The 56,931-nt window shown below is 55.3% G+C and carries 52 protein-coding genes and 2 tRNA genes (1 of these 54 only partly in view); 29 read left to right on the forward strand and 25 right to left on the reverse strand.

Going from position 1 to position 56,931, the window contains the following annotated elements:
• Nucleotides 1-4,245 carry the 5' portion of a glutamate synthase large subunit gene (gltB, locus tag H2Z33_RS10800; RefSeq protein ID WP_017382722.1) on the reverse strand. 216 nt of this gene lie to the left of the window's left edge, so 4,245 of the gene's 4,461 nt are visible here — the first part of the coding sequence; the start codon lies at nt 4,243-4,245; its stop codon lies beyond the left edge, outside the window.
• 687 nt (nt 4,246-4,932) lie between these two features.
• Between gltB and H2Z33_RS10805 the strand changes: the two genes are divergently transcribed.
• The gene (locus H2Z33_RS10805; RefSeq protein ID WP_114503652.1) at nt 4,933-5,874 is read left to right on the forward strand and encodes a TIGR01212 family radical SAM protein; all 942 of its coding nucleotides are present in this window, start codon (nt 4,933-4,935) and stop codon (nt 5,872-5,874) included.
• Here H2Z33_RS10805 and H2Z33_RS10810 read toward each other — a convergent pair.
• Entirely contained in the window at nt 5,854-7,356 is a 1,503-nt protein-coding gene (locus H2Z33_RS10810; protein ID WP_040118157.1) for a helicase HerA-like C-terminal domain-containing protein, read from the reverse strand. The two genes, H2Z33_RS10805 and H2Z33_RS10810, sit on opposite strands and share 21 nt — an antisense overlap.
• Nucleotides 7,357-7,493: 137 nt before the next feature.
• On the opposite strand from H2Z33_RS10810, the gene H2Z33_RS10815 reads away from it, so the two are divergent.
• The gene (locus tag H2Z33_RS10815; protein ID WP_032655246.1) at nt 7,494-9,140 is read left to right on the forward strand and encodes a dihydroxyacetone kinase subunit DhaK; all 1,647 of its coding nucleotides are present in this window, start codon (nt 7,494-7,496) and stop codon (nt 9,138-9,140) included.
• A gap of 92 nt (nt 9,141-9,232) precedes the next feature.
• Here H2Z33_RS10815 and ahr read toward each other — a convergent pair whose 3' ends face one another.
• From ahr to pepA, 5 genes are all read right to left on the reverse strand, one after another.
• Nucleotides 9,233-10,252 (reverse strand): NADPH-dependent aldehyde reductase Ahr, encoded by a 1,020-nt coding sequence (ahr, locus tag H2Z33_RS10820; RefSeq protein WP_063135411.1) that lies wholly within the window; start codon nt 10,250-10,252, stop codon nt 9,233-9,235.
• Between the two features lie 83 nt (nt 10,253-10,335).
• Nucleotides 10,336-10,839 carry a GNAT family N-acetyltransferase gene (locus H2Z33_RS10825; protein WP_017693907.1) on the reverse strand — a complete coding sequence of 168 codons (504 nt, stop codon included), beginning with the start codon at nt 10,837-10,839 and terminating at the stop codon, nt 10,336-10,338.
• A 123-nt stretch (nt 10,840-10,962) separates the two neighbouring features.
• Complete coding sequence (locus H2Z33_RS10830; RefSeq protein ID WP_017382726.1) at nt 10,963-13,818, reverse strand: valine--tRNA ligase; 2,856 nt, start codon at nt 13,816-13,818, stop codon at nt 10,963-10,965.
• Nucleotides 13,818-14,261, reverse strand: coding sequence for a DNA polymerase III subunit chi (gene holC, locus H2Z33_RS10835; RefSeq protein ID WP_063135410.1), 444 nt, complete (start codon nt 14,259-14,261; stop codon nt 13,818-13,820). Before holC ends, H2Z33_RS10830 begins: the two co-directional genes overlap by 1 nt.
• A gap of 117 nt (nt 14,262-14,378) precedes the next feature.
• Nucleotides 14,379-15,890 carry a leucyl aminopeptidase gene (pepA, locus tag H2Z33_RS10840; RefSeq protein ID WP_003861882.1) on the reverse strand — a complete coding sequence of 504 codons (1,512 nt, stop codon included), beginning with the start codon at nt 15,888-15,890 and terminating at the stop codon, nt 14,379-14,381.
• 265 nt (nt 15,891-16,155) lie between these two features.
• Between pepA and lptF the strand changes: the two genes are divergently transcribed.
• The 5 genes from lptF to mtgA all read left to right on the forward strand — a co-directional run bounded on the left by lptF (nt 16,156) and on the right by mtgA (nt 22,417).
• On the forward strand, nt 16,156-17,256 hold the full coding sequence (gene lptF, locus H2Z33_RS10845) for an LPS export ABC transporter permease LptF (RefSeq protein ID WP_003861881.1): 1,101 nt from the start codon (nt 16,156-16,158) through the stop codon (nt 17,254-17,256).
• Nucleotides 17,256-18,338 carry an LPS export ABC transporter permease LptG gene (gene lptG, locus H2Z33_RS10850; protein WP_001147540.1) on the forward strand — a complete coding sequence of 361 codons (1,083 nt, stop codon included), beginning with the start codon at nt 17,256-17,258 and terminating at the stop codon, nt 18,336-18,338. Before lptF ends, lptG begins: the two co-directional genes overlap by 1 nt.
• Nucleotides 18,339-18,475: 137 nt before the next feature.
• Nucleotides 18,476-20,809 (forward strand): aerobic respiration two-component sensor histidine kinase ArcB, encoded by a 2,334-nt coding sequence (arcB, locus tag H2Z33_RS10855; protein WP_017382727.1) that lies wholly within the window; start codon nt 18,476-18,478, stop codon nt 20,807-20,809.
• A gap of 232 nt (nt 20,810-21,041) precedes the next feature.
• A complete protein-coding gene (gene elbB, locus H2Z33_RS10860) occupies nt 21,042-21,695 on the forward strand; it encodes an isoprenoid biosynthesis glyoxalase ElbB (RefSeq protein WP_032672055.1) in 654 nt (217 codons plus the stop codon).
• Nucleotides 21,692-22,417 carry a monofunctional biosynthetic peptidoglycan transglycosylase gene (gene mtgA / locus H2Z33_RS10865; RefSeq protein WP_015571986.1) on the forward strand — a complete coding sequence of 242 codons (726 nt, stop codon included), beginning with the start codon at nt 21,692-21,694 and terminating at the stop codon, nt 22,415-22,417. The genes elbB and mtgA overlap by 4 nt, the downstream gene beginning before the upstream one ends.
• 39 nt (nt 22,418-22,456) lie before the next feature.
• Here mtgA and npr read toward each other — a convergent pair whose 3' ends face one another.
• The 11 genes from npr to H2Z33_RS10920 form a co-directional block, all read right to left on the reverse strand.
• Nucleotides 22,457-22,729 carry a PTS phosphocarrier protein NPr gene (gene npr, locus H2Z33_RS10870; RefSeq protein ID WP_003861872.1) on the reverse strand — a complete coding sequence of 91 codons (273 nt, stop codon included), beginning with the start codon at nt 22,727-22,729 and terminating at the stop codon, nt 22,457-22,459.
• Nucleotides 22,726-23,580, reverse strand: a complete 855-nt coding sequence (rapZ, locus tag H2Z33_RS10875) for an RNase adapter RapZ (RefSeq protein WP_003861870.1) — start codon at nt 23,578-23,580, stop codon at nt 22,726-22,728. Before rapZ ends, npr begins: the two co-directional genes overlap by 4 nt.
• Before the next feature lie 45 nt (nt 23,581-23,625).
• Nucleotides 23,626-24,117, reverse strand: coding sequence for a PTS IIA-like nitrogen regulatory protein PtsN (gene ptsN, locus H2Z33_RS10880; RefSeq protein ID WP_003861869.1), 492 nt, complete (start codon nt 24,115-24,117; stop codon nt 23,626-23,628).
• A gap of 82 nt (nt 24,118-24,199) precedes the next feature.
• The gene (hpf, locus tag H2Z33_RS10885) at nt 24,200-24,487 is read right to left on the reverse strand and encodes a ribosome hibernation promoting factor (protein WP_003861866.1); all 288 of its coding nucleotides are present in this window, start codon (nt 24,485-24,487) and stop codon (nt 24,200-24,202) included.
• A gap of 22 nt (nt 24,488-24,509) precedes the next feature.
• Entirely contained in the window at nt 24,510-25,943 is a 1,434-nt protein-coding gene (gene rpoN, locus H2Z33_RS10890; RefSeq protein WP_003861864.1) for an RNA polymerase factor sigma-54, read from the reverse strand.
• Between the two features lie 47 nt (nt 25,944-25,990).
• The gene (gene lptB, locus H2Z33_RS10895; protein ID WP_003861862.1) at nt 25,991-26,716 is read right to left on the reverse strand and encodes an LPS export ABC transporter ATP-binding protein; all 726 of its coding nucleotides are present in this window, start codon (nt 26,714-26,716) and stop codon (nt 25,991-25,993) included.
• 6 nt (nt 26,717-26,722) lie between these two features.
• Nucleotides 26,723-27,277 carry a lipopolysaccharide ABC transporter substrate-binding protein LptA gene (gene lptA, locus H2Z33_RS10900; protein WP_006812136.1) on the reverse strand — a complete coding sequence of 185 codons (555 nt, stop codon included), beginning with the start codon at nt 27,275-27,277 and terminating at the stop codon, nt 26,723-26,725.
• Entirely contained in the window at nt 27,246-27,821 is a 576-nt protein-coding gene (gene lptC / locus H2Z33_RS10905; protein ID WP_015571983.1) for an LPS export ABC transporter periplasmic protein LptC, read from the reverse strand. The genes lptA and lptC overlap by 32 nt, the downstream gene beginning before the upstream one ends.
• A complete protein-coding gene (gene kdsC, locus H2Z33_RS10910) occupies nt 27,818-28,384 on the reverse strand; it encodes a 3-deoxy-manno-octulosonate-8-phosphatase KdsC (RefSeq protein ID WP_063135409.1) in 567 nt (188 codons plus the stop codon). Before kdsC ends, lptC begins: the two co-directional genes overlap by 4 nt.
• Nucleotides 28,385-28,398: 14 nt before the next feature.
• On the reverse strand, nt 28,399-29,385 hold the full coding sequence (gene kdsD, locus H2Z33_RS10915; RefSeq protein WP_003861853.1) for an arabinose-5-phosphate isomerase KdsD: 987 nt from the start codon (nt 29,383-29,385) through the stop codon (nt 28,399-28,401).
• Nucleotides 29,386-29,398: 13 nt separating this feature from the next.
• Complete coding sequence (locus tag H2Z33_RS10920; RefSeq protein ID WP_003861852.1) at nt 29,399-30,376, reverse strand: calcium/sodium antiporter; 978 nt, start codon at nt 30,374-30,376, stop codon at nt 29,399-29,401.
• 227 nt (nt 30,377-30,603) lie between these two features.
• On the opposite strand from H2Z33_RS10920, the gene mlaF reads away from it, so the two are divergent.
• The 7 genes from mlaF (at nt 30,604) to murA (ending at nt 35,397) form a co-directional block, all read left to right on the forward strand.
• Nucleotides 30,604-31,416, forward strand: coding sequence for a phospholipid ABC transporter ATP-binding protein MlaF (gene mlaF / locus H2Z33_RS10925; protein WP_017382730.1), 813 nt, complete (start codon nt 30,604-30,606; stop codon nt 31,414-31,416).
• A gap of 7 nt (nt 31,417-31,423) precedes the next feature.
• Nucleotides 31,424-32,206: a lipid asymmetry maintenance ABC transporter permease subunit MlaE gene (mlaE, locus tag H2Z33_RS10930; RefSeq protein ID WP_003861848.1), complete on the forward strand. Its 783-nt coding sequence runs from the start codon at nt 31,424-31,426 to the stop codon at nt 32,204-32,206.
• Nucleotides 32,207-32,210: 4 nt separating this feature from the next.
• Nucleotides 32,211-32,759 carry an outer membrane lipid asymmetry maintenance protein MlaD gene (gene mlaD, locus H2Z33_RS10935; RefSeq protein WP_006812131.1) on the forward strand — a complete coding sequence of 183 codons (549 nt, stop codon included), beginning with the start codon at nt 32,211-32,213 and terminating at the stop codon, nt 32,757-32,759.
• 18 nt (nt 32,760-32,777) lie between these two features.
• Nucleotides 32,778-33,413 carry a phospholipid-binding protein MlaC gene (gene mlaC / locus H2Z33_RS10940; protein ID WP_006812130.1) on the forward strand — a complete coding sequence of 212 codons (636 nt, stop codon included), beginning with the start codon at nt 32,778-32,780 and terminating at the stop codon, nt 33,411-33,413.
• Nucleotides 33,413-33,706, forward strand: coding sequence for a lipid asymmetry maintenance protein MlaB (gene mlaB, locus H2Z33_RS10945; RefSeq protein WP_003861843.1), 294 nt, complete (start codon nt 33,413-33,415; stop codon nt 33,704-33,706). The genes mlaC and mlaB overlap by 1 nt, the downstream gene beginning before the upstream one ends.
• 126 nt (nt 33,707-33,832) lie before the next feature.
• A complete protein-coding gene (gene ibaG, locus H2Z33_RS10950; RefSeq protein ID WP_003861840.1) occupies nt 33,833-34,087 on the forward strand; it encodes a BolA family iron metabolism protein IbaG in 255 nt (84 codons plus the stop codon).
• Between the two features lie 50 nt (nt 34,088-34,137).
• Nucleotides 34,138-35,397 carry a UDP-N-acetylglucosamine 1-carboxyvinyltransferase gene (gene murA, locus H2Z33_RS10955; RefSeq protein WP_006812128.1) on the forward strand — a complete coding sequence of 420 codons (1,260 nt, stop codon included), beginning with the start codon at nt 34,138-34,140 and terminating at the stop codon, nt 35,395-35,397.
• Nucleotides 35,398-35,460: 63 nt separating this feature from the next.
• On the opposite strand, the gene sfsB is transcribed toward murA, so the two are convergent.
• On the reverse strand, nt 35,461-35,748 hold the full coding sequence (sfsB, locus tag H2Z33_RS10960) for a DNA-binding transcriptional regulator SfsB (RefSeq protein WP_020480545.1): 288 nt from the start codon (nt 35,746-35,748) through the stop codon (nt 35,461-35,463).
• Between the two features lie 229 nt (nt 35,749-35,977).
• The gene (gene ispB, locus H2Z33_RS10965) at nt 35,978-36,949 is read right to left on the reverse strand and encodes an octaprenyl diphosphate synthase (protein WP_006812126.1); all 972 of its coding nucleotides are present in this window, start codon (nt 36,947-36,949) and stop codon (nt 35,978-35,980) included.
• Between the two features lie 257 nt (nt 36,950-37,206).
• Between ispB and rplU the strand changes: the two genes are divergently transcribed.
• The 4 genes from rplU to cgtA all read left to right on the forward strand — a co-directional run bounded on the left by rplU (nt 37,207) and on the right by cgtA (nt 40,047).
• A complete protein-coding gene (rplU, locus tag H2Z33_RS10970) occupies nt 37,207-37,518 on the forward strand; it encodes a 50S ribosomal protein L21 (RefSeq protein WP_003025032.1) in 312 nt (103 codons plus the stop codon).
• Nucleotides 37,519-37,537: 19 nt separating this feature from the next.
• On the forward strand, nt 37,538-37,795 hold the full coding sequence (gene rpmA / locus H2Z33_RS10975; protein WP_003861831.1) for a 50S ribosomal protein L27: 258 nt from the start codon (nt 37,538-37,540) through the stop codon (nt 37,793-37,795).
• A 95-nt stretch (nt 37,796-37,890) separates the two neighbouring features.
• Nucleotides 37,891-38,856, forward strand: coding sequence for a DMT family transporter (locus H2Z33_RS10980; protein ID WP_015571979.1), 966 nt, complete (start codon nt 37,891-37,893; stop codon nt 38,854-38,856).
• 15 nt (nt 38,857-38,871) lie between these two features.
• On the forward strand, nt 38,872-40,047 hold the full coding sequence (cgtA, locus tag H2Z33_RS10985; RefSeq protein WP_006812124.1) for an Obg family GTPase CgtA: 1,176 nt from the start codon (nt 38,872-38,874) through the stop codon (nt 40,045-40,047).
• Nucleotides 40,048-40,080: 33 nt separating this feature from the next.
• Here cgtA and pmrB read toward each other — a convergent pair whose 3' ends face one another.
• The 3 genes from pmrB to dacB are packed head-to-tail and all read right to left on the reverse strand — an operon-like array spanning nt 40,081 to nt 43,219.
• A complete protein-coding gene (gene pmrB, locus H2Z33_RS10990; RefSeq protein WP_063135408.1) occupies nt 40,081-41,124 on the reverse strand; it encodes a two-component system sensor histidine kinase PmrB in 1,044 nt (347 codons plus the stop codon).
• Nucleotides 41,121-41,783: a two-component system response regulator PmrA gene (pmrA, locus tag H2Z33_RS10995; protein ID WP_003861819.1), complete on the reverse strand. Its 663-nt coding sequence runs from the start codon at nt 41,781-41,783 to the stop codon at nt 41,121-41,123. Before pmrA ends, pmrB begins: the two co-directional genes overlap by 4 nt.
• Before the next feature lie 2 nt (nt 41,784-41,785).
• Complete coding sequence (dacB, locus tag H2Z33_RS11000; protein WP_003861817.1) at nt 41,786-43,219, reverse strand: serine-type D-Ala-D-Ala carboxypeptidase; 1,434 nt, start codon at nt 43,217-43,219, stop codon at nt 41,786-41,788.
• A 228-nt stretch (nt 43,220-43,447) separates the two neighbouring features.
• On the opposite strand from dacB, the gene greA reads away from it, so the two are divergent.
• Complete coding sequence (greA, locus tag H2Z33_RS11005; protein ID WP_006812122.1) at nt 43,448-43,924, forward strand: transcription elongation factor GreA; 477 nt, start codon at nt 43,448-43,450, stop codon at nt 43,922-43,924.
• Nucleotides 43,925-44,075: 151 nt separating this feature from the next.
• Here the strand turns inward: greA and yhbY are convergent, their stop codons facing one another.
• Nucleotides 44,076-44,369, reverse strand: coding sequence for a ribosome assembly RNA-binding protein YhbY (gene yhbY, locus H2Z33_RS11010; protein ID WP_003861814.1), 294 nt, complete (start codon nt 44,367-44,369; stop codon nt 44,076-44,078).
• 127 nt (nt 44,370-44,496) lie between these two features.
• Here yhbY and rlmE point away from each other — a divergent pair, with 127 nt between their 5' ends.
• From rlmE to H2Z33_RS11040, 6 genes are all read left to right on the forward strand, one after another.
• Entirely contained in the window at nt 44,497-45,123 is a 627-nt protein-coding gene (gene rlmE, locus H2Z33_RS11015; protein WP_003861812.1) for a 23S rRNA (uridine(2552)-2'-O)-methyltransferase RlmE, read from the forward strand.
• Nucleotides 45,124-45,225: 102 nt separating this feature from the next.
• Entirely contained in the window at nt 45,226-47,160 is a 1,935-nt protein-coding gene (gene ftsH, locus H2Z33_RS11020; protein ID WP_003861810.1) for an ATP-dependent zinc metalloprotease FtsH, read from the forward strand.
• Between the two features lie 98 nt (nt 47,161-47,258).
• A complete protein-coding gene (gene folP, locus H2Z33_RS11025; RefSeq protein ID WP_003861807.1) occupies nt 47,259-48,107 on the forward strand; it encodes a dihydropteroate synthase in 849 nt (282 codons plus the stop codon).
• Nucleotides 48,100-49,437: a phosphoglucosamine mutase gene (gene glmM / locus H2Z33_RS11030; protein WP_017693917.1), complete on the forward strand. Its 1,338-nt coding sequence runs from the start codon at nt 48,100-48,102 to the stop codon at nt 49,435-49,437. The genes folP and glmM overlap by 8 nt, the downstream gene beginning before the upstream one ends.
• A 222-nt stretch (nt 49,438-49,659) precedes the next feature.
• Nucleotides 49,660-49,992: a preprotein translocase subunit SecG gene (gene secG / locus H2Z33_RS11035; protein WP_003861803.1), complete on the forward strand. Its 333-nt coding sequence runs from the start codon at nt 49,660-49,662 to the stop codon at nt 49,990-49,992.
• 9 nt (nt 49,993-50,001) lie between these two features.
• A tRNA-Leu gene (locus H2Z33_RS11040) sits at nt 50,002-50,088 on the forward strand.
• Between the two features lie 187 nt (nt 50,089-50,275).
• On the opposite strand, the gene argG is transcribed toward H2Z33_RS11040, so the two are convergent.
• Entirely contained in the window at nt 50,276-51,622 is a 1,347-nt protein-coding gene (gene argG, locus H2Z33_RS11045) for an argininosuccinate synthase (protein WP_015571974.1), read from the reverse strand.
• A gap of 286 nt (nt 51,623-51,908) precedes the next feature.
• Between argG and H2Z33_RS11050 the strand changes: the two genes are divergently transcribed.
• From H2Z33_RS11050 to infB, 4 genes are all read left to right on the forward strand, one after another.
• Nucleotides 51,909-51,985: transfer RNA gene (locus tag H2Z33_RS11050), tRNA-Met, on the forward strand.
• Nucleotides 51,986-52,192: 207 nt separating this feature from the next.
• Nucleotides 52,193-52,645, forward strand: a complete 453-nt coding sequence (gene rimP / locus H2Z33_RS11055; protein WP_014833432.1) for a ribosome maturation factor RimP — start codon at nt 52,193-52,195, stop codon at nt 52,643-52,645.
• Between the two features lie 28 nt (nt 52,646-52,673).
• Entirely contained in the window at nt 52,674-54,176 is a 1,503-nt protein-coding gene (nusA, locus tag H2Z33_RS11060; RefSeq protein ID WP_003861798.1) for a transcription termination factor NusA, read from the forward strand.
• A 24-nt stretch (nt 54,177-54,200) separates the two neighbouring features.
• Nucleotides 54,201-56,888, forward strand: coding sequence for a translation initiation factor IF-2 (infB, locus tag H2Z33_RS11065; RefSeq protein WP_006812117.1), 2,688 nt, complete (start codon nt 54,201-54,203; stop codon nt 56,886-56,888).
• The last annotated feature ends 43 nt before the right edge of the window (nt 56,889-56,931 follow it).

The raw sequence follows: 56,931 nt of genomic DNA on the forward strand, positions 1-56,931 counted from the left end.
CAGCACTTCCACCAGCTCCGGGTTCACACGTTTGCGGAACTCACCGTCTTCATCCAGGACGTAGGCAAAACCGCCCGTCATGCCCGCGCCAAAGTTCACGCCGGTTTTACCCAGGACGCACACAATTCCGCCCGTCATGTATTCACAGCCGTTATCGCCGATGCCTTCCACCACGGTGATGGCGCCGGAGTTACGCACCGCAAAACGTTCGCCCGCACGGCCCGCGGCAAACAGACGACCGCCGGTTGCGCCGTACAGACAGGTATTGCCGATGATGCTCGCTTCATGGCTGCGGAAGGCTGAACCAACCGGAGGACGCACCGCCAGCAGACCGCCCGCCATGCCTTTTCCGACGTAGTCGTTGGCATCGCCGGTCAGGTATAACTCAACTCCGCCTGCGTTCCACACGCCGAAGCTCTGACCCGCGGTACCGCTGAAGTGCGCGGTAATCGGATCCGACGCCAGACCCTGGTCACCGTGCGTTTGCGCGATGTAACCGGAGAGGGACGCACCCACGGAACGGTCGGTGTTGCGGATATCAAACCAGAACGTTTTGCTCTGCTTCTCATCCACATACGGCTTCGCCTGTTGCAGCAGCTGTGCGTTCAGCACGCCGTTGTCGAACGGCGGGTTGTTCTCGGTACAGTAAACCGCTTTGCCAGGATGCGGCTGAGCGGTTTCCAGCAGCTTAGACAGCTCCAGCTTCTGCTGCTTGGCCGTGAAGCCCTCAAGCTCTTTCAGCAGGTCGGTACGGCCAATCAGGTCTACCAGACGCTTCACGCCCAGCTGCGCCATCAGCTCGCGGGTTTCACGGGCGATGAAGTCAAAGTAGTTGGTCACTTTGAACGGCAGGCCGTGGTAGTGATTTTTACGCAGCTTTTCGTCCTGGGTAGCAACGCCCGTTGCACAGTTGTTCAGGTGGCAAATACGCAGGTATTTACAGCCGAGCGCAACCATCGGGCCGGTACCAAAGCCGAAGCTTTCCGCTCCCAGAATCGCCGCTTTGATGATGTCGAGGCCGGTTTTCAGTCCGCCGTCCACCTGCAAACGGATCTTGTGACGCAGGCCGTTAGCGACCAGCGCCTGCTGGGTTTCCACCAGGCCAAGCTCCCACGGACAACCCGCGTATTTCACGGAGGAGAGCGGGCTTGCGCCGGTGCCGCCGTCGTAACCGGCGATGGTGATCAGATCCGCATAAGCTTTTGCCACGCCGGTGGCAATGGTGCCAACGCCCGGTTCGGAAACCAGCTTCACGGAGATCATCGCTTTCGGGTTGACCTGTTTCAGGTCGAAAATCAGCTGCGCCAGATCCTCGATAGAGTAGATATCGTGGTGCGGCGGCGGGGAGATCAGCGTCACGCCCGGCACTGAATAGCGAAGCTTAGCGATGTATGGGGTGACTTTATCACCCGGCAGCTGACCGCCTTCACCCGGTTTCGCACCCTGCGCGACTTTAATCTGAATCACGTCGGCGTTAACCAGGTACGCAGGCGTTACGCCAAAGCGACCAGACGCCACCTGCTTAATACGGGACACTTTATTGGTGCCGTAGCGGGCCGGATCTTCACCGCCTTCCCCGGAGTTGGAGTTGCCGCCGATGCTGTTCATGGCTTCCGCCAGCGCTTCGTGCGCTTCCGGGCTCAGCGCGCCGATAGACATCGCCGCGGTGTCGAAACGTTTGAACAGCTCAGACGCGGGTTCAACCTCGTCAATGCTGACCGCTTCATCACCCGGATTGAGGGCAATGAGATCGCGCAGCGTCGCTGCCGGACGGTTGTTCACCAGCTCTGCATACTGCTGATAATCGCTGTACTCGCCGCTCTGCACTGCCTGTTGCAGCGTGCGCACCACGTCCGGGTTATAAGCGTGATACTCACCCCCGTGGACATATTTCAGCAGGCCGCCCTGTTCCAGCGGCTTACGTGCCAGCCAGGCGCGTTTCGACAGGTTCACCAGATCCTGCTGGAAGTCAGCAAAACCGGCGCCGCCGATACGGCTGATCACGCCCTGGAAGCAGAGGTTGGCGACGTCGTCATGCAGGCCGACCGCTTCAAACAGCTTCGAGCAGCGGTAAGAGGCGATGGTCGAGATGCCCATTTTGGACATGATTTTGTACAGACCTTTGTTGATGCCGTTACGGTAGTTCAGCATCACGGCGCGGTAGTCTTTGTCGATCGCGCGGGTATCTACCAGGCGGGCCAGCGTTTCGTAGGCCAGATACGGGTAGATTGCCGTGGCGCCAAAGCCTAACAGCACCGCAAAGTGGTGCGGGTCGCGCGCGCTCGCGGTTTCAACGATGATGTTGGCGTCGCAGCGCAGGCTCTTGTCCACCAGACGCGTCTGGATAGCCCCCACCGCCATGGGTGCAGGCACCGGCAGACGGTTTTTCGCGATGTTGCGGTCAGACAGCACCAGCAGAACGGTGCCGTTACGCACCATCTGCTCGGCTTTATCGCACAGCGCGTTCACCGTCTCTTCGAGGCTCGTTTCGGTCACGTCGAAGGTGATATCGAGCGTGTCGGCGCGATAGTGCTCCTCGGTCATGGTGGTGAGCTGTTTGAAATCGGAGTACAGCAGGATCGGTGATTTAAAGGTCAGACGGTGCGCCTGGCCTTCAGCTTCACAGAAGACGTTCATCTCACGGCCGATGCTGGTGGCCAGCGACATGACGTGGGCTTCGCGCAGCGGATCGATTGGCGGGTTAGTGACCTGCGCAAACTGCTGACGGAAGTAGTCATAAATAATGCGTGGCTGGCTGGAGAGCACGGCAAACGGGGTATCGTCACCCATTGAGCCGACCGCTTCCTGGCCGTTTTCACCGAGCACGCGGATAACCGAGTCCAGCTCTTCCGCGCTGTAGTTAAACTGCTTCTGGAAGCTCGCGAGGGTGTCATCGTCCAGCTCGCGGCTGCCCACTTCTTCGTCCGACAGATCTTCAAACGGCACCAGACGACGCACGTTTTTCTCCATCCACTCTTTGTACGGATGGCGGCTCTTCAGATCGTTGTCGGTTTCGGCGGAATGCAGAATACGCCCACCGCGGGTGTCGATCACCATCAGCTCGCCCGGTCCGACGCGGCCTTTCTCGACCACTTCGTCTGGCTGGTAATCCCAGATCCCGACTTCAGAGGCACAGGTGATGAGCTTGTCTTTGGTAATAACGTAGCGCGCCGGACGCAGACCATTACGGTCCAGGTTACAGGCGGCAAAACGACCGTCGGACATAACGATGCCCGCCGGGCCGTCCCACGGCTCCATGTGCATGGAGTTAAAGTCGAAGAACGCGCGCAGCTCAGGGTCCATATCCGGGTTGTTCTGCCAGGCCGGTGGCACGAGCAGACGCATGGCGCGCACGATGTCCATCCCGCCCGCCAGCAGCAGTTCCAGCATGTTATCCATGGAGCTGGAGTCCGAGCCGGTTTCGTTCACGAACGGCGCGGCATCGTGCAGGTCCGGGATCAGCGGCGTCTGGAATTTATAGGTACGGGCGCGGGCCCACTGGCGGTTGCCGGTGATGGTGTTGATCTCGCCGTTATGCGCCAGGTAGCGGAACGGCTGCGCCAGCGGCCAGCGTGGAACGGTGTTGGTGGAGAAGCGCTGGTGGAACAGGCAAATGGCCGATTCCAGACGCAGGTCCGCCAGGTCCAGGTAGAAGCGCGGCAGGTCAGCCGGCATACACAGACCTTTATAGATGTTCACAAGGTTAGAGAGGCTACAGACGTAGAACTCTTTATCATCCTGAAGACGTTTTTCAATGCGGCGGCGGGCGATAAACAGACGGCGTTCCATATCACGCGGACGCCAGCCCGCAGGCGCGTTGACAAAAATCTGTTCAATACGAGGCAGCGAGGAGAGGGCGATTTCACCGAGCACCCCTTCGTTGGTTGGCACATCGCGCCAGCCGACAATCGACAGGGTTTCACGCTGAAGTTCTTCTTCAACGATGCGGCGCGACGCGGCAGCTTTTTCAGGATCCTGATTCAGGAACAGCATACCGACAGCGTAGTTTTTGGCTAAACGCCAGCCGCGCTCTTCCGCTACGATACGGAAGAAACGATCCGGTTTTTGCAGCAGCAGGCCGCAACCGTCGCCGGTTTTACCATCGGCAAGGATGGCGCCACGGTGCTGCATACGGGCCAGTGCGTGAATAGCAGTACGCACTACCTTGTGGCTAGGTTCGCCTTCTATGTGGGCGATCAGGCCGAAACCACAGTTATCCTTCTCAAGGGATTTATCGTACAACATATCAGTGAACCTCCCCAGGCTCGTCGGGCTTCCCACTGAACTTTACCGTGGCGCACAGGCGCAGAAAGAGCATGGCGACGGGGTTAGCGTTTCATACGCGGACCTCGCATTCGCCCTCTTTTTCATCCTTTCGCGCAGGTAAACAAGTTTGAGGACTTGCTTCAGAGGGAATCTCAATTACTGCATAAATATGATGAGCAGGCCGCTCATCCAGAAAGCTTCCAGCGGATTTCCAACTTATCGGGAATTGGTACACAGGTCAAATGGCAATCTTATTTATACAAAAATGTGCTAAAGCGTAGTTATCTTTTTGTTTTTAATATGTATTTAACTATTTTCACAACCACTTAAAGCACCGGGGAGGTGCAGGGGAGTGTGATCTGACTCACTATATGAAAGCGGTATTATCGATGCAGCGTGCTGAAATGCAGATTTATAGCAGAATATTAATCTGGTGTTGCATTCAAACCCGCATAAAATCACTGTTTTTCAGTCCTGGCGCTATAAATGAAAAAAACCATTAGAACATAAGGAAAAGTAATTACGTACAGGGTGAATGAAATCTCGGTAATCGTGATTATTTATTCAAACAGATAAAGGCCGTCCAGGGCGATTGATCCAGGTCATCGCCGACAGAGGCTAAAAATGGCAGGCTTGTCCCCTTTCTTCGGGACGGTCTATCAGATTATGCAGTTACAAAAATTAGTCAATATGTTTGGTGGGGATCTTTTGCAGCGCTATGGGCAAAAGGTTCACAAACTGACGCTGCACGGCGGCTTTAGCTGCCCGAATCGCGATGGCACCATCGGGCGTGGTGGCTGCACTTTCTGTAACGTGGCCTCGTTTGCTGACGAGGCCCAGCAGCATAAATCTATCGCTGAACAGCTCGCCCATCAGGCGAGTCTGGTGAATCGCGCGAAGCAGTATCTGGCCTATTTCCAGGCCTACACCAGCACGTGGGCTGAGGTGCAGGTGCTGCGCTCGATGTATCAGCAGGCGGTTGCTCAAGCGAACATTGTCGGGCTGTGCGTGGGGACGCGTCCGGACTGCGTGCCGGAGGCCGTGCTGGAATTACTTAGTGAGTACAAAGAGAAGGGCTACGAGATCTGGCTGGAGCTGGGCTTGCAGACCGCGCATGACAAAACCCTGCACCGTATCAATCGCGGGCATGATTTCGCCTGCTACCAGCGCACCACGCGTCTCGCCCGTGAGCGTGGATTAAAAGTCTGCTCGCATCTGATTGTCGGCTTGCCAGGAGAAGGGCAGCAGCACGGGCTGGAAACGCTGGAAAAAGTCGTCGAGACCGGCGTGGATGGCATTAAGCTGCATCCGCTGCATATCGTGAAGGGCAGCATAATGGCGAAAGCATGGGAAGCGGGGCGGTTAAGTGGTATCGAACTCGACGACTATACGGTGACGGCGGGGGAGATGATTCGCCACACGCCTCCGGAGATTGTTTACCACCGCATCTCGGCCAGCGCCCGCCGCCCAACGCTTCTGGCACCGCTCTGGTGTGAGAACCGCTGGACGGGGATGCTGGAAATCGACCGCTATCTACAGGAGAACGGCGTACAGGGGTCGGCGCTTGGCCGCCCGTGGGTTTCCCCGCTACCGGCGACGGCCGCCTAGCAGACTTCCCAGCATGCCGCGTACTATCTGGTTGGTAATCTGACGCGTCGCGCTTTTTGCCATGGTCTGAACCACGCCATCGCGTTTGCCGCCGCGTGGCCCGGTGCTGCCGAACAGAATATCTTTCAGCCCGCCGAGAATGCCGTCGTCCACGGCAACAGATTGCCCTTTTGCGGCAGGGGCATCCTGCGATTCGGCAGTCGCCTGCACCCCTTTTTGCAGCATTTCGAACGCGGATTCGCGATCTACTTCGTCTTCGTACTTTCCGTACACCGGGGAGTGATTAATCAGGCCGTTGCGTTCATCGTCCGTTACCGGCCCCATGCGCGAGCAGGGCGCAATCACCATCGCACGCTCGACAACTGTCGGGCTGCCTTTTGCATCGAGGAACGAAATCAGCGCTTCACCGGTACCCAGCGCCTGAATGGCGGTTTCGGTATCAAAGGCCGGATTGGCGCGCATGGTTTGCGCCGCGGCTTTCACCGCTTTCTGATCTTTCGGCGTAAAGGCGCGCAGGGCGTGCTGCACGCGGTTACCCAACTGCCCCAGTACGTTGTCCGGAATATCCGACGGGTTTTGCGACACAAACCAGACCCCGACGCCTTTGGAGCGGATCAGGCGGATAACCTGTTCAATTTTATCCAGCAGCACCTGCGGCGCGTCGTTAAACAACAGGTGCGCTTCGTCAAAGAAGAACACCAGTTTGGGTTTTTCCAGATCGCCTGCTTCCGGCAGTTGTTCGTACAGTTCAGAGAGCATCCACAGCAGGCTGGCGGCGTAAAGCTTCGGCATCTGGTAGAGCTTCTCTGCGCTCAAAATGTTGATGATGCCTTTGCCGCTGCTGTCGGTACGCATCCAGTCTTTGATATCCAGCATTGGCTCGCCGAAGAAGTGTTCGGCCCCCTGTTGCTCCAGCGTCAGGAGCCCGCGCTGAATGGCGCCCACCGAGGCGCTGCTGATATTGCCGTACTGGTTCTGGAAGGATTTGGCGTTATCGCCAATGTACTGGGTGATGGCGCGCAGATCTTTGAAGTCGAGCAGCAGTAGCCCCTGATCGTCGGCGATACGGAAGATAATGTTCAGTACCCCGGACTGCACGTCGTTGAGGTTAAGCAGACGGGCCAGCAGCAGCGGGCCGAGGTCGGAGACGGTGGCGCGCACCGGATGGCCTTTTTCGCCGAAGATATCCCAGGCCACCACCGGATTACCGTGCGGCGTCCAGTCCGTGATGCCGATATTTTTCAGGCGCTCGAGGAGTTTTTCTGACGCTGCGCCTTCCTGAGCCACCCCGGTTAAATCGCCCTTCACGTCAGCCATAAAAACCGGCACGCCAGTCTCTGACAACGACTCAGCCAGCTTTTGCAGGGTAACGGTTTTCCCCGTCCCGGTCGCGCCGGTGATCAGGCCATGACGGTTCGCCATCGCGGGCAGTAAAAACAGCTCTTTTTCCAGCGTCCTGGCGATTAACAATGGTGTACTCATGATGCACGTCCTCTCGTAGTCCTGGGTGGAGTATAGGCAACCTGACGGCAAAATGTCTGCGTAAATTCCTCACTTTGCGGCGCATTATCCAGTGCGGACTATGCTTTTGCATACGGTAAACAAAATTTTGGGAAACTATGTCCAGATTCTTTTTTAACGACCGCAAACAGCTTGTCAACGATGCCATTGAAGGCATACTTCTCTCCGCGCCGCACGGTAATCTCGTCAAACTGGATATCGATCCGGCCATCCGCGTGGTGGCTCGCGGCGACTGGGATAAAAGCCGCGTGGCGGTGATCTCCGGTGGCGGCTCCGGCCATGAACCGGCACATGCCGGGTTCGTCGGTAAAGGCATGCTTACCGCAGCGGTATGTGGCGATCTGTTCGCTTCCCCAAGCGTGGATGCGGTCCTCAATGCCATTGTGGCGGTGACGGGCGATCGTGGCTGCCTGCTGATTGTGAAAAACTACACCGGTGACCGGCTTAACTTTGGCCTGGCGGCGGAAAAAGCCAAACGCTACGGCCTGAAGGTCGAGATGGTTATCGTGGCGGATGATATCGCCCTACCGGATAACAAGCAGCCGCGTGGTATCGCGGGAACGGCGCTGGTGCATAAGATTGCGGGATATGCGGCAGAACAGGGGAAATCGCTAAACGACGTGCGGGATATTGCACAACAGGCCTGCGATAACCTCTGGAGCCTGGGGGTTGCGATGCAAACCTGTAACCTGCCGGGTAGCGATGATGAAGAAGGGCGCATCAGGCAAGGCCACGTGGAGCTGGGGCTGGGGATTCACGGCGAGCCGGGGGCATCGGTGGTGGATACGCAAAACAGCAGAGCGATTATCGATACGCTGGTGACGCCGCTAAAAGCCCAGGCGGGTGACGGGCGCTTTGCGGTGCTGATCAACAACCTCGGCGGCGTGTCAGCGCTGGAGATGGCTCTGCTCACCAAAGAGCTGGCGCATTCGGCGTTGAAAGAGAACATTGCGTATCTGATTGGCCCGGCGCCGCTGGTGAGTGCGCTGGATATGAAAGGCTTTTCGCTAACGCTGTTAAAGCTCAACGATTTCTTCGAGAAGGCGATTCACGCCGAGGTCGAGACGCTGGGCTGGCAGAAGCCCGTCGCGTTCGCGCCCCTGCGTACCGTCCCCCATAGCGCCCTTCATGATCGCGTGGAATATACCCCGTCGGACAATCCGCAGGTGAGCGAGGCCGTCGCCTCGGTAACGAAAACATTGATCCAGCTGGAAAATCGCCTTAACGCGCTGGATGCCAAAGTAGGCGATGGCGATACGGGCTCCACCTTTGCGCAAGGGGCGCGGGATATTGCGCAGCGACTTGAGGAGAACAACCTGCCCCTTAACGACGTGCCGACATTCCTCCTGCTGGTTGGCGAGCGGCTGGCAACGGTGATGGGCGGATCGAGTGGGGTGTTGATGTCGATCTTCTTCACTGCGGCAGGACAAAAGCTTCACGATGGACAGCCGCTACCTGAAGCATTGCTGAGCGGACTGGCGCAGATGAAGCAGTATGGCGGTGCAGATCTCGGCGATCGTACGCTGATCGATGCCCTGCAACCGGCGCTGGAGGCGTTACAGAAAGGCAATATTCAGGCGGCAGCGCAGGCCGCGCAGCAAGGGGCTGAAGCAACGGCGAAAATGGCGAAAGCCGGCGCGGGACGCTCGTCGTACGTGAATAAAGAGAATCTGGACGGGGTGATGGATCCGGGAGCGGTCGCGGTGGCGGAAGTGTTTAAGACTATGGTAGATGCAAAACGGTAACAACCGTTACCGTTTTTAGTGTTTGCGCCCTCTCCCTGTGGGAGAGGGTTGGGGTGAGGGCATCAGGCCGCACATTCCCCGGCAATCTCACATCAGAAATCCGCTTTCAACACCACGCGGTAGCGGGCTTTGCCGTCGCGCACGTGCTGGATCGCTTCGTTGATTTTTGACATCGGATACAGTTCGGTGGTCGGTGCCACTTTTGTGCGTCCGGCAAACTTCATCAGCTTGCGCAGCTCGTACGGTGTACCGGTCGCGGAGCCTGACACGCTGCGATCCCCGCCGATCAGGGTAAACGCCGGAACCGGCAGCGGCTTCATCACCGCACCCACGGTGTGGAAGTTACCGCCGTAGGCCAGGGCTTCAAAGTACGGCTGCCAGTCGAGATCGACGTTCACGGTGTTGATGATCAGGTCAAACTGGCCTGCCAGAGCGGTGAGCGCCTGGGGATCGCGACTGTTTACCACTTTATCCGCACCCATCGCCAGCACTTCCTGCTCTTTCGCCGGGTTAGAGCTAAACGCCGTGACTTCACAGCCCATCGCGTGCAGCAGCTTGATGGCGATATGGCCCAGACCGCCAATCCCGATCACGCCCACGCGGCTGGTGGCGGTGACGTGATGCATCAGCAGCGGTTTAAAGACGGTGATACCGCCACACAGCAGCGGACCTGCGGATTCAATATCAATGCTGTCCGGCAGCGGGATAACCCATTGCCAGTCGGCGCGCAGCTTATCGGCGAAACCGCCCTTGTTCAGGATGGTCGGCGTTGCGCCCTCAAGGCAGTTGATCTGATTGCCGCTGATACAGGCGTCGCAGTGGCTGCAGCTGCGTGCCGTCCAGCCGATACCCACGCGCTGGCCCACTTTCAGCCCTTTGTCCTGCGCGGCGCTGCCGAGCGCCACGACGCGGCCAATGACTTCGTGCCCGGCCACCAGCGGATAGCTGGAGAAGCCCCATTCATTGTCGATCATCGAGAGATCTGAGTGGCAGATCCCGCAGTAATCAACCTGTACTTCGACGTCTTCCGCTTTTAGTTCGCCCGCATCGTACTCGTACAGCTCAAGTTCTGCACCCGCCTGCGGTGCGGCGTAGCTTTTTATCTTCGACATCGCATTTCCCCTGTTTTGGTGTGAACTGTGAGTGTAGAGCATTCAGTTTACAGACGCTTAACAGAAGACGGCAGGAACAAAACTTACAGATTTTTCAGCATCCTGACTTCGCAGTCCACGTGGCCCGTGCAGCCCAGTGGCGCATCAATATGCTCAAAGCCGAGATGTTCATACAGGCCAATGGCCTCTTTAAGGAAAGCGGTGGTTTCAAGGTAGCAACGTTTAAAGCCCTGTGAGCGTGCATGTTCCAGGGCGACCAGCGCCAGCTTTTTCGCCAGGCCTTGTCCGCGTATCGTTGGCAGGAAATACATTTTCTGGAGTTCACAGATATCCGGCTCGCTGCAAAGCAGTGGGGCAATGCCGCCGCCGCCCACGACCTGGCCGTCCTGCTCGATGACCCAGTAGGCATGGCCCGGCTGGCTGTACAGCTGAAAAAGTTCGTCCAGATTTGGGTCGGCCACGGTGTAGCCTTTGTCGGCGGTCAGGCCATATTCGGCAGAAACCGTGCGGATAACGGCGGCGATAGCCGGGTTGTCCTGCTCAGTGATCCGACGCATTGTCGTCGCGACGGGGGTAATCACGCTCATAGCATTACTCATGACAAAAATTGACACACAACTGCTGTTAATAGCACCGCAGAAAGGGGAGTGCAAGCGAGGAGTTTTCAGGAAGGATACCCCTTACGCCCTGAAGCGTAAGGGGTAAAAGCATTACAGCGCCGCGATAACCGCCTGCTGCTCGATCAGTTTGGTCTTCGCATCGGCGAAGGCAACCAGACGCTCACGCTCTTTGGCGATGACCGCTTCCGGCGCGCGGGCCACAAAGCCCTCGTTCGCCAGTTTGCTTTCGATTTTGCCAATTTCCACGTCGACTTTCGCCACTTCTTTCGCCAGACGCGCCAGCTCCGCATCTTTGTCGATCAGGCCCGCCATCGGGATCAGCAGCTCCGCGCCGTCGATGATTTTGGTCACGGAAACCGGACCTTTGTCATCGGCAGGCAGCACGGTGATGCTTTCCAGACGCGCCATGGTTTTCAGGAAGGTGTTGTTCTCGGTGACGCGACGAACGGCAGCTTCGCTGCAACCGCGCAGCAGCAGCTCCAGTGGTTTACCCGGAGCGATGTTCATTTCCGCGCGGATGTTACGTACCGCAACGATCGCCTGCTTCAGCCACTCGGTATCCGCAGACGCGGCTTCATCCACTTTCGCGGCGTCGAATGCCGGGAACGGCTGGAGCATGATGGTATCGGCATTAATACCGGCAATCACCTTCACGCGCTGCCAGATGGTTTCGGTGATGAACGGAATGATCGGGTGCGCAAGGCGCAGCAGACCTTCCAGAACGGTAATCAGCGTATTACGCGTGCCGCGCAGTTCCGCTTCAGAACCGCCGTTCATGACCGGCTTCGCCAGCTCCAGGTACCAGTCGCAGAACTGGTTCCAGGTGAATTCGTACAGGATGCCTGCCGCGATGTCGAAGCGGTAGCTGTCCAGCGCGTCGCGGAATGCTTTCACCGTCTGGTTAAATTCCGCCAGGATCCAGCGGTCTGCCAGAGACAGGGTCATTTCGCCGCCGTTAAAGCCGCAATCCTGATCTTCGGTGTTCATCAGCACGAAGCGGCTGGCGTTCCACAGCTTGTTACAGAAGTTACGGTAACCTTCCAGACGCTTCATATCCCAGTTGATGTCACGACCGGTGGAGGCCAGCGCCGCCAGGGTGAAGCGCAGGGCGTCGGTACCGTGAGATTCGATCCCGTTCGGGAACTGCTTCTCGGTACGCTTGCGGATTTTCTCCGCCAGCTGCGGCTGCATCATGTTGCCGGTACGTTTTTCCAGCAGCTCTTCCAGAGAGATACCGTCCACCATATCCAGCGGGTCGATAACGTTACCCTTGGATTTGGACATCTTCTGGCCTTCGTCGTCGCGGATCAGGCCGGTCATGTAGACGGTATGGAACGGAACCTGCGGCTTGCCGTCTTCGTCTTTGATGAAGTGCATGGTCATCATGATCATGCGGGCGATCCAGAAGAAGATGATGTCGAAGCCGGATACCATCACGCTGGTTGGATGGAACTGACGCAGCGCGTCGGTGTTTTCCGGCCAGCCGAGGGTAGAGAAGGTCCACAGTGCGGAGGAGAACCAGGTATCCAGCACGTCTTCGTCCTGGCGCAGGGCAACGTCAGCGCCCAGGTTGTTTTCCTGACGCACTTCCTCTTCGGTGCGGCCAACGTAGACATTGCCTTCGTTGTCGTACCACGCCGGGATACGGTGACCCCACCACAGCTGACGGGAAATACACCAGTCCTGAATATCGCGCATCCAGGAGAAGTACATGTTTTCGTACTGCTTCGGCACGAACTGAATGCTGCCGTTCTCAACCGCTTCCACAGCCGGTTTCGCCAGCACGTCGGCACGCACGTACCACTGGTCGGTCAGCATTGGCTCGATAACCACGCCGCCACGGTCGCCGTACGGCACGGTCAGATCGTGAGGTTTAATCTCTTCCAGCAGGCCGAGTGCGTCAACGGCGGCTACGATGGCTTTACGCGCGGCAAAGCGCTCCAGCTTCTGGAACTCAGCCGGGATGTCGCTGGAATAAACGTCGGATTCGTTGCCTTTAGTGTCATACACTTCTGCGCTTTCGCGGATATCGCCGTCGAAGGTCAGAATGTTGATCATCGGAAGTTGATGACGACGACCGACTTCATAGTCGTTGAAGTCATGCGCCGGGGTGATTTTCACGCAGCCGGTGCCTTTTTCCATGTCGGCGTGTTCGTCGCCCACAATCGGAATACGGCGGTTCACCAGCGGCAGCACCACGAATTTGCCGATCAGATCTTTATAACGCGGATCTTCCGGGTTAACGGCCACGCCGGTATCGCCCAGCAGGGTTTCCGGACGGGTGGTCGCCACCACCAGGTAATCTTTACCGTCGGCGGTTTTTGCGCCGTCGGCCAGCGGATAGCGGATGTGCCACATGGAGCCTTTAGACTCGCGGTTTTCCACTTCCAGGTCAGAGATGGCGGTGCGCAGTTTCGGGTCCCAGTTGACCAGGCGCTTGCCACGATAAATCAGGTCTTCTTTGTACAGGCGCACAAAGACTTCTTTCACGGCGTTGGACAGGCCTTCGTCCATGGTGAAGCGCTCGCGCTCCCAGTCTACGGAGTTGCCGAGACGGCGCATCTGACGGGTAATGGTGCCGCCGGATTCTGCCTTCCACTGCCAGATTTTGTCGATGAACGCGTCGCGACCGTAGTCGTGGCGGGTTTTACCCTCTTCAGCGGCAATTTTACGCTCAACCACCATCTGGGTCGCGATACCCGCGTGGTCAGTCCCCGCCTGCCACAGGGTATTTTTGCCCTGCATGCGCTGGTAGCGGATCATGGTATCCATGATGGTCTGCTGGAAAGCATGCCCCATATGCAAACTGCCGGTGACGTTCGGCGGCGGGATCATGATGCAGAAGGACTCTTTGCTTTCGTCGCCGTTAGGCTTGAAATAGCCCTGCTGTTCCCAGTGCTCGTAAAGCGGCTGTTCGATATCGCGTGGGTTATATGTCTTTTCCATTATTTCCAGGTTGCCGTATTCAGGTTAAAACCGGCCAGGCGGTACGCTTTGTAGCGTTCGCGCGCCAGTTGTTTCAAGGATTCTTCGTAAGGGACAAAGTCTACCACTTCTGTGAAAGCGGTGGCAAAATCTGCAAAGTCTGTCCGCAGGCTAATGAGAATGTCGCGCGCGCTGCTGTTGCGTTTTTGCGGCCAGGCAATCTCCACCGGTGCCCCGCCGCGTGGACCTTCGCCCGACAGGTTATGCGGAACAAAACTCTCCGGCGGGCGCGCCCATAGCGCTTCATCCAGGCGAATCGCCTGCTGCTCATCTTCACAGGCAATCAGGACGCGTTTACCTGCGCGCCAACGTTCTGCGGCAATTTCACACACCAGCTGTTCAACGGCGCTGAGGCCATCCCGATGGGTGTCATTGTCCAGAAGGTAGAACGTTGCATTCTTCATATATGGGGCTTCTTGTCGTGGATTTAAATGCAAAGCCGGGTGGCGCTTCGCTTACCCGGCCTACGGTTGAGTGGCGTGTAGGCCGGGTAAGGCGTAGCCGCCACCCGGCGTTTTACATCACTCGTCGCCGTTAAAACCCGCACGATTGAGCAGGAACTGCGACAGCAGCGCCACCGGACGTCCGGTCGCGCCTTTGGCTTTACCGGAGCGCCATGCGGTCCCCGCGATGTCCAGGTGCGCCCAGTTGTACTTGCGGGTAAAGCGCGCCAGGAAGCAGCCCGCGGTAATTGCTCCGCCAGGACGACCGCCGATGTTCGCCATGTCTGCGAAGTTAGACTCCAGCTGTTCCTGGAACTCGTCCCCCAGCGGCAGACGCCACGCGCGGTCGCCGGCCTGCTCGGACGCGCCGATCAGCTCATGCGCCAGCGGGTTGTGGTTCGACATCAGGCCGGTGATGTGATGGCCCAGCGCGATCACGCAGGCGCCGGTCAGGGTAGCCACGTCAATCACCGCTTCAGGTTCGAAACGCTCAACGTAGGTCAGCACGTCACACAACACCAGACGGCCTTCGGCGTCGGTGTTCAGCACCTCAACGGTCTGGCCGGACATGGTGGTCAGCACATCACCCGGACGATAAGCGCGGCCGCCAGGCATGTTTTCGCAGCCCGCCAGCACGCCGATCACGTTGATGGGCAACTGAAGTTCCGCGACCATGCGCATGACGCCGTAAACCGCCGCCGCGCCGCACATGTCGTATTTCATCTCATCCATGCCTTCTGAAGGCTTGATGGAGATACCGCCGGAGTCGAAGGTCAGCCCTTTACCGACGAGCACGATGGGTCGCGCATCCTCTGACGGATTGCCCTTGTACTCAATGACCGACATCAGGGATTCGTTCTGGGAACCGTTACCGACCGCCAGATAAGAGTGCATCCCCAGCTCTTTCATCTGCTGTTCGCCGATAACGCGGGTGATGACGTTCTTGCTGTACGCGTCAGCCAGCTGGCGCGCCTGAGACGCCAGGTACGCGGCGTTACAGATGTTTGGCGGCATATTGCCAAGATCTTTTGCCGCTTTAATACCGGCGGCAATGGCCAGACCGTGCTGAATGGCGCGCTCGCCGCTGGTCAGCTCGCGACGGGTTGGCACGTTAAAGACCATTTTACGCAGCGGGCGACGCGGCTCGCTTTTGGTGGTCTTCAGCTGATCAAAGCTGTAGAGGCTCTCTTTTGCGGTTTCGACGGCCTGACGCACTTTCCAGTACGTGTTGCGGCCCTTAACGTGCAGCTCCGTCAGGAAGCAGACGGCTTCCATCGAACCAGTATCATTCAGTGTATTAATGGTTTTCTGAATAACCTGCTTGTACTGGCGCTCATCAAGCTCACGTTCTTTACCACAGCCAATCAGCAGAATACGCTCGGACAGGACGTTCGGAACATGGTGCAGCAACAGGGTCTGCCCTGGTTTGCCTTCCAGTTCGCCACGGCGCAGCAGGGCGCTGATATAGCCGTCGCTGATTTTATCGAGTTGCTCGGCGATCGGGGAGAGTCGGCGTGGTTCAAAGACGCCCACAACGATGCAGGCACTCCGCTGTTTCTCCGGGCTACCGCTTTTTACACTGAACTCCATGCACTACGCTCCTGAATCTTAAAGACAACGGCGGCGGCTACGGATAGAATTGAAACCTTTCGTAACTCATGTCCGCCGTTGTGGTGACTTCGTGTTAATCTTACGTTACTACGGTTTCGACACGTCAATAAATGTCATGAAGCGCGAATCCGCCGGGTTTTTTAATCTTAGCGATGATTTCGACGACTCAAGAGAATAAATGACGTTTAAGCCATGAAACAAGCTAAATTCCTGCATAAGACGAGTTTTAACGGGCGTATTTAAAGTGATAATCATAAGATATCTGGTTCGGGAGACGCTGAAGAGCCAACTGGCGATCCTCTTTATCCTCCTTCTGATCTTTTTCTGTCAGAAGCTGGTCAGGATCCTCGGCGCGGCGGTTGATGGCGAAATCCCAACGAATCTGGTGCTTTCCCTGCTCGGGCTTGGCGTGCCGGAAATGGCGCAGCTTATCCTGCCGTTAAGCCTGTTCCTTGGTCTGCTGATGACCCTGGGTAAGCTCTATACCGAAAGTGAAATCACCGTGATGCATGCCTGCGGCCTCAGTAAAGCCGTACTGGTAAAAGCAGCCATGGTGCTGGCGCTGTTTACGGGCATTGTTGCCGCGGTTAACGTCATGTGGGCGGGGCCGACCTCCTCTCGTCATCAGGATGAGGTGCTGGCGGAAGCAAAAGCTAACCCGGGGCTGGCGGCGCTGGCGCAGGGGCAGTTCCAGCAGGCTACCGACGGTAACTCCGTGCTGTTTATCGAAAGCGTCGATGGCAACCGCTTCAATGACGTGTTTCTTGCTCAACTGCGCCCGAAAGGTAACGCCCGGCCTTCTGTGGTGGTGGCGGACTCCGGTCAGCTGTCTCAGCGTAAAGACGGCTCTCAGGTTGTCACGCTGAACAAAGGAACGCGTTTCGAAGGCACGGCTATGCTGCGCGACTTCCGTATTACCGATTTTCAGAACTACCAGGCCATCATTGGCCATCAGGCCGTCGCGCTCGATCCCACGGATACTGAGCAGATGGATATGCGCACCTTAATGAATACCGATACCGATCGTGCGCGTGCTGAACTGCACTGGCGTATCACGCTGGTCTTCACCGTATTTATGATGGCGCTGATGGTGGTTCCGCTGAGCGTGGTAAACCCGCGTCAGGGCCGCGTGCTGTCGATGCTGCCAGCGATGCTGCTGTATCTGGTGTTCTTCCTGCTGCAAACCTCAATCAAGTCTAACGGCGGGAAAGGAAAAATTGACCCGATGATCTGGACCTGGGTCGTGAATGGTTTGTATCTGCTGCTGGCAGTCGGACTCAACTTGTGGGACACGGTGCCTGTGCGTCGTCTTCGTGCCCGGTTTACGCGTAAAGGAGCCATCTAATGCAGGCGTTTGGCGTACTTGACCGCTATATCGGTAAAACGATTTTCACCACCATCATGATGACCCTGTTCATGCTGGTGTCGCTCTCGGGCATTATCAAATTTGTCGACCAGCTGAAAAAAGCCGGGCAGGGGAGTTACGACGCGTTGGGCGCCGGAATGTATACCCTGCTCAGCGTACCAAAAGATGTGCAGATCTTCTTCCCGATGGCGGCCCTGCTGGGTGCGCTGCTGGGTCTGGGGATGCTGGCTCAGCGTAGCGAACTGGTGGTGATGCAGGCATCGGGTTTTACCCGTATGCAGGTTGCGCTGTCGGTAATGAAAACCGCGATCCCGCTGGTGCTGTTGACCATGGCGATTGGCGAATGGGTCGCGCCGCAGGGCGAACAGATGGCGCGTAACTACCGTGCTCAGGCTATGTACGGCGGTTCACTGCTCTCCACGCAGCAGGGATTATGGGCGAAAGATGGTCAGAACTTTGTCTATATCGAACGCGTGAAAGGGGACGATGAACTGGGCGGCGTGAGTATCTATGCCTTCAATAACGATCGTCGTTTACAGTCGGTGCGTTATGCCGCCTCCGCTAAATTTGATGCGAACAACAAGCTTTGGCGGTTATCCCAGGTTGATGAATCTGACCTGACGAACCCGAAACAGATCACCGGTTCGCAGACCGTTAGCGGTACCTGGAAAACCAACCTGACGCCGGACAAGCTTGGGGTGGTAGCGCTCGATCCCGATGCGCTCTCCATCAGCGGTCTGCATAATTACGTGAAGTATCTGAAATCGAGCGGACAGGATGCGGGGCGTTACCAGCTCAACATGTGGAGCAAAATCTTCCAGCCGCTGTCCGTGGCCGTGATGATGCTGATGGCGCTATCGTTCATCTTTGGACCGCTGCGTAGCGTGCCGATGGGGGTTCGCGTGGTAACCGGTATCAGCTTTGGTTTTGTGTTCTACGTCCTCGATCAGATTTTCGGTCCGCTGACGCTGGTGTATGGCATTCCGCCAATTATCGGCGCACTGTTGCCGAGCGCCAGTTTCTTCCTGATCAGCCTCTGGATGCTGCTAAAACGCTCCTGATAAACCTTCTTCCTCGCTCCCGGTTGCCCGGGGGCGAGGCTAATCTCCTGTTTCACCCCGCACTTTTTCTCACAACCTTCAACGCCTCGCCGTGAATTTGAGTATTATTGAGCGATAAAGTCGTGAAGGGATCCTCTATGAAGCAAATTCGAATGCTGGCCCAGTACTACGTCGACCTGATGATGAAGCTCGGGCTGGTGCGTTTTTCCATGCTGCTGGCGCTGGCGCTGGTCGTTCTGGCCATCGTCGTGCAAATGGCCGTGACCATGGTTCTGCATGGTCAGGTCGAGAGCATCGACGTGATCCGCTCTATTTTCTTTGGCCTGCTGATTACCCCATGGGCGGTCTATTTTCTCTCCGTGGTGGTTGAGCAGCTGGAAGAGTCCCGACAGCGTTTATCGAAACTGGTGGATAAGCTGGAAGAGATGCGCGAGCGCGATCTCAAACTCAACGTCCAGCTCAAGGACAACATTGCCCAGCTGAATCAGGAAATTTCAGACCGTGAGAAGGCTGAAGCCGAGCGTCAGACCACGCTTGAGCAGCTAAAAGTTGAGATGAAAGAGCGTGAAGTGACGCAGATCCAGCTTGAACAGCAATCCTCTTTCCTGCGCTCGTTCCTCGATGCGTCGCCGGATCTGGTGTTCTACCGTAATGAAGATAAAGAGTTCTCCGGCTGTAACCGGGCCATGGAACTGTTGACCGGGAAAAGCGAAAAGCAGCTGATCCACCTGAAACCTCAGGATGTCTATTCCGAAGAGGCGGCAGCAAAAGTGATGGAGACGGATGAAAAGGTCTTCCGCCATAACGTTTCGCTGACCTATGAGCAGTGGCTGGACTATCCTGACGGGCGCAAAGCCTGCTTTGAGATCCGCAAAGTGCCTTATTACGACCGGGTGGGGAAACGTCATGGTCTGATGGGCTTTGGCCGTGATATCACCGAGCGTAAGCGCTATCAGGATGCGCTGGAACGCGCCAGCCGGGATAAAACCACCTTCATCTCCACCATCAGCCATGAACTGCGCACCCCGCTGAATGGCATTGTGGGGCTGAGCCGCATTCTGCTGGATACCGAGCTGACCAGCGAGCAGGAAAAATACCTGAAAACGATCCACGTCTCGGCGGTCACGCTGGGCAATATCTTCAATGATATTATCGACATGGATAAGATGGAACGCCGTAAAGTTCAGCTCGACAACCAGCCGGTTGATTTTACCGGCTTCCTCGCGGACCTGGAAAACCTGTCAGGTTTACAGGCTCAGCAAAAAGGGTTGAGCTTTGTGATGGAGCCAACGCTGCCGTTGCCGCATAAAGTGGTGACGGACGGCACACGTCTGCGGCAGATCCTGTGGAACCTCATCAGCAACGCCGTGAAGTTTACCCAGAAGGGGCAGGTTGCGGTGCGCATTCGCTATGACGAAGGCGACATGCTGCACTTTGAAGTTGAGGACTCGGGTATCGGCATTCCTCAGGAGGAGCAGGATAAGATCTTCGCCATGTATTATCAGGTTAAAGACAGCCACGGCGGTAAACCGGCGACCGGTACGGGCATTGGACTGGCGGTGTCGAAACGTCTGGCGAAAAGTATGGGCGGGGATATCACCGTTGCCAGCCAGCCGGGTAAAGGCTCCACCTTTACGCTTACCGTCCACGCGCCTGCCGTGGCGGAAGAGGTGGAAGATACGTTTGAGAACGACGATATGCCGCTGCCAGCCCTGCACGTCCTGCTGGTGGAAGATATTGAGCTGAACGTTATTGTCGCCCGGTCGGTACTGGAAAAACTCGGTAACAGCGTGGATGTGGCGATGACCGGCAAAGCCGCGCTGGAGATGTTCACGCCGGGCGAGTATGACCTGGTGCTGCTCGATATTCAGCTACCGGACATGACCGGGCTGGATATCTCCCGCGAGCTGACGCGCAAATATGCTCCTGACGAGCTGCCGCCGCTGGTGGCGTTGACCGCAAACGTGTTGAAAGATAAAAAAGAGTATCTCGAGGCCGGTATGGACGATGTGCTCAGCAAGCCGCTGGCGGTACCCGCCCTGACGGCGATGATCAAGAAGTTCTGGGATACCTGTGATGAAGAGGAGAGCACCATGACGTCTGTTGATAGCGCTAAAGCCCAAACGATACTGGATACCGCCATGCTGGAGCAGTATATCGATCTGGTGGGACCAAAACTGATCACCGATGGCCTCGCCGTGTTCGAAAAAATGATGCCGGGCTATCTGAACGTGCTCGAATCCAACCTGACGGCGCGTGACCAGAAGGGCATCGTCGAAGAGGGACATAAAATCAAAGGCGCGGCAGGATCTGTCGGGTTACGCCATCTCCAGCAGCTGGGCCAACAGATTCAGTCGCCTGATTTACCTGCCTGGGAAGATAATGTAGGTGATTGGGTCGAAGAGATGAAACAAGAGTGGCAAAACGATGTGGCAGTGCTGAAAGCGTGGGTGGATGCCAGAAAAAAATGACCCCGGCTATACCGGGGTGCGCGAATACTGCGCCAACACCAGGGAAATCGTGGCTGCGCCTGATTTTTGTGGGTTGTTTTCGCATGGACGCCGCCTGAAAATTGAGGCCGCACGCAGATAAGATAGCAAATCTTAAACAGTTTGTTACATGAATCAGTGAAATGTGTGAAGCATAGCGTTTTAATCAGAATTTTTAATGTGCTTCAGCGAGTTGCATAGAAGGATCGTCAGAATGAAAAAGATTGGTGTCGTGCTGAGCGGATGTGGTGTTTACGATGGTTCAGAGATACATGAAACCGTATTAACGCTGCTGGCATTATCGCGCCAGGGAGCAGACGTTATCTGCTTCGCCCCGGATAAAACCCAGGCAGATGTGATTAATCATCTTAACGGCGAGCCAATGGCGGAAAGCCGTAACGTGCTGATTGAAGCGGCGCGTATTGTGCGCGGCGATATTCACCCGCTGGCACAGGCCGATGCCGCTGAACTTGATGCGCTCATCGTGCCGGGCGGTTTTGGCGCGGCGAAAAACCTGAGCACGTTTGCAACGGAAGGCACGGCGTGTCATGTCGATCCCGATTTGAAAGCGCTATCGCTGGCGATGCATGCGGCAGGTAAGCCGCAGGGCTTTATCTGCATTGCGCCGGCCATGCTGCCGAAAATTTTTGATTTCCCGCTGCGGCTCACGATCGGAACCGACATTGATACCGCTGAGATTGTCGAGGATATGGGCGGCGAACACGTGCCATGTCCGGTAGACGACATTGTGGTGGACGAGGACAACAAGATCATCACCACGCCAGCGTATATGCTGGCGCAGAACATCGCCGAGGCTGCCGCAGGCATTGAAAAGCTGGTGGACAGAGTGCTGGTCCTGGCCGAATGAGTCGTAAATTCTCCCCCGGCGGGTGGTTAAAACGGATCCTGCTGCGTATTGTGCTGGTCCTGGCTGTGTTCTGGGGCGGCGGTATTGCGCTGTTCAGCATCCTGCCCGTCCCGTTCTCGGCCGTGATGGCAGAGCGGCAGATTAGCGCCTGGCTCTCTGGGGATTTTGGCTATGTTGCCCATTCTGACTGGGTCAGCATGGATGCAATCTCGCCGTGGATGGGGCTGGCGGTCATTGCGGCAGAAGATCAGAAATTCCCGGAGCACTGGGGTTTTGACGTGGCGGCTATCGAGAAGGCGCTGGATCATAATGAACGTCATGAAAACCGCGTCCGCGGCGCATCGACGCTTTCTCAGCAGACGGTAAAAAACCTGTTCTTATGGGACGGTCGCAGCTGGGTGAGAAAAGGGCTGGAGGCCGGGCTGACGCTGGGCGTCGAGACGGTGTGGAGCAAAAAACGCATTTTAACCGTCTACCTGAATATCGCGGAATTTGGTGACGGCGTATTTGGTGTCGAAGCGGCATCGCAGCGCTATTTTGGCAAGCCCGCCAGCAGGCTGACTATGTCCGAAGCGGCACTGCTTGCCGCCGTGCTGCCGAACCCGCTGCGTTTTAAGGCCAGCGCCCCGTCAGGCTACGTGCGAAGCCGCCAGGCGTGGATTATGCGCCAGATGCGTCAGCTGGGTGGGGAAGGGTTTATGGAACGAAATAATCTTAGGTAGGGCGGGTAAGCGCAGCGCTACCCGCCGACATGGCGAACGTTAGTCTTCGTCAAACCCGGCGTTGAACAGCGCAATCACCGCCGCCAGCGCTTCTTCTTCCTGCGGGCCGGTGGCTTCAACTTCAATCTGACGGCCTTTGGCAGAATCCAGCATCAGTAGCGCAATCACGCTGTTGGCTTCTGCCTCGGTTCCCTCGTCGTTGCGCAGCAGCACCTCCGCATCAAAACCTTGCATCAGTTCAAACAATTTCATTGCCGGGCGTGCATGCATGCCCAGCTTGTTGGTGATCTCAACGGTTTGTTTTACGGTCATGTTTTACGTTTTTCCAGCGTGCGATGACGGGACTGAACGTTCTTTCCGCGTGAGCGGAAGTAATCGGCCAGCTGTTCGGCAATGTAGACCGAACGATGTTTACCGCCGGTACAGCCAATCGCCACCGTCAGGTAGCTGCGATTGTTTGTTTCCAGCATAGGTAACCATAGCTCAAGGTAGCTTCGCGTCTGGTAGATAAAATTGTGTACTTCTGTGTGTCGGTCGAGGAACGCCGCCACCGGCTTATCCAGACCGGTCATCGGACGCAGTTTCGGATCCCAGTGTGGGTTCGGCAGGAAACGCACATCAAAAACGTAATCCGCATCGATAGGTATGCCGTGCTTAAAGCCGAAGGATTCAAACACCATCGTCAGTTCGCGCTCGCGCTTGCCGAGTAAGCGCGTACGCAGCATTTCCGCCAGCTCGTGGACGGACATTTCGGAAGTGTCGACAATCAGGTCGGCCCGGGAACGCAGCGGCTCAAGCAGATCGCTCTCTTTATCGATGGCGCTTTCCAGCGAAAGATTTTTACTGGAGAGCGGATGCAAACGACGTGTATCGCTGTAGCGACGGATCAGCGTGTTGCGGTCAGCGTCCAGGAACAAGAGCTGAGGCGAGAAGCATTCCGGCAGGCTGTTCATTGCCTGCTCGAAGATTTCAGGCGATTCCGGCATGTTACGCACGTCGATACTGACGGCGGCAGAGATTTGCCTGTCCGCCAGCGTCCGCGCCAGATCGGGTAACAACACTACCGGCAGGTTATCTACACAGTAAAATCCCATGTCTTCCAGCGCGCGCAGGGCCACGGACTTCCCGGACCCCGAACGACCGCTGACGATCATCAGCACCATGTTCCGTTTCTCCTCAGGGCAGCCGTACTGAAGGCCCTTTCCCGATTATGCCTCATCCTGATTGCCTTCTGCTTCAGTGATAATTTGATAAAGCTCTTCATCACTTTGGGCTGAGCGCAGTCGACGACAAATGGTTTTATCCGCCAGACGTTTGGCAACCAGCGACAGCGTGTGCAGGTGGGTTTTGGTCTGATCGGCAGGAACCAGCAGCGCGAAAAGCAGATCCACAGGCTGGTTATCGATGGCGTCAAAAGCGATAGGCGTTTCCAGTTGCACAAACACCCCCACGGCACGCAGCGTATCTTCTTCCAGCTTGCCATGCGGGATCGCAATGCCATTGCCGATGCCAGTACTGCCCATTTTTTCACGGGTCAGAATGGCTTCAAACACGATCTGCGGCGGCAGACCCAGCTGTTTTGCGGCCAGCTCACTGATGATTTCCAGCGCACGTTTTTTGCTCTGGCAGTGAACGCCACTGCGGGTACAATCCTGGTTAAGGACATTGCTCAGTTGAAGAGCGGAATCGTTGTTTATCATAATTTCACCTAAGCGCTAACTGTACAAATGGCCTGTTGTGTTTCACAACAGGCCGTCCTGCACCCGTTAACTGCCCGGACAATTAGTGTTGTTTCAGTTTATCTTTATGTTTATTGAGCTGTCTCGCAAGCTTATCAATCAAGCCGTCGATAGCCGCGTACATGTCTTGCCCTTCCGCACTGGCATGGAGTTCCCCTCCGTTGACGTGCAGGGTCGCATCCGAGATATGCGTCACTTTCTCCACTTTCAACACAACATAGACCTGGTTGATCCTCTCGAAATACTGCTCGAGTTTCGCAAACTTAGTGTTTACAAAATCGCGTAAAGCCTCAGTAATCTCGACGTTATGTCCGGTGATATTGAGCTGCATAGTGTCTTCCTTATCGGTTGTGTCAAACCAGTTGTTTACGCTGGTTAGACGGCGGAATGGATAAAGACTCTCGATACTTCGCGACAGTACGACGTGCCACCATAATACCCTGATCGGACAGCATGGTGGTTAACTTACTGTCACTGAGTGGCTTCGCGGGGTTCTCCGCGGCGATCAACTTCTTCACCAGTGCGCGAATAGCCGTTGACGAGGCTTCGCCGCCGCCTTCGGTGTTCACGTGGCTGGAGAAGAAATACTTAAGCTCAAAAATACCGCGTGGGCTGTGCAGATATTTCTGCGTGGTCACGCGGGAAATGGTTGATTCATGCATCTCGACGGCCTGGGCGATGTCCGCCAGCACCATCGGTTTCATAAACTCTTCGCCCTGCTCAAAGAACGCCTGCTGCTGTTCGACAATACAGCGGCTGACGCGCAGCAGCGTGTCATTACGGCTCTCCAGGCTCTTGATCAACCAGCGTGCTTCCTGAAGGTTGCTGCGAATGTATTGATTATCAGCGTCGTTACGGGCGCTGGTGCACATGGAGGCATATTGCTGGTTGATTTGCAGGCGAGGAATGCTGTCGGCGTTCAGTTCAACGACCCACCGGCCATTGTGTTTTCTCACCAGCACATCAGGGATGACATATTCCGGTTCGCTGGTCTGGATCGACTGCCCCGGACGCGGATCGAGCGACTGGATCAGATTCACCGCTTCCTTCAGCACCTCTTCTTTCAGGCGTGTGACGCGCATCAGGGTGCGGAAGTCGTGATTCGCCAGCAGATCCAGATGATCGCTGATGATGAGCCGGGCTTCGTCAATCCACGGTGTCTCTTTGGCAAACTGCGAAAGCTGGATCAGAAGGCAGTCGCGCAGATCTTTCGCGGCGACACCTATCGGGTCGAAACGCTGAACGCGTTTCAGAACGGCTTCGATCTCTTCCAGTTCAATCTCGTCATCGCCGATGCTTTCCAGAATCTCGTCCAGCGTCACGGTCAAATAGCCCGTGTCGTCAACGGCATCGACAATCGAGGTGGCAATGGCGCGATCGGTATCGGAGAAAGGAGTCAGCTCTACCTGCCACATCAGGTAGTCCTGAAGCGACTGGGTGGTTTCGCCCTGGTAGACCGGGAGTTCATCGTCCTGGTAGTCTGCGCGCGTCCCGGAAGGGGTACCCGCGGTGTAGATTTCATCCCAGCTGGCATCCAGCGGCAGTTCGTCCGGCATCTCTTTCTGTTCGAGCGCATCTACGGAGTCGAGCGTTTCTGTGTCCTGCGTCTGCTGGGCGTCTACCTCGTCATGAAGATCGGTTTGCTCCAGCAGCGGATTGCTGTCCAGCGCCTGCTGGAGCTCCTGCTGGAGTTCTAACGTGGACAGCTGCAACAGACGGATTGCCTGCTGTAGCTGCGGCGTCATGGCCAGTTGCTGGCTGAGCCGTAATTGCAAACCTTGCTTCATGTTCAGAGCGTTTTTCTCCGGTTCGGCGTGACTTAACCTCTACCCTATCAGAGTCTGAAGTCTTCCCCAAGGTACACGCGCTTAACATGCTCATCTTCGAGGATTTGCTGCGGCGTACCGTGGGCAATCAGATGGCCCTGGCTCACTATGTAGGCGCGCTCACACACGGCCAGCGTTTCACGAACGTTGTGGTCCGTGATCAGTACGCCAAGCCCGCTGTCGCGCAGGTGCTCAATGATACGTTTGATATCGATAACGGAGATGGGGTCAACGCCCGCAAACGGTTCATCCAGCAGGATGAATTTTGGGTTTGCTGCCAGCGCGCGCGCAATCTCAACGCGGCGGCGTTCACCACCGGACAGCGCCTGGCCGAGGCTGTCACGCAGATGTTCGATATGAAACTCTTCCATCAGCTCGTTCGCACGGTCAGTGCGCTGCTCGCTGGTCAGATCGTCACGGATCTGGAGCACGGCCATCAGGTTGTCGAACACGCTTAAGCGGCGGAAGATAGACGCTTCCTGCGGCAGATAGCCGATGCCACGACGCGCGCGGGCATGAAGCGGCAGCAGGCTGATATCTTCATCATCGATGATGATGTTGCCGGCGTCACGCGGGACGATGCCCACCACCATGTAGAAGGTCGTGGTTTTACCCGCCCCGTTAGGGCCAAGCAAACCCACGATTTCGCCGGAGTTGACGGTCAGACTGACATCTTCGACGACGCGGCGGCCCTTATACGCTTTTGCGAGGTTTTTTGCAGTTAAAGTTGCCATAACGAATTAGTTACTCTTTTTCTGTGCCGGAGCCTGACCGTTGTTCTTGTCCTGCAACTGCGAAGGCACAAGCACGGTCGTGACGCGTTTGCCTTTTTCGCTGGAGGCCTGCATTTTCTGCTCTTTCACCAGATAGGTGATCTTGTCGCCTTTGATATTGCTGTCCAGCTGTTCCAGGTAAGCATTACCGGTCAGGATGACCAGATCCTTCGCCAGTTCATAGTGCATATGCGAGGCATGGCCTTTCACCGGCTTGCCGTTGTCCTGCATCTGGTAGAAGGTGGCCGGGTTGCCATAACCATCGATAATCTCTTTGCCCTGCTCGCCGCCCGGACGGGTAACGACCACTTTGTCGGCGTTGATTTTAATTGTGCCCTGGGTCATGACGACGTTGCCGGTAAAGGTGACGACGTTACCCTGCATATCCAGAGACTGGGTATCGGATTCAATATGAATCGGCTGTTCGGTGTCGCCAGTCACAGCAAGCGCGGGAAGACTGGCCGCCAGCAGCGCGCTGGCGATAACAACTTTAAGGCTGAGTTTGTTTGTTTTGAATTTCATAGGAGGTTCTAACCTTTTCAATCAGCTCGGCGTTTTTGCTGCGTAAGTTCCCGCGCATTCTTAAACCGCTGGAATTAAATGTTGTGCCATACAGGGTGACTAAATCCTGCGACGTGACATCCTGGGTGACCAGGTTGATCTGGGCGTTATCCGTCGTAATTTTTCGCAGTTGCGCGTCAGCGGTCAGGGCGTTGACTTCAACGTGACCATACAGGTAAAGCATACGGTCATTTGTCAGTTTTGCCCGGTCAGACTTGATAGACCACGTCGGCACTTTGTCCGTATCAAAGGTGGTCATGACCGGTTGGGTAAACCACGAGGTACCGTCATCTGAAAAATATTCTACATGCTGAGCAACGAGGCGATAGTTCAGCGCGCCTTCCGGGCTATAGACCACGGTGTCGCTGTGATCGCTTTTATAGGTCGGGTCGCTCGTGTTAACCACTTCCGCTTGCGTATCATCGCGGTCAGCGAGGTTGACGCCAATCAGTACCAGGGCGACAAGCGCAAGCAGAATGATAACCCAACGTCTGGTTTTACTCATATCGATTGCCCTTTCGCCTCATCAAGCTTGCCCTGCGACAGCAGAAGCAGATCGCAGACTTCACGGACGGCGCCGCGGCCACCGTGAATATGGGTAACGTAATCAGCACGCGGGATCAGCAGCGGGTGCGCGTCAGCCACGGCGATGCTCAGACCCGCCTCCGCCATCACTGGCCAGTCGATCAAATCATCCCCGACGTATGCCACATTCTCTGGTGCAATGGCCAGTTTTCCCAGCAGATCCCGGAAAGCTACCATCTTATCAGACTGCCCCTGATAGAGATGGGTAATGCCCAGCGTTTCACACCGATCTTCTACCAGTTTAGCTTTCCGCCCGGTGATGATTGCAACTTCAATTCCGGACGTGAGCGCACAGCGGATACCGTAACCGTCGCGAACGTTAAAGGCTTTCAGCTCTTCGCCGTTATTGCCCATATAAATCAGACCGTCGGAGAGCACACCATCCACATCGAGGATCAACAGGCGGATATTTTCCGCCTTTGCCATCATGTGGGCGCTCACCGGGCCATAACAGGTTGCAAGGGATGCACCCGCATTACTCATTGTCTTATCCTTCATTACACTACGCCAGCGCGCAGCAGATCATGCATATGTACCACACCCAGCAGTTGGTCGCCATCGGCAACCATCACTGAGGTAATATGACGGGACTGCATCAGGTTCAGCACATCTACCGCCAGCGTGCCCGGACGGACGCGGATCCCGCCTGGCGTCATCACATCAGCAATGCCCAGCGTTCGGACATCCACACCCATATCGAATACCCGGCGCAGGTCGCCGTCGGTGAAAATGCCCTGAATCTTCATCAGATCGTCGCAGATAACCGTCATGCCCAGGTTTTTACGGGTGATCTCCAGTAACGCGTCGCGCAAAGAGGCCTCTTTGCTCACGTGCGGGATCTCATCTCCGGTGTGCATAATATCGTTAACCCGCAGCAGCAGTTTGCGCCCGAGCGCGCCGCCGGGATGAGACAGGGCAAAATCTTCAGGCGTAAAACCGCGGGCTTCCAGCAGCGCAACGGCAAGGGCATCGCCCATCACCAGCGCGGCGGTTGTGCTGGAGGTCGGCGCCAGCCCCAGCGGACAGGCTTCTTTAGGCACTTTCACGCACAGGTGAATATCCGCCGCACGCGCCATGCTGCTTTCCGGTCGGCTGGTCATGCAAATCAGCGGTACGTGCAGACGCTTCAGCACCGGGATCAACGCCAGGATTTCATTCGATTCCCCGGAGTTGGACAGAGCAATAACCACGTCCTGCGGCGTAACCATGCCGAGGTCACCGTGCGCGGCTTCACCGGGATGAACGAAGAATGACGACGTGCCGGTACTGGCAAAGGTTGCCGCCATTTTGCGTCCGATATGGCCGGATTTGCCCATCCCCATCACCACGACTTTGCCGGCACAGTAGAACATCTTCTCACAGGCCAGACTAAAATCCTGATTAATGTACTGATCTAACTGCGCCAGACCTTCACGTTCAATCTCCAGAACGTCTTTGCCTGCTTTCTGAAAGTCAAAACCCGGCTGCAATTCTATTTGCGACATAATGCGTTTCCGTTTACCCAGAGAGAAGAGGCGAAAGCCAGTACAGCATCGCCAGCCATACGATAAATCCACCCGTCAGCAGCGCGCCTGCGCCTTTGCCGATCTGCTCTTTTCGCCGCCAGCAGAGCAGGGCGAAAATCACGCTGACCAGCAGCATCACACCGTAATCGCGTGTGAAAACCATAGGGTTAAACGGCCCCGGCGAGATTAGCGCCGGCAGCCCCGTCACGATCGCGATATTGAAAATATTCGAGCCAATGATATTGCCGATGGCGATATCATCTTCCCCTTTACGCGCCCCGGCGATGGCGGTGGCCAGTTCTGGCAGGCTGGTGCCGATGGCGATTACCGTCAGACCGATTGTCAGTTCGCTCATCGCAAACGCGTTCGCCAGCACCGTCGCGTTATCGACCACCATCCGCGTGGCCATTGGCATGATGATTAGCGCGACGCCCAACCACAGCAGGGCGACGGGTAAGGTCCCTTCCCGGGGCAGCTCGGCGAGATGCTCACGCGTGAGGCTATCGTTACCCTGTTTTTCCGCCAGACGTGCGATCTTCACGCTGTAAAGCAACCAGATCACGGCCAGGGCGAGCAGGAATATACCGTCACCGACGCTCAGCACCCCGTCATAAAGTACGTAGCCTGCCAGCAGACTGACGACTAACATTAACGGCAATTCCCGGCGCAAAACATCAGAATGCACGCGAAATGGATGCAGTAATGCGGCTAAGCCTAAAATCAGTAAGATATTGACGATGTTAGAGCCAATCGCGGTGCCGATAGCGAGGTCGACCTGCCCATGCAGCGAGGCTGAAACAGAAACGATGATTTCAGGAAGCGATGTGCCTACACTGACCACCGTCATGCCGATAATGATGGGCGGCATGCCAATGAGTCGACAGAGAATGGATGCGGCAAAGACCAAACGGTCAGCACTGTAGACCACCAACAGTAAACCAATTATTAACAGTGCTGTTGCTAAAAGCATCAAAAGTCCTTTCTTCAGGTATACTCGCTGGTCCACTGCGCACGAATGTTGGCGCCAGATGAAGTCTGAGACGTAACGAATTCCTAATTTTGACTTTATGCGCCGGAAAAGTAAAACAAATGCCAGCTTTCGCTAACCCCAATAGTGAATATTCTGTAAAAATGCGGGGTTTAGGGCTGATTTACGCTTCATGCCAGCCGTGAAGCAAGGTAAGTAAGGAACCATAAATGAGCCAAACGATGGCGAATATAGTCGATGTCCGGGGCGTCAGTTTTTCTCGCGGCAACCGGTTAATATTTGATGATATTTCGCTGACCGTGCCGCGCGGTAAAATCACCGCCATCATGGGGCCGTCAGGGATCGGTAAAACCACGTTGCTGCGTCTTATCGGCGGGCAAATCCCCCCTGACAGCGGCGAAATTCTCTTCGACGGCGAAAATGTCCCGGCGATGTCTCGCTCGCGCCTCTACACGGTTCGCAAACGGATGAGCATGCTCTTTCAGTCGGGCGCGCTGTTCACGGATATGAACGTTTTTGACAACGTGGCCTATCCGTTGCGTGAGCACACCCATCTTCCTCCTGAGCTGTTGCACAGTACGGTGATGATGAAGCTTGAAGCCGTGGGGCTGCGGGGGGCTGCGAAACTCATGCCGTCCGAACTCTCGGGTGGGATGGCGCGCCGCGCCGCGCTGGCGCGTGCTATTGCCCTGGAACCCGATTTAATCATGTTCGATGAACCGTTCGTCGGGCAGGACCCCATCACCATGGGCGTGCTGGTGAAGTTAATTTCGGAGCTGAACAGCGCCCTTGGCGTCACCTGCGTGGTGGTTTCCCACGACGTGCCGGAAGTGCTGAGTATCGCTGATTACGCCTATATTGTGGCTGACAAAAAGATCGTCGCCCACGGCAGCGCGCAGGCGTTGCAGGAGAATGGCGATCCGCGCGTGCGGCAGTTCCTGGACGGTATCGCAGATGGGCCGGTGCCTTTCCGCTATCCGGCGGGCGACTATCATGACGATTTACTCGGAATAGGGAGTTAAGCCACTCATGCTGTTAAATGCGTTGGCGGGTCTTGGACACCGTGGCCTGAAAACCATCAGTACGTTCGGGCGTGCCGGATTAATGTTGTTCAACGCGCTGGTCGGCAAACCGGAGTTCCGCAAGCATGCGCCGTTACTGGTGCGGCAGCTTTATAACGTCGGCGTGCTGTCGATGCTTATCATCATCGTGTCGGGTCTGTTTATTGGCATGGTGCTGGGGTTGCAGGGGTATCTGGTGCTGACAACCTACAGCGCGGAAACCAGCCTTGGCATGCTGGTGGCGCTCTCGCTGCTGCGTGAACTCGGGCCGGTGGTTGCCGCGCTGCTGTTCGCCGGGCGTGCCGGGTCAGCGTTGACGGCGGAAATTGGCCTGATGCGCGCCACCGAGCAGCTCTCCAGTATGGAGATGATGGCAGTCGATCCGCTGCGCCGGGTAATCTCGCCGCGCTTCTGGGCCGGGGTTATCTCCTTGCCGTTACTGACTATCCTCTTTGTGGCGGTAGGTATCTGGGGAGGCGCGCTGGTTGGCGTTAACTGGAAAGGCATTGATGCCGGATTCTTCTGGTCTGCCATGCAGGACGCCATCGATCTGCGGATGGATCTGGTGAACTGTCTGATCAAGAGCGTGGTTTTCGCTGTGACGGTTACCTGGATTGCGTTGTTTAATGGTTACGATGCCATTCCGACGTCGGCGGGCATTAGCCGTGCAACGACGCGTACTGTCGTACATTCGTCGCTGGCCGTTTTAGGTCTGGATTTTGTGCTCACCGCACTGATGTTTGGGAATTGAGTTCATGCAAACGAGAAAAAATGAAATTTGGGTTGGCGTGTTTCTGCTTCTGGCGCTGCTGGCCGCGCTGTTCATCTGCCTGCGAGCGGCGGACATCACCTCTGTTCGCGCCGAGCCGACGTATCGTGTCTACGCGACTTTCGATAACATCGGCGGCCTGAAAGCGCGCTCACCGGTGCGTATTGGTGGCGTCGTTATCGGACGTGTCGCTGACATTACGCTTGATGAGAAAACCTATCTGCCGCGCGTCGCGATGGATATCGAAGAGCGCTATAACCACATTCCGGACACCAGCTCGCTTTCTATCCGCACCTCTGGCCTGCTGGGGGAGCAATATCTGGCCCTTAACGTTGGTTTTGAAGATCCTGAGCTGGGAACGACTATCCTTAAAGACGGTAGCGTAATCCAGGATACCAAGTCAGCGATGGTGCTGGAAGATATGATTGGTCAGTTCCTTTACAACAGTAAAGGGGATGATAAAAAGTCTGACGATGCCCCTGCGCAGAGTGAAGACCACACCAACGTCGAACCGACGCCAGGCGCGACGAATTAATTTCAGGAGAAGTCATTCATGTTTAAACGACTGTTAATGGTTGCCATGCTGGTCATTGCCCCTCTTACCGCGGCGCACGCTGCGGATCAGAGTAACCCGTACAAACTGATGGATGAGGCCGCGAAGAAAACCTTCGACCGTCTTAAAAACGAACAGCCAAAAATCCGTTCTAACCCTGATTATCTGCGTGATGTGGTGGATCAGGAACTGCTGCCGTATGTGCAGATCAAGTATGCGGGCGCACTGGTGCTGGGCCGTTACTACAAAGACGCGACCCCTGCACAGCGCGAGGCTTACTTTGCGGCGTTCCGTGAATACCTGAAACAGGCTTACGGCCAGGCGCTGGCGATGTACCACGGGCAGACCTATCAGATTGCCCCTGAACAGCCGCTGGGCGATGCCACTATCATTCCTATTCGCGTGACGATTATCGATCCAAACGGTCGTCCACCGGTTCGTCTGGACTTCCAGTGGCGTAAAAACAGCCAGACCGGAAACTGGCAGGCGTACGACATGATCGCTGAAGGCGTCAGCATGATCACCACTAAACAGAACGAGTGGAGCGATCTGCTGCGCACTAAAGGCATCGATGGCCTGACGGCTCAGCTTCAGTCCATCTCTCGTCAGAAAATTACCCTGGACGAGAAGAAGTAATGTCACAGCAGCTTAGCTGGGCGCGTGACGGCGAGACGTTGACGCTGACGGGAGAGCTGGATCAGGATCTGCTTAACCCGCTGTGGGACGCTCGCCATAACGCGATGCAGGGCGTGACGCTGATTGATCTCCATGGCGTTACGCGGGTAGATACCGCCGGTATCGCCCTGCTGGCGCACCTGGTGGCCACGGGCAAAAAGCAGGGGAGCAGCGTTACCCTGACGGGGGTAAGCGATAACGTGATTACCCTTGCACAGCTTTACAATTTGCCCGAAGACGTATTACCTCGCTAATTTTTTCAGTACGTTACTTCTTAAAGCCCCGACAGTTTACGCGTCGGGGCTTTTTGCTTGTTTAAGACCGCGCCACTTTGCTCTAAGATGTTGAGCTTGTTTTCACTATCAGATGATGTAGACCCCATGGAAAATAATGAAATCCAGACTGTGCTGATGAATGCACTCTCCCTTCAGGAAGCCCACGTCTCTGGCGATGGCAGTCACTTCCAGGTTATTGCTGTGGGTGAGATGTTCGACGGAATGAGTCGCGTGAAGAAACAGCAGGCTGTGTACGCGCCGCTGATGGAATACATTGCGGATAACCGCATCCACGCCCTGTCGATTAAAGCGTTCACCCCACAGGAGTGGGCACGCGATCGCAAACTAAACGGTTTTTGAGCTGAGGGCGAAACGCCCGCAGCACGGTTGAATTTATAAGAGAGCAAACGATGGATAAATTTCGTGTACAGGGACCCACGCGTCTCCAGGGCGAAGTCACAATTTCTGGCGCTAAAAACGCCGCGCTGCCCATTCTTTTCGCTGCGCTGCTCGCAGAAGAGCCGGTAGAGATCCAGAACGTACCGAAGCTGAAAGATATCGACACGACCATGAAGTTGCTCGGCCAGTTGGGCACCAAAGTGGAGCGTAACGGTTCCGTCTGGATCGATGCCAGCAACGTGAACAACTTCTCAGCGCCGTATGAGCTGGTGAAAACCATGCGTGCTTCCATCTGGGCGCTTGGTCCGCTGGTGGCGCGTTTCGGTCAGGGACAGGTTTCACTGCCGGGCGGATGCGCTATCGGCGCGCGTCCCGTTGACCTGCATATCTTCGGCCTGGAAAAACTCGGCGCGGAGATCAAGCTGGAAGAGGGTTACGTTAAAGCGTCCGTCAATGGTCGTCTGAAAGGCGCGCACATTGTCATGGACAAAGTGAGCGTGGGCGCAACGGTCACCATCATGTCGGCTGCTACGCTGGCAGAAGGCACTACCATCATCGAAAACGCCGCCCGTGAGCCGGAGATCGTGGATACCGCGAACTTCCTGGTCGCGCTGGGGGCGAAGATCAGCGGGCAGGGCACAGACCGTATCACCATCGAAGGCGTTGAACGTCTGGGTGGTGGTGTGTATCGCGTACTGCCAGACCGTATCGAAACCGGTACTTTCCTGGTGGCCGCGGCCATTTCTGGCGGTAAGATTGTCTGCCGTAACGCCCAGCCGGATACCCTGGATGCGGTGCTGGCGAAACTGCGCGATGCGGGTGCGGATATCGAAATCGGTGAAGACTGGATCAGCCTCGATATGCACGGGCAGCGTCCTAAAGCCGTTAACGTGCGTACTGCGCCACATCCGGCATTCCCGACGGATATGCAGGCACAGTTCACGCTGTTGAACCTGGTGGCCGAAGGCACGGGCTTCATCACGGAAACTATCTTCGAAAACCGTTTCATGCACGTACCGGAACTGATCCGTATGGGTGCGCATGCTGAGATTGAAAGCAACACGGTAATTTGCCACGGCGTTGAAAAACTGTCCGGTGCGCAGGTGATGGCGACCGATCTGCGCGCGTCTGCGAGCCTCGTATTGGCAGGTTGTATTGCGGAAGGGACTACCGTTGTCGATCGTATCTACCACATCGATCGTGGATACGAGCGTATTGAGGACAAACTGCGCGCGCTGGGTGCAAATATCGAGCGTGTGAAGGGCGAGTAATCGTTCCGGCACCCCCCTGCCATAACAGGCCGGGGGATTGCTGTTCCTGTCAATCCTGGTGCATCAGTCCTGATGTGCTTTCTTCGTTTTGCCCTGGCGCATCATGCGCGTTCTGTCGATAAATTCATGGGTAATAGGATCGTGGTAGCGTGACGGCCATATCACCCACGGATGCGTATCCAGCGCCGTCGCGATAATCAGTTCCCCCTTCGGCCATGGGCGGGTCAGGGCGTTTGCCAGCGTCGACGAGCTTAGCCCATGACGACGTGATTCGGCAGCCAGCGATGTTCCTTTTTTACGCAGTGCCGCAATAATGTCAGCAGAATGCCAGTCGATGAATTTTGTATCCATAATGCTGTCCTTGTGTTCGTTATCGTCCACGTCGTTTCGTGTGAAAAGACAGCATTACTATACTCACTTCGAACATGTGTTCTAAAAAGTTCATGTTACGAGAAGCAATATTCAGAATAAGGCACGGCTTTATACATGCGGCCTGTAACCCGATGGGCTTACGCGGAAATGTAATTTATTGGTGTGTACTGGAATCTCCCTGCGTGGGAGCAGGGAGATGAGGAGGGGATTATCGGTCGCGCTGGACGGCGATGTGCGCGAGGCCGATTAGCGCATCACGCCATGGGCTGTCGGGAATGACCTGAATGGCGGCGATGGCTTTGTCCGCTTCTTCTTCAGCGCGCTGACGCGTCCATTCCAGGGAGCCGCAGATAGCCATTGTTTCCAGTACCGGTTCCAGAAGATGGCGTCCATTTCCCTGCTCGATAGCCTCCCGGATCATTTTCGCCTGCTCTGGTGTGCCATTGCGCATCGCGTGGAGCAGCGGCAGCGTTGGCTTGCCTTCGTTCAGGTCATCGCCGACGTTTTTACCGAGCGTTTCGCCATCCGCGCTGTAGTCCAGCAAATCATCAATCAGCTGGAACGCGGTGCCGAGGTAACGGCCATAGTCCTGAAGGCCCTTTTCCTGAGCTTCGCTACAGCCTGCCAGAATGCCGGAGCATTGCGCGGCGGCTTCGAACAGACGTGCGGTCTTGCTGTAAATCACCCGCATATAGTTTTCTTCGGTGATGTCCGGGTCGTTGACGTTCATCAGCTGTAGGACTTCACCTTCAGCGATAACGTTCACGGCTTCTGACATCACTTCCAGCACCTTCAGCGAGCCAAGGCTGGTCATCATCTGGAAGGCGCGGGTATAGATAAAATCGCCTACCAGAACGCTTGCCGCATTACCAAACGCGGCGTTGGCGGTGGCTTTACCACGACGCATGTCTGATTCATCCACAACATCGTCGTGAAGCAGGGTGGCGGTGTGGATAAATTCGATCAGCGCCGCGATCGTGACGTGGGCATTTCCCTGATAGCCAACCGCGCGTGCGGCCAGAATGGCAATCATCGGACGAATACGTTTACCGCCGCCGCTGACGATGTAATAGCCCAACTGATTGATCAGCTGAACGTCAGAGTTGAGTTGCTCCAGGATTGCTGCATTCACACCCGCCATATCTTGCGCGGTTAACTCATTGATTTTTTCTAAATTCATCGCAAAAGCCGGGCTTTTTATCCTGTTTATCCCACACGAGATGGGTACACAAAGGGTTTCGGTTTATAAATAGTATTGCTGATTGTACTGAAAAAACGGCTCAGATAAACGTTACCGTACGTGTTGTGTTTTTTTTCTTCATGTATTGATGGTAGCACTTGTCAAAGGCTCGCGTTTTGCGTAATATTCGCGCCCTATTGTGAATATTTATAGCGCACTCTGAATCATACGAGGATGTGCGCGGAAGCGGAGTTTATATGTACGCGGTTTTCCAAAGTGGTGGTAAACAACACCGAGTAAGCGAAGGTCAGACCGTTCGCCTGGAAAAGCTGGACATCGCAACTGGCGAATCTGTTGAGTTCGCTGAAGTTCTGATGATCGCAAACGGTGAAGAAGTCAAAATCGGCGTTCCTTTCGTTGATGGCGGCGTTATCAAAGCTGAAGTTGTTGCTCACGGTCGTGGCGAGAAAGTTAAAATCGTTAAGTTTCGTCGTCGTAAACACTATCGTAAGCAGCAGGGCCACCGTCAGTGGTTCACTGATGTGAAAATTACTGGCATCAGCGCCTAAGACCTGAGGAGAGATTTAAATGGCACATAAAAAGGCTGGCGGCTCCACACGTAACGGTCGCGATTCAGAAGCTAAACGCCTGGGCGTTAAGCGTTTCGGTGGCGAATCCGTTCTGGCGGGTAGCATCATCGTTCGTCAGCGTGGCACCAAGTTCCACGCGGGTACCAACGTAGGTTGCGGTCGTGACCACACTCTGTTTGCTAAAGCAGACGGTAAAGTGAAATTTGAAGTTAAAGGCCCGAACAACCGTAAATACATCAGCATCGTTGCTGAGTAAGGTTTTCTCGGTCCGGTAACGGATTAAAGCCCCGCAACGTGTTGCGGGGCTTTTTACATTGGAAACCCGGAAAATTTTCTGTAGGGAAAACGGGCATGAAGCAGCAGGCCGGCATGGGTATTCTTTTGGCGCTCACTACCGCAATGTGCTGGGGTGCGCTGCCAATTGCAATGAAGCAGGTACTGGAAGTCATGGAGCCACCGACGGTGGTGTTTTATCGCTTCCTGATGGCAAGCATAGGCCTGGGCGCCATTCTGGCCGTCAAAGGTAAGCTGCCACCGCTGCGCATCTTCCGAAAACCGCGTTGGCTGGTGTTACTGGCTATCGCGACGGGCGGTCTGTTCGGTAACTTCATTCTGTTCAGCTCTTCCCTGCAATATCTTAGCCCTACAGCGTCGCAGGTGATTGGTCAGCTTTCACCGGTCGGCATGATGGTCGCCAGCGTATTCATCCTCAAGGAGAAGATGCGCGGCACGCAGATCATCGGGGCAAGCATGCTGCTTTGCGGGCTGGTGATGTTCTTTAACACCAGCCTGATTGAGATTTTTACCCGCCTGACGGATTACACCTGGGGTGTCATTTTTGGGGTGGGTGCAGCAACGGTCTGGGTGAGTTATGGCGTCGCGCAAAAGGTGTTATTGCGCCGTCTTGCCTCACAGCAGATCCTCTTTTTGCTGTACACTTTGTGTACACTGGCATTATTGCCTTTAGCGAAGCCGGGCGTAATTACCCAGCTCAGCGACTGGCAACTGGCGTGCCTCATTTTTTGTGGGCTGAATACGCTGGTCGGTTATGGCGCTCTGGCTGAAGCCATGGCGCGCTGGCAGGCAGCACAGGTGAGCGCCTTAATCACGCTTACCCCGCTGTTTACGCTGTTATTTTCAGATTTGTTATCAATGGCCTGGCCCGATGTCTTCGTCAAGCCGATGCTCAACCTGTTGGGTTATCTCGGTGCGTTTGTCGTGGTTGCGGGCGCGATGTATTCCGCCATTGGTCATCGTCTCTGGGGGCGTTGGCGCAAAAATGAAGCGGTTGTAATAGTCCCCCGCTCAGGCGAATGAGTTACGGAGAGTAAAATGAAGTTTGTTGATGAAGCGACGATTCTGGTCGTGGCAGGTGATGGCGGTAACGGTTGTGTAAGCTTCCGCCGTGAAAAATATATTCCTCGTGGCGGTCCTGACGGCGGTGACGGTGGGGACGGTGGCGACGTGTGGCTGGAGGCGGATGAAAACCTCAACACGCTGATCGACTACCGTTTCGAAAAATCTTTCCGCGCCGAGCGTGGCCAGAACGGCCAGAGCCGCGACTGTACCGGTAAACGCGGTAAAGACGTGACGATCAAAGTGCCGGTGGGTACGCGTGTCATCGATCAGGGCACGGGCGAAACCATGGGTGATATGACCAAACACGGTCAGCGCCTGATGGTGGCGAAAGGCGGCTGGCATGGTCTGGGTAACAGCCGTTTCAAATCTTCCGTTAACCGTACCCCGCGTCAGAAAACCATGGGTACCCCGGGTGATAAGCGCGACCTGCAACTGGAACTGATGCTGCTGGCGGATGTGGGGATGCTGGGTATGCCAAACGCCGGTAAATCGACGTTTATCCGTGCGGTCTCTGCGGCGAAACCCAAAGTAGCGGATTATCCGTTTACGACGCTGGTGCCGAGCCTGGGCGTTGTCCGTATGGATAACGAGAAGAGCTTTGTGGTCGCTGACATCCCGGGTCTGATTGAAGGGGCAGCAGAAGGCGCCGGTCTGGGTATTCGCTTCCTGAAGCACCTTGAGCGTTGTCGCGTACTGTTGCACCTCATCGACATCGATCCAATCGACGGTTCCGATCCGGTTGAAAACGCCCGTATTATTATCGGCGAGCTGGAGAAATACAGTGAAAAACTGGCGCAAAAACCGCGCTGGCTGGTATTTAACAAGATCGACCTGATGGATAAAGCGGAAGCTGAAGCGAAAGCTAAAGCGATTGCCGACGCGATGGGTTGGGAAGATAAGTACTATCTGATCTCTGCCGCCAGCCAGGTTGGCGTGAAAGATCTCTGCTGGGATGTGATGACCTTTATCATCGAGAATCCGGTTGTTCAGGCAGAAGAGGCGAAACAGCCTGAAAAAGTCGAATTCATGTGGGATGACTACCACCGCCAGCAGCTCGAAGAGCTGGAAGCGGAAGAAGATGATGAAGACTGGGACGATGACTGGGATGAAGACGACGAAGAAGGCGTCGAGTTCATCTACAAGCACTAACCCTGTATAAAGCCCCTTAACGGGGCTTTTTTTTTATCCTATTTTCGCCGGTAACCAACAGCTGGCGATGAGGCCGCCCTCAGCGCCGTTCTCCAGCGTTAAATGGCCATGATGGAGCTGTACGATACGCTGTACGATGCTCAGCCCAAGGCCGCTGCCGCCGTAGCGCTGGTCGAGACGTCGGAAAGCTTCGGTGATCGACTGGCGGTGCGCCTCATCAATACCCGGCCCCTGATCGGTAACGCTCACCCGGGTACCGCCCTCCGTCGCTGTTAATGCCACTTCAATGGTTGTGCCTGCCGGGCTGTAGCGGGCGGCATTCTCCAGAAGGTTCCTTAGCATCAGACGTAACAGGACGGCGTCCCCCTGTACCGTCAGCGCGCTGTGGGCCGGCCATATTACCGTATGCTCTTTGGCTTCATGCTCCAGACTGAGCGGAGCAATGATCGTTTCTGTCCAGTTCACGGTATCGTAATGGCCGCTGGCCATCGCCTGTCCGGCACGCGCCAGCATCAGCAGCTGTTCCACCGTGTGCATCAGCTGATCGATACGGCTTATCAGTGGCGTGGCCTGCGGGGAACCGGACTGAGCCATCAGTTCCAGATGGAGCCTGATCCCCGCAAGCGGCGTACGTAACTCGTGTGCCGCATCGGCGGTAAACAGGCGTTCCTGTTGAACAGTGTGGTCCAGCCGGGCGAGGAGTTGATTGAGCGACGCGGTCACAGCGCCTATCTCTTCCATATCGGAATACATCGGCAGGGGAGTCAGATTATCCGCCGAGCGGTTCGCAAGGCTGGCGCGAAGTTTGTTGAGTGGTCGGGTGATCCAGGTGACTGCCCAGAATGAGAAGAGCAGGGTAAAACCGACCATCACCAGAGAAGGGACCAGCAGGGAGGCAATGGCTTCGCGGATCTCTTTTTCGACATGGTTGTTGCGCGCTTTGGCGGACAACGTTTCGTTCACCAGAAAACCGATCTGCTCGCGGCTCTCATGCCACAGCCAGACAACGCTAATGAGTTGAAAAAATAGCAGAATAACCGCCAGCAACACCATTAATCGCCGGCGCATACTGTTCATTTCTGGCTCTCCAGACGGTAACCCACGCCGCGTACGGTTTTGATGCGATCTTTACCGAGCTTGCGCCGCAGATTATGAATGTGAACTTCAAGCGTGTTTGATCCTGGATCGTCCTGCCAGGAGTAGATGTCCTGTTGCAGCGTTTCACGGTGCACGGTCTGCCCGCTGCGCATGATCAGGCGCGTCAGCAGAGCGAACTCTTTTGGCGTCACTTCCACAGGCTGAGACTGGCGCAGCACCTGCTGAGTTTGCAGATTGAGGGTGATATCTCCGTCCGTCAGCAGGTTGTCGCTGTGGCCCTGATAGCGGCGGATCAACGCCCGAACGCGAGCCTGTAGCTCGGCAAGGGCGAAGGGTTTTACCAGATAATCGTCAGCGCCAGAATCCAGCCCGTTAATTCTGTCTTCGATGGCATCGCGGGCGGTGAGAATCAAGACGGGATTCTCAACCCCGCGACGACGCCACTGGCAGAGCAGCGTCGCGCCGTCTTTATCCGGCAGCCCCAAATCCAGGATCACGAGGCTGTATTCACCGCTCTGGATCAGGGCATCTGCTTCAGCGGCCGTGGCGGCACAATCCAGGGCGTAGCCTTCATTCCCCAGCGCCAGCGCTAATCCTTCCTGCAATAACAGATCGTCTTCAACTATCAGTAGTTTCATCGCTAGTTATTCTGGTAGATGTCCTTATAGAGCCTGCTTTCGAAACGCACCAGTGGAATACGGCGATTGCGCTGGTCAGCCGGTTCGACGGCATAGCCGGAAAGATACTGCACAAATGCCATGCGTTGCCCGCTGGCGGTCGTGATAAAACCGGCAAGGTTGTAAACGCCTTGCAGGGAACCCGTTTTGGCTGACACTTTGCCATCCACGCCCGCAGCGTGAAGGCCCGCGCGGTACTGAAGAGAGCCGTCATGTCCGGCAAGCGGCAGCATCGTAATAAAGTTTAGCTCAGCGTCATGCTGAGCAATATACTGCAACACCTGCATCATGGTGGCCGGGGAGATCAGGTTATGACGCGATAAACCGGAACCATCAACGGCGATCGTATTGCCCAGATCGATACCTGCCTGCTGGCGCAGGATCTGACGTACGGCATCAGAACCGGCCCGCCAGGTGCCCGGCACACCAAAGCGCGCGTGCCCGATCATGCGGAACACCGTATCGGCAATCATGTTATCCGACTTTTTCAGCATAATCTTAAGCAAATCATGCAGTGGCGCGGACTGTTTGCTGGCAATCACCGTGCCTGGCTCATTTACCTGCGTCTGGCGCAGCAGCGTTCCAGTGTAGGTTATGCCCGCCTGCTTCAGTTCATCTTTAAAAATGGCACCGGCATAGCCAGCGCCATCCTGAATGGCAAAGGCCAGCGGGAGGGGGTCGGCCCGCTGGGTCAGGCAGCCGGTGAGCGTATAGCGATTGAGATCGCCTGGTACCACGTCCAGCTCGCAATACTGCGCCTCCGGAGAGCCTTTCGCCAGCGTCCGCACCTGGCTGAACATCGTGACCGGGTAGTATGAGGCCACGCGGATAAAAGCTAAGTCATTTGGTTTTGGCGCGCTGTAAAGCGATACGGAGAAGCAGTTACGGTCAACGATGGCGGCGGCTGGCGGGGCGCTAAAGCACTGCGTCATGTCGTTCCACGGCCAGCCAGGCGCTTTATCGTGGCTGGCGAAAATGGAGGTGTCGATCAGCACGTTGCCATCAATTTTTGTTACGCCGGATTTTTTCAGTACCGCCACCATATTGCGGACATCCTGGCGCTTAAAGGTGGGATCGCCACCAAAACGGGCGATAAGATCGCCTTTCAGTTCGCCACCCTCAACGTTACCTCTGGTTTCAAGGGTGGTAGTAAAACGGAAGTCAGGCCCGAGCTGGAGCAGGGCGGCGAGGGCAGTGATCACCTTCTGGGTACTGGCAGGCAGCGCCATCTGTTGACTGTGATAGTCAATCTCGGGAGCCTGCGCGCCAACCTTCTGCACCATCAGGGCAAGGTTCGCGCCGGCGGGCAGTTGATTAATGTACTCATCAACATTCGCGGCCTGAACGGTGAACGTTATACTGGTAGTCAATCCGATGATAAAACTGGAAAATCGCATAATCTCGCGCTAACAACCCGAAAACAAACCGTCATACTACGGTGCATGGCACTGTAAAGTAAACGATGACCCATAGTGAACTTCGCGGTAAAATGCGTATCAAATTGAAAAATTGCTGCTGACCTGGGGCGTTGCTCCCGGGTCGGTTTTCTTTTTGCTTCTGGCCTGTTCAGGTGGGCTGGAGCAGGGAACACTGCTCCCAACAGGAATGTTTAAGAGGTATAACAAATGCAAGCTATTCCGATGACCTTACGTGGTGCCGAAAAACTGCGCGAAGAGCTGGATTTTCTCAAATCCGTGCGTCGCCCTGAAATCATCGCCGCTATCGCGGAAGCGCGTGAGCATGGCGACCTGAAAGAGAATGCTGAATACCACGCGGCGCGTGAGCAGCAGGGTTTCTGTGAGGGGCGCATTAAAGATATCGAGGCGAAACTGTCTAACGCGCAGGTTATCGATATCACCAAAATGCCAAATAATGGCCGTGTGATCTTCGGTTCTACCGTCAGCGTCCTGAATCTGGACAACGACGAAGAGCAGACCTATCGCATCGTGGGTGATGATGAAGCGGACTTCAAACAGAACCTGATTTCGGTGAACTCGCCGATTGCTCGTGGCCTGATTGGCAAAGAGCAGGACGATGTGGTCACCATCCGCACCCCTGGTGGTGAAGTGGAATACGAAATTATTAAGGTTGAATACCTGTAATTCGCTTCTCTACTAAGATGTTGATACATTGTAAAGAAAAGAAAAAGGCCGCATAGCGGCCTTTTATCAACTCAAGGAGCATGGCATTTTGCTCGCCTGCTGAAAGAAATCCCTCGTTTCACACAGAAAATGTGTTCGATTCAGGATATCCTTAACGTGGCAGCGAGATTTTGCGCTCTTTTGATGGGCGATAGAGCACCAGCGTTTTACCGATGACCTGTACATTACAGGCGCCGGTTTCGCGCACGATGGCTTCCACGATCAGGTTTTTAGTGTCTCTGTCTTCAGAGGCGATTTTCACCTTGATCAGCTCGTGGTGTTCCAGCGCTTGTTCAATCTCGGCAAGCACCCCTTCGGTCAAACCATTGTTGCCAAGCATCACTACAGGCTTGAGCGGATGTGCCAGACCTTTAAGGTGCTGTTTTTGTTTAGTACTCAGATTCATCGTATATTTTTGCTTACGTTGGGATTGAAAACGGTTCATTCTACCGCCATCTCCCTAATATCGCCAAATAGCTGCGTAGAAATTTACGTCACAGGCAAGCAACGATGAACCAGGACGGAAATGTTAAATGACAGGTAAAAAGCGTTCTGCCAGCTCCAGCCGCTGGCTTCAGGAACACTTTAGCGATAAATATGTTCAACAGGCGCAGAAAAAGGGGTTGCGTTCCCGCGCCTGGTTTAAACTTGATGAAATACAGCAAAGTGACAAACTTTTTAAACCGGGAATGACGGTGGTCGACCTCGGTGCGGCACCTGGCGGATGGTCCCAGTATGCGGTTACGCAGATCGGCGGAACGGGCCGAATCATCGCATGCGATCTTTTACCAATGGATCCCATCGTCGGTGTCGACTTCCTTCAGGGCGACTTTCGTGATGAATTAGTGCTTAAAGCACTACTTGATCGTGTAGGTGACAGTAAGGTCCAGGTTGTCATGTCGGATATGGCGCCAAATATGTGTGGAACACCGGCGGTGGATATCCCCCGCGCCATGTATCTGGTGGAACTAGCGTTAGAAATGTGTCGTGATGTACTAGCGCCTGGTGGTAGTTTTGTTGTGAAGGTGTTTCAGGGCGAAGGTTTCGAGGAGTATCTTAAGGAAATTCGCTCCCTGTTTGCGAAGGTCAAAGTTCGTAAGCCGGACTCTTCCCGGGCCCGTTCCCGTGAAGTGTATATTGTAGCGACCGGGCGAAAATGATAACCGGTAGATTTCAGGCGAAAGTTTGAATGAAACTGGATATAGAGTATCCTGACGCTGTTTTTAACACAGTTGTAATATGAGGTTAATCCCTTGAGTGACATGGCGAAAAACCTAATACTCTGGCTGGTCATTGCCGTTGTGCTGATGTCAGTATTCCAGAGCTTTGGGCCCAGCGAGTCGAATGGCCGCAAGGTGGATTATTCTACCTTCCTGCAAGAGGTCAATCAGGACCAGGTTCGCGAAGCGCGTATCAACGGACGTGAGATCAACGTTACCAAGAAAGATAGTAACCGTTACACGACTTACATCCCGGTGAACGATCCTAAGCTGCTTGATAACCTTCTGACCAAAAACGTCAAAGTGGTAGGCGAGCCGCCGGAAGAACCAAGCCTGCTGGCTTCTATCTTCATTTCCTGGTTCCCGATGCTGCTTCTTATCGGCGTCTGGATCTTCTTTATGCGCCAGATGCAGGGCGGTGGTGGCAAAGGTGCCATGTCGTTCGGTAAGAGCAAGGCGCGTATGCTGACGGAAGACCAGATCAAGACCACGTTTGCTGACGTAGCAGGTTGTGACGAAGCAAAAGAAGAGGTGGGTGAACTGGTTGAATACCTGCGCGAGCCGAGCCGTTTCCAGAAACTGGGCGGTAAGATCCCCAAAGGCGTCCTGATGGTCGGCCCTCCGGGTACCGGTAAAACCCTGCTGGCAAAAGCCATCGCGGGTGAAGCGAAGGTGCCGTTCTTTACTATTTCAGGTTCTGACTTCGTTGAAATGTTCGTGGGTGTCGGTGCATCTCGTGTGCGTGACATGTTCGAGCAGGCTAAGAAGGCAGCACCGTGCATCATCTTCATCGATGAAATCGACGCCGTAGGCCGCCAGCGTGGCGCAGGCCTGGGTGGTGGTCACGATGAACGTGAGCAGACGCTGAACCAGATGCTGGTTGAGATGGACGGCTTCGAAGGTAACGAAGGTATCATCGTTATCGCGGCAACTAACCGTCCGGACGTACTCGACCCTGCGCTGCTGCGTCCAGGCCGTTTTGACCGTCAGGTTGTGGTCGGTCTGCCGGATGTTCGCGGTCGTGAACAGATTCTGAAAGTGCATATGCGACGCGTACCGCTGGCGCCAGATATCGACGCGGCAATCATTGCGCGTGGTACTCCAGGCTTCTCCGGTGCGGATCTGGCTAACCTGGTCAACGAAGCAGCACTGTTTGCCGCTCGCGGTAACAAGCGCGTGGTGTCCATGGTGGAATTCGAGAAAGCGAAAGACAAAATCATGATGGGGGCGGAACGTCGCTCCATGGTGATGACGGAAGCGCAGAAAGAGTCCACGGCATATCACGAAGCGGGCCACGCGATTATCGGTCGTCTGGTGCCGGAACACGATCCCGTACACAAGGTGACGATTATTCCGCGCGGTCGTGCGCTGGGTGTGACCTTCTTCCTGCCTGAAGGCGACGCGATCAGCGCCAGCCGTCAGAAGCTGGAAAGCCAGATTTCAACCCTGTACGGCGGTCGTCTGGCTGAAGAGATTATCTACGGTGCGGAACATGTTTCCACCGGTGCGTCGAACGATATTAAAGTGGCGACAAACCTGGCGCGTAACATGGTGACTCAGTGGGGCTTCTCCGACAAACTCGGTCCGCTGCTGTATGCAGAGGAAGAGGGCGAAGTATTCCTGGGCCGCTCTGTGGCAAAAGCGAAACATATGTCCGATGAAACGGCACGTATCATCGACCAGGAAGTGAAAGCGCTGATTGAACGTAACTACGCTCGCGCCCGTCAGATCCTGAACGACAATATGGACATCCTGCATTCGATGAAAGATGCGCTCATGAAATATGAGACCATCGATGCACCGCAGATTGACGACCTGATGGCGCGCCGCGAAGTGCGTCCGCCGGCAGGCTGGGAAGACCCAGGCGCGTCTAACAATTCTGACAACAATGGCACCCCGCGTGCGCCGCGTCCGGTCGATGAACCGCGTACGCCAAACCCGGGCAACACCATGTCAGAGCAGTTGGGCGACAAGTAAGTCACTACTGTTGAAGCGTTTGTCTGTATCTCAAACCCTGGAGCTTGCTCCGGGGTTTTTCTTATCTGTTTAACCACATTAATCCCAGGGACTTCACCATGAAACTATTCGCCCAGGACTCGCATCTCGACCTTTCACATCCCCATGTGATGGGGATCCTGAATGTCACGCCTGATTCCTTCTCTGACGGCGGCACGCATAATTCGCTTATCGACGCGGTTAAACACGCGAATTTAATGATTAACGCGGGTGCCACCATCATTGACGTTGGAGGGGAGTCAACGCGGCCTGGCGCGGCGGAGGTTTCGGTGGAAGAAGAGCTGGCGCGCGTGGTGCCGGTGGTGGAGGCTATCGCCCGGCGCTTTGAAGTGTGGATCTCCGTTGATACCTCCAAACCCGAAGTGATCCGTGAAGTGGCGAGAGTGGGCGCTCACATTATCAATGATATCCGCTCGCTGACCGAGCCGGGCGCGATTGAAGCCGCCGCAGAAACCGGGCTACCGGTGTGTCTGATGCATATGCAGGGTCAGCCTAAGACAATGCAGGAGGCGCCAAAATATGAAGATGTGTTTGCCGACGTCACCCGCTTCTTTATTGAGCATATCGAACGCTGTGAACGTGCGGGTATCGCAAAAGAGAAATTGCTGCTCGACCCGGGCTTCGGTTTCGGTAAAAATCTCTCACACAATTACGCGTTGCTTGCGCGCTTATCAGAGTTTCATCAGTTCGGCCTGCCACTGCTGGTGGGAATGTCGAGAAAATCGATGATTGGTCAGTTGTTGAATGTCGGGCCGAGCGAACGTCTGAGCGGCAGTCTGGCCTGCGCGGTGATTGCCGCGATGCAAGGTGCACACATCATTCGCGTCCATGACGTAAAAGAAACAGTAGAAGCCATGCGTGTGGTGGAAGCCACACTGGCAGCGAAGGAAAACAAACGCTATGAGTAATCGTAAATATTTTGGTACCGATGGCATCCGTGGGCGCGTAGGCGATGCGCCAATTACCCCTGACTTTGTCCTGAAGCTGGGCTGGGCAGCGGGGAAAGTGCTGGCGCGTCATGGCTCCCGTAAGATCATTATTGGGAAAGATACCCGTATTTCGGGTTATATGCTGGAGTCCGCGCTGGAAGCCGGGCTGGCGGCGGCGGGGCTTTCAGCTTCCTTTACGGGGCCAATGCCGACCCCTGCTGTTGCCTATCTGACCCGCACCTTCCGTGCGGAAGCGGGCATCGTCATTTCAGCTTCCCATAATCCGTTCTATGACAACGGTATCAAATTCTTCTCCATCGACGGCACCAAACTGCCGGATGACGTGGAAGAGGCGATTGAAGCGGAAATGGAAAAAGAGATCACCTGTGTTGACTCCGCTGAGCTGGGTAAAGCAAACCGTATTGTCGATGCCGCAGGCCGCTACATTGAATTCTGCAAAGGCACTTTCCCGAATGAGCTGAGCCTGGCACACCTCAAAATTGTGGTGGACTGTGCCAACGGTGCGACTTACCACATTGCGCCGAATGTGTTCCGCGAGCTGGGTGCCAAAGTGATCACTATCGGCTGCGAGCCGGATGGTCTGAACATCAACGAAGAAGTCGGCGCGACAGACGTGCGTGCCTTGCAGGCGCGTGTCCTGGCTGAAAAGGCCGATCTGGGTATTGCCCTGGATGGCGATGGTGACCGTGTGATCATGGTTGACCACGAAGGTAACAAGGTCGATGGCGATCAGATCCTCTACATCATTGCCCGTGAAGGCCTGCGTCAGGGGCAATTGCGCGGTGGCGCGGTGGGTACGCTGATGAGCAATATGGGCCTGGAACTGGCGTTGAAACAGCTGGGCATCCCGTTTGTTCGTGCGAAAGTGGGTGACCGCTACGTGCTGGAAAAACTCCAGGAGAAAGGCTGGCGTATTGGCGCGGAAAACTCCGGCCACGTGATCCTGCTCGATAAAACCACCACCGGTGACGGTATTGTGGCGGCGCTTCAGGTTGTTGCCGCGATGGCGCGTAACCATATGAGCCTGCACGATCTGTGCAGCGGCATGAAAATGTTCCCGCAGATTCTGGTCAATGTGCGTTTCACCGCGGGTAAAGGCGACCCGCTGGAAAATGATAACGTGAAAGCGGTGATGGCAGACGTGGAAGCGACTCTTGGCAGCCGTGGGCGCGTCCTGCTGCGTAAGTCGGGTACCGAGCCGCTGATCCGCGTGATGGTGGAAGGCGAAGACGAAGCGCAGGTAACTGAATTTGCGCACCGCATTGCGGATGCAGTCAAAGCTGCATAATCTTTCAGAATAAGTGTTTAAAAAGGCGGCGTTTGCCGCCTTTGTTTTAAGCAATGAATGGCTTTTTGCTGTTTTTTTCCGCAGTTGATACAATGCCTCGAAAATGCCCTTGCGAAGGTGATTCGCTTTGGTTAGTATTCACACCCGCTTCAGTGGGAAACAAAATCCTGCTAATTGGTCGAAGCATTGGTATGCGGCAAATCCGCAAGGAACAGGTTGATTATGTACGAAGCTCTTTTAGTTATTTTCCTTATTGTAGCCATCGCTCTCGTAGCGCTGATTATGCTACAGCAAGGTAAAGGCGCTGATATGGGAGCCTCCTTCGGAGCAGGCGCTTCCGGTACGCTGTTCGGTTCAAGTGGTTCTGCGAACTTCATGACCCGTACGACGGCGATTCTGGCTACGCTGTTCTTCATCATCAGTCTGGTGCTGGGCAATATCAACAGCAACAAGACCAGTAAAGGAAGCGAGTGGGAAAATCTGAGCGCGCCAGCAAAAACTGAGCAAACTCAGCCAGCTGCACCGGCTAAGCCAACCAGCGATATCCCGCAGTAAGTATTCCGTACCGAGGTGGTGGAATTGGTAGACACGCTACCTTGAGGTGGTAGTGCCCTAACGGGCTTGTGGGTTCGAGTCCCATCCTCGGTACCAATATTCCAGAAGAAAGACGTCGCAAGACGTCTTTTTTTTCGTGTGTACATTCTGTGTATCCGATCTTTTGTAGGGCGGGTAAGCGCAGCGCCATCCGCCGTTTTGCCCGGTGGCGCTGCGCTTACCGGGCCTGCGAAGAGCATAAAAAAGGCGCCCAATGGGCGCCTTTTGCATGACTTGCTGTCGATTATTTCTTATCGCTGTGTTCCAGGTTCTCAACCTGAGGGAGGCCATTACCGGAACTGGCGGAGAGCAGGCCATTCTCAACATAGTTGAACAGCTTCTCACGGGTATCGGTGATGTCCAGGTTACGCATGGTCAGCTGGCCAATACGATCGTCCGGAGAGAACACTGACTCACCTTTCTCCATGGTCAGACGCTCTGCTTTATAGGTCAGGTTGTCAGACACGGTATTGAGGATGGAGTAATCATTGCCGCGACGCAGTTCCAGCGTCACTTCGCCGGTGATTGCGCTTGCCACCCAACGTTGCAGGGCGTCACGCAGCATCAGCGCCTGTGGATCAAACCAGCGACCCTGATACAGCAGTTTGCCCAGCTGACGGCCATGAGAGTGATACTGCTCGATGGTGTCTTCGTTGTGAATACCGGTCAGCAGACGCTCGTAAGCGATGTGCAGCAGCGCCATCCCCGGCGCTTCGTAAATGCCACGGCTTTTCGCTTCAATGATACGGTTTTCGATCTGATCGCTCATACCCAGACCGTGACGACCGCCGATGCGGTTTGCTTCCAGCATCAGTTCAACATCGTCGGAGAAGGTTTTACCGTTCAGGGCAACCGGATGACCACGTTCGAAACGCACGGTCACTTCTTCCGCCGGGATCTTCACGTTCTCATCCCAGAACTTCACGCCCATGATCGGGTTAACAATTTTTACGCTGGAGTTCAGGAATTCCAGGTCTTTCGCTTCGTGCGTCGCACCCAGCATGTTGGAGTCGGTTGAGTAGGCTTTCTCAACGGACATCTTGTAGTCAAAGCCGCAGGCAATCATAAACTCAGACATTTCATGACGGCCACCCAGCTCGTCGATGAAGTCGGTATCCAGCCACGGTTTGTAGATCTGCAACTCGGCGTTGGTCAGCAGGCCATAACGATAGAAACGTTCAATATCGTTGCCTTTATAGGTGCTACCGTCCCCCCAGATGTTCACGCCATCTTCTTTCATGGCGGCAACCAGCATAGTGCCGGTGACGGCACGACCCAGCGGGGTGGTATTGAAATAGGTCAGGCCGCCGGTCGTATTATGGAAAGCACCGCACTGGATTGCGGCAATCCCTTCGGCAACCAGCTGCTTACGGCAGTCGATCAGACGTGCGTTCTCTGCGCCATATTCCATGGCACGACGAGGGATCGCGTCGTAATCTTCCTCGTCCGGCTGACCCAGGTTCGCAGTATATGCATAAGGAACCGCTCCCTTCTGGCGCATCCACAGCAGTGCAGCGCTGGTATCCAGGCCGCCAGAAAAAGCGATGCCAATACGTTGTCCTACCGGGAGATGCTTGAGAATCGTCGTCATATAATAAAACCCTGCTTGATTGACTGATTAGAGGCCGCTTTCGCTCTCGATGCATGTTTATGCAAAATAAGTGAGTATTCATTTAATCATCTTTTATCGACGACCGAAAGAGACGTGTGCGTTTTTTGTAAAAATTTCCCTTTTATTGCCCTGGCTGAAGTTGGGTTGACAGGTGGGGTCAACTATCAATATACTAAACGCCGATTTTACGTCCCGTCTTCGGTACCAAATCCCAGCATTATTTGCAAATTCTGTCCAAAACGCGTAGAATTTGCCACGTTTCAGGCGCGGGGTGGAGCAGCCTGGTAGCTCGTCGGGCTCATAACCCGAAGGTCGTCGGTTCAAATCCGGCCCCCGCAACCACTTTCCTATAAAGTTCTTTTTCAAATATACTGTGAAGACTTAGAGCCTTCGTAGCTGGATTTGAAAAAATGCTTTCGGAGAGTGCTCCAGGCCACAGTTGTGGCTATAGGGTTCAGTTATCTAAAGCCCCGATTTATCGGGGTTTTTTGTTATCTGACTACAGAATAACTGGGCTTTACGCCCTTTTTTTATGTCTTGGGGGTGGGCTTGTCCACATTAGAGCAAAAATTAACAGAGATGATTACTGCGCCGGTCGAAGCACTGGGCTACGAACTGGTCGGCATCGAATTCGTTCGCGGCCGTACATCCACACTGCGCATCTATATTGATAGTGAAGATGGCATCAATGTTGATGATTGTGCTGATGTCAGCCACCAGGTGAGTGCGGTTCTTGATGTTGAAGATCCGATTACCGTTGCGTACAACCTGGAAGTTTCCTCACCTGGCCTCGATCGTCCGATGTTCACGGCCGAGCACTACGTGCGCTTTACCGGTGAAGAAGTGGCTCTCGTTCTGCGTATGGCCGTACAGAACCGCCGTAAATGGCAGGGAATTATCAAAGCCGTTGATGGTGAAATGATCACGGTGACAGTCGAAGGCAAAGATGAAGTGTTCGCGCTGAGTAATATCCAGAAGGCGAACCTGGTTCCCCACTTTTAACAGTCTGGATTGAGGTGAAAAGCCCGCGATGAACAAAGAAATTTTGGCTGTTGTTGAAGCCGTCTCCAACGAGAAATCACTGCCGCGTGAGAAGATTTTCGAAGCGCTGGAAAGTGCACTGGCTACAGCAACCAAGAAAAAATACGAACAAGAGATCGATGTTCGCGTAGAAATCGATCGTAAAAGCGGTGACTTCGATACATTCCGTCGTTGGGTAATCGTTGAAGAAGTGACCCAACCGACCAAAGAGATCACGCTGGAAGCGGCACGTTTTGAAGACGAAAGTCTGAACGTGGGTGACTACGTTGAAGATCAGATTGAATCTGTTACCTTCGACCGTATCACCACCCAGACCGCGAAGCAGGTTATTGTGCAGAAAGTTCGCGAAGCCGAGCGCGCGCTGGTTGTCGATCAGTTCCGCGATCAGGAAGGCGAAATCATCACTGGTGTGGTGAAGAAAGTGAACCGCGACAACATCTCTCTGGAGATCAAATCCGAAGGGCTGCCGGGTAACGCTGAAGCCGTGATCCTGCGCGAAGACATGCTGCCGCGTGAAAACTTCCGCCCAGGCGACCGTATTCGTGGTGTGCTGTATGCCGTACGTCCTGAAGCGCGTGGTGCACAGCTGTTCGTGACGCGTTCTAAACCAGAAATGCTGGTTGAACTGTTCCGTATCGAAGTGCCGGAAATCGGCGAAGAAGTTATCGAAATCAAAGCGGCGGCCCGCGATCCGGGTTCCCGTGCGAAAATTGCGGTGAAAACCAACGACAAGCGTATCGACCCGGTCGGTGCTTGCGTCGGTATGCGTGGCGCACGTGTTCAGGCGGTTTCTACCGAACTGGGCGGCGAGCGCATTGATATCGTTCTGTGGGACGATAACCCGGCGCAGTTCGTGATCAACGCAATGGCACCGGCTGATGTGGCGTCTATCGTTGTTGACGAAGACAAACACACCATGGATATCGCTGTAGAAGCGGGCAACCTGGCGCAGGCGATTGGCCGTAACGGTCAGAACGTACGTCTGGCGTCACAGCTGAGCGGCTGGGAACTCAACGTGATGACCGTTGATGACCTTCAGGCCAAGCATCAGGCTGAAGCCCACGCGGCGATCGATACCTTCACCAAATACCTGGACATTGACGAAGACTTCGCCACTGTGCTGGTTGAAGAAGGTTTCTCTACGCTGGAAGAACTGGCCTACGTGCCAATGAAAGAGCTGCTGGAAATTGACGGTCTGGATGAACCAACCGTTGAAGCCCTGCGTGAACGCGCTAAAAACGCACTGACCACCCTGGCGCTGGCTCAGGAAGAAAGCCTTGGCGATAAGAAGCCGGCTGATGACCTGCTGAATCTGGAAGGTCTTGATCGTGCGATTGCGTTCAAGCTGGCTGCCCGTGGTGTTTGTACGCTGGAAGATCTCGCTGAGCAAGGCGTTGATGACCTGGCCGATATCGAAGGTTTAACCGACGAGAAAGCCGGCGAACTCATCATGGCCGCACGTAATATTTGCTGGTTCGGCGACGAAGCGTAATAAACTGTAGCAGGAAGGAACAGCATGACTGATGTAACTGTAAAATCGCTGGCTGCTGAGATTCAGACCTCCGTGGACCGCCTGGTACAGCAATTTGCTGATGCAGGGATCCCGAAGTCCGCTGATGACTCGGTGACCGCGCAAGAAAAACAAACCTTGTTAGCGCACCTGAACCGTGAACACGGCTCTACGCCTGACAAGTTAACGCTACAGCGTAAAACGCGTAGCACGTTGAACATCCCTGGTACCGGTGGCAAAAGCAAGTCGGTACAAATTGAAGTCCGCAAGACGCGCACCTTTGTAAAACGTGATCCGCAAGAGGCAGAACGCCTTGCCGCGGAAGAGCAGGCACAGCGTGAAGCGGAAGAACAAGCTCAGCGTGAGGCAGAAGCCACTGCCAAACGTGAAGCAGAATTAAAAGCTGAACGTGAGGCCGCAGAAAAAGCGAAACGCGACGCCGGTGAAAAAGCGAAGCGTGACGCTGCGGAAAAAGACAAAGTGAGCAATCAACAGACCGACGAAATGACCAAAACTGCCCAGGCTGAAAAAGCCCGCCGTGAAAATGAAGCTGCCGAGCTGAAGCGTAAAGCGGAAGAAGAAGCCCGCCGCAAGCTTGAAGAAGAAGCTCGCCGCGTCGCCGAAGAAGCGCGTCGCATGGCAGAAGAAAACGAGAAGAACGGTGTGAATACCGCTGAACCAACTGAAGATACCAGCGATTATCACGTCACCACGTCTCAGCATGCGCGTCAGGCAGAAGACGACAACGACCGCGAAGTTGAAGGTGGTCGTGGCCGTACTCGCAGTGCAAAAGCTGCGCGTCCTGCGAAAAAAGGTAACAAACACGCTGAATCAAAAGCTGACCGTGAAGAAGCGCGTGCAGCGGTTCGCGGCGGTAAAGGCGGCAAGCGTAAAGGTTCCGCTCTCCAGCAGGGCTTCCAGAAGCCTGCTCAGGCCGTTAACCGTGACGTTGTGATCGGCGAAACCATCACCGTTGGCGAACTGGCTAACAAGATGGCGGTGAAAGGCTCTCAGGTCATCAAAGCGATGATGAAACTGGGCGCAATGGCCACCATCAACCAGGTCATCGACCAGGAAACCGCACAGCTGGTTGCCGAAGAGATGGGTCACAAAGTTATCCTGCGTCGTGAAAACGAGCTGGAAGAAGCAGTAATGAGCGACCGTGATACGGGCGCAGCGGCTGAACCGCGCGCACCGGTCGTGACCATCATGGGTCACGTTGACCACGGTAAAACCTCTCTGCTTGACTACATTCGTTCTACTAAGGTTGCCTCCGGCGAAGCGGGTGGTATTACCCAGCACATTGGTGCTTACCACGTAGAAACCGAAAACGGCATGATCACCTTCCTGGATACCCCAGGCCACGCAGCGTTTACCTCAATGCGTGCTCGTGGTGCTCAGGCAACGGATATCGTTGTTCTGGTTGTTGCTGCCGACGATGGCGTGATGCCACAGACCATTGAAGCTATCCAGCACGCGAAAGCGGCGCAGGTGCCTCTGGTTGTCGCAGTTAACAAAATCGATAAGCCAGAAGCCGATATGGATCGCGTGAAGAACGAACTGTCCCAGTACGGCGTTATGCCGGAAGAGTGGGGCGGTGAAGCGCAGTTCATCCCTGTATCTGCAAAAGCAGGTACCGGTATCGACGACCTGCTGAACGCTATCCTGCTTCAGGCTGAAGTTCTGGAGCTGAAAGCGGTTCGTAAAGGTATGGCGAGCGGCGCGGTAATCGAATCCTTCCTGGATAAAGGTCGTGGTCCGGTTGCAACCGTTCTGGTTCGCGAAGGTACTCTGCACAAGGGCGACATCGTTCTGTGTGGTTTCGAATACGGTCGCGTTCGTGCGATGCGTAACGAACTGGGTCAGGAAGTGCTGGAAGCGGGTCCGTCCATTCCAGTGGAAATTCTCGGCCTGTCCGGTGTTCCGGCTGCCGGTGACGAAGTCACCGTGGTACGTGACGAGAAGAAAGCGCGTGAAGTCGCTCTGTATCGTCAGGGTAAATTCCGTGAAGTGAAGCTGGCTCGTCAGCAGAAATCTAAACTCGAGAACATGTTCGCCAACATGACCGAAGGCGAAGTTCACGAAGTGAACATCGTTCTGAAAGCGGACGTTCAGGGTTCTGTGGAAGCGATCTCCGACTCCTTGCTGAAACTGTCTACCGACGAAGTGAAAGTGAAGATCATCGGTTCTGGCGTAGGTGGTATCACCGAAACCGACGCAACCCTGGCAGCAGCGTCCAACGCGATCCTGGTTGGCTTCAACGTTCGTGCTGACGCATCTGCGCGTAAAGTGATTGATGCTGAAAGCCTGGATCTGCGTTACTACTCCGTCATCTATAACCTGATTGACGAAGTGAAAGCAGCGATGAGCGGCATGCTGTCTCCTGAGCTGAAACAGCAGATCATCGGTCTGGCTGAAGTACGTGACGTGTTCAAATCACCGAAATTCGGTGCGATCGCGGGCTGTATGGTTACCGAAGGGACCATCAAGCGTCACAACCCAATCCGCGTACTGCGTGACAACGTGGTTATCTACGAAGGTGAGCTGGAATCCCTGCGCCGCTTCAAAGATGACGTTAACGAAGTCCGTAACGGCATGGAATGTGGTATCGGCGTGAAGAACTACAACGACGTTCGCGTTGGCGATATGATCGAAGTGTTCGAGATCATCGAAATTCAGCGTACCATCGCGTAATCTTCGTCAACTGAAGATTAATTAGCGTAGGCCGGGTAAGCGA

Origin of the sequence: Enterobacter sp. YSU, assembly GCF_016082135.1 — a bacterium.
GTDB classification, from domain to species: Bacteria; Pseudomonadota; Gammaproteobacteria; order Enterobacterales; family Enterobacteriaceae; genus Enterobacter; species Enterobacter hormaechei_C.

Excerpts from the sequence above, each read along its gene's own strand:
- H2Z33_RS10805 (WP_114503652.1), top strand. The coding sequence starts at position 4,933 with ATGCAGTTACAAAAATTAGTCAATATGTTTGGTGGGGATCTTTTGCAG.
- H2Z33_RS10810 (WP_040118157.1), bottom strand. The coding sequence starts at position 7,356 with ATGAGTACACCATTGTTAATCGCCAGGACGCTGGAAAAAGAGCTGTTT.
- H2Z33_RS10815 (WP_032655246.1), top strand. The coding sequence starts at position 7,494 with ATGTCCAGATTCTTTTTTAACGACCGCAAACAGCTTGTCAACGATGCC.
- ahr (WP_063135411.1), bottom strand. The coding sequence starts at position 10,252 with ATGTCGAAGATAAAAAGCTACGCCGCACCGCAGGCGGGTGCAGAACTT.
- H2Z33_RS10825 (WP_017693907.1), bottom strand. The coding sequence starts at position 10,839 with ATGAGCGTGATTACCCCCGTCGCGACGACAATGCGTCGGATCACTGAG.
- H2Z33_RS10830 (WP_017382726.1), bottom strand. The coding sequence starts at position 13,818 with ATGGAAAAGACATATAACCCACGCGATATCGAACAGCCGCTTTACGAG.
- holC (WP_063135410.1), bottom strand. The coding sequence starts at position 14,261 with ATGAAGAATGCAACGTTCTACCTTCTGGACAATGACACCCATCGGGAT.
- pepA (WP_003861882.1), bottom strand. The coding sequence starts at position 15,890 with ATGGAGTTCAGTGTAAAAAGCGGTAGCCCGGAGAAACAGCGGAGTGCC.
- lptG (WP_001147540.1), top strand. The coding sequence starts at position 17,256 with ATGCAGGCGTTTGGCGTACTTGACCGCTATATCGGTAAAACGATTTTC.
- arcB (WP_017382727.1), top strand. The coding sequence starts at position 18,476 with ATGAAGCAAATTCGAATGCTGGCCCAGTACTACGTCGACCTGATGATG.
- elbB (WP_032672055.1), top strand. The coding sequence starts at position 21,042 with ATGAAAAAGATTGGTGTCGTGCTGAGCGGATGTGGTGTTTACGATGGT.
- mtgA (WP_015571986.1), top strand. The coding sequence starts at position 21,692 with ATGAGTCGTAAATTCTCCCCCGGCGGGTGGTTAAAACGGATCCTGCTG.
- npr (WP_003861872.1), bottom strand. The coding sequence starts at position 22,729 with ATGACCGTAAAACAAACCGTTGAGATCACCAACAAGCTGGGCATGCAT.
- rapZ (WP_003861870.1), bottom strand. The coding sequence starts at position 23,580 with ATGGTGCTGATGATCGTCAGCGGTCGTTCGGGGTCCGGGAAGTCCGTG.
- ptsN (WP_003861869.1), bottom strand. The coding sequence starts at position 24,117 with ATGATAAACAACGATTCCGCTCTTCAACTGAGCAATGTCCTTAACCAG.
- hpf (WP_003861866.1), bottom strand. The coding sequence starts at position 24,487 with ATGCAGCTCAATATCACCGGACATAACGTCGAGATTACTGAGGCTTTA.
- rpoN (WP_003861864.1), bottom strand. The coding sequence starts at position 25,943 with ATGAAGCAAGGTTTGCAATTACGGCTCAGCCAGCAACTGGCCATGACG.
- lptB (WP_003861862.1), bottom strand. The coding sequence starts at position 26,716 with ATGGCAACTTTAACTGCAAAAAACCTCGCAAAAGCGTATAAGGGCCGC.
- lptA (WP_006812136.1), bottom strand. The coding sequence starts at position 27,277 with ATGAAATTCAAAACAAACAAACTCAGCCTTAAAGTTGTTATCGCCAGC.
- lptC (WP_015571983.1), bottom strand. The coding sequence starts at position 27,821 with ATGAGTAAAACCAGACGTTGGGTTATCATTCTGCTTGCGCTTGTCGCC.
- kdsC (WP_063135409.1), bottom strand. The coding sequence starts at position 28,384 with ATGAGTAATGCGGGTGCATCCCTTGCAACCTGTTATGGCCCGGTGAGC.
- kdsD (WP_003861853.1), bottom strand. The coding sequence starts at position 29,385 with ATGTCGCAAATAGAATTGCAGCCGGGTTTTGACTTTCAGAAAGCAGGC.
- H2Z33_RS10920 (WP_003861852.1), bottom strand. The coding sequence starts at position 30,376 with ATGCTTTTAGCAACAGCACTGTTAATAATTGGTTTACTGTTGGTGGTC.
- mlaF (WP_017382730.1), top strand. The coding sequence starts at position 30,604 with ATGAGCCAAACGATGGCGAATATAGTCGATGTCCGGGGCGTCAGTTTT.
- mlaE (WP_003861848.1), top strand. The coding sequence starts at position 31,424 with ATGCTGTTAAATGCGTTGGCGGGTCTTGGACACCGTGGCCTGAAAACC.
- mlaD (WP_006812131.1), top strand. The coding sequence starts at position 32,211 with ATGCAAACGAGAAAAAATGAAATTTGGGTTGGCGTGTTTCTGCTTCTG.
- mlaC (WP_006812130.1), top strand. The coding sequence starts at position 32,778 with ATGTTTAAACGACTGTTAATGGTTGCCATGCTGGTCATTGCCCCTCTT.
- mlaB (WP_003861843.1), top strand. The coding sequence starts at position 33,413 with ATGTCACAGCAGCTTAGCTGGGCGCGTGACGGCGAGACGTTGACGCTG.
- ibaG (WP_003861840.1), top strand. The coding sequence starts at position 33,833 with ATGGAAAATAATGAAATCCAGACTGTGCTGATGAATGCACTCTCCCTT.
- murA (WP_006812128.1), top strand. The coding sequence starts at position 34,138 with ATGGATAAATTTCGTGTACAGGGACCCACGCGTCTCCAGGGCGAAGTC.
- sfsB (WP_020480545.1), bottom strand. The coding sequence starts at position 35,748 with ATGGATACAAAATTCATCGACTGGCATTCTGCTGACATTATTGCGGCA.
- ispB (WP_006812126.1), bottom strand. The coding sequence starts at position 36,949 with ATGAATTTAGAAAAAATCAATGAGTTAACCGCGCAAGATATGGCGGGT.
- rplU (WP_003025032.1), top strand. The coding sequence starts at position 37,207 with ATGTACGCGGTTTTCCAAAGTGGTGGTAAACAACACCGAGTAAGCGAA.
- rpmA (WP_003861831.1), top strand. The coding sequence starts at position 37,538 with ATGGCACATAAAAAGGCTGGCGGCTCCACACGTAACGGTCGCGATTCA.
- H2Z33_RS10980 (WP_015571979.1), top strand. The coding sequence starts at position 37,891 with ATGAAGCAGCAGGCCGGCATGGGTATTCTTTTGGCGCTCACTACCGCA.
- cgtA (WP_006812124.1), top strand. The coding sequence starts at position 38,872 with ATGAAGTTTGTTGATGAAGCGACGATTCTGGTCGTGGCAGGTGATGGC.
- pmrB (WP_063135408.1), bottom strand. The coding sequence starts at position 41,124 with ATGAACAGTATGCGCCGGCGATTAATGGTGTTGCTGGCGGTTATTCTG.
- pmrA (WP_003861819.1), bottom strand. The coding sequence starts at position 41,783 with ATGAAACTACTGATAGTTGAAGACGATCTGTTATTGCAGGAAGGATTA.
- dacB (WP_003861817.1), bottom strand. The coding sequence starts at position 43,219 with ATGCGATTTTCCAGTTTTATCATCGGATTGACTACCAGTATAACGTTC.
- greA (WP_006812122.1), top strand. The coding sequence starts at position 43,448 with ATGCAAGCTATTCCGATGACCTTACGTGGTGCCGAAAAACTGCGCGAA.
- yhbY (WP_003861814.1), bottom strand. The coding sequence starts at position 44,369 with ATGAATCTGAGTACTAAACAAAAACAGCACCTTAAAGGTCTGGCACAT.
- rlmE (WP_003861812.1), top strand. The coding sequence starts at position 44,497 with ATGACAGGTAAAAAGCGTTCTGCCAGCTCCAGCCGCTGGCTTCAGGAA.
- ftsH (WP_003861810.1), top strand. The coding sequence starts at position 45,226 with ATGGCGAAAAACCTAATACTCTGGCTGGTCATTGCCGTTGTGCTGATG.
- folP (WP_003861807.1), top strand. The coding sequence starts at position 47,259 with ATGAAACTATTCGCCCAGGACTCGCATCTCGACCTTTCACATCCCCAT.
- glmM (WP_017693917.1), top strand. The coding sequence starts at position 48,100 with ATGAGTAATCGTAAATATTTTGGTACCGATGGCATCCGTGGGCGCGTA.
- secG (WP_003861803.1), top strand. The coding sequence starts at position 49,660 with ATGTACGAAGCTCTTTTAGTTATTTTCCTTATTGTAGCCATCGCTCTC.
- argG (WP_015571974.1), bottom strand. The coding sequence starts at position 51,622 with ATGACGACGATTCTCAAGCATCTCCCGGTAGGACAACGTATTGGCATC.
- nusA (WP_003861798.1), top strand. The coding sequence starts at position 52,674 with ATGAACAAAGAAATTTTGGCTGTTGTTGAAGCCGTCTCCAACGAGAAA.
- infB (WP_006812117.1), top strand. The coding sequence starts at position 54,201 with ATGACTGATGTAACTGTAAAATCGCTGGCTGCTGAGATTCAGACCTCC.